The 43,648-nt window shown below is 64.3% G+C and carries 49 protein-coding genes and 1 pseudogene; 17 read left to right on the forward strand and 33 right to left on the reverse strand.

Annotated features, from left to right (window positions below):
* Window positions 1–13: 13 nt before the first annotated feature.
* Window positions 14–1,243: a citrate synthase gene (locus tag B3T59_RS03170; RefSeq protein WP_287001474.1), complete on the reverse strand. Its 1,230-nt coding sequence runs from the start codon at window positions 1,241–1,243 to the stop codon at window positions 14–16.
* Window positions 1,244–1,297: 54 nt separating this feature from the next.
* Between B3T59_RS03170 and B3T59_RS03175 the strand changes: the two genes are divergently transcribed.
* Window positions 1,298–2,443: a citrate/2-methylcitrate synthase gene (locus tag B3T59_RS03175; RefSeq protein ID WP_064861270.1), complete on the forward strand. Its 1,146-nt coding sequence runs from the start codon at window positions 1,298–1,300 to the stop codon at window positions 2,441–2,443.
* Window positions 2,444–2,504: 61 nt separating this feature from the next.
* Window positions 2,505–3,029 carry a DUF1697 domain-containing protein gene (locus B3T59_RS03180; protein WP_064906596.1) on the forward strand — a complete coding sequence of 175 codons (525 nt, stop codon included), beginning with the start codon at window positions 2,505–2,507 and terminating at the stop codon, window positions 3,027–3,029.
* A gap of 2 nt (window positions 3,030–3,031) precedes the next feature.
* On the opposite strand, the gene B3T59_RS03185 is transcribed toward B3T59_RS03180, so the two are convergent.
* The 5 genes from B3T59_RS03185 to B3T59_RS03205 all read right to left on the reverse strand — a co-directional run bounded on the left by B3T59_RS03185 (window position 3,032) and on the right by B3T59_RS03205 (window position 6,255).
* Complete coding sequence (locus B3T59_RS03185; RefSeq protein WP_005203292.1) at window positions 3,032–3,514, reverse strand: hypothetical protein; 483 nt, start codon at window positions 3,512–3,514, stop codon at window positions 3,032–3,034.
* Window positions 3,515–3,565: 51 nt separating this feature from the next.
* A complete protein-coding gene (locus tag B3T59_RS03190) occupies window positions 3,566–4,531 on the reverse strand; it encodes an isopenicillin N synthase family dioxygenase (RefSeq protein ID WP_005203293.1) in 966 nt (321 codons plus the stop codon).
* Window positions 4,532–4,564: 33 nt separating this feature from the next.
* A complete protein-coding gene (locus B3T59_RS03195) occupies window positions 4,565–5,017 on the reverse strand; it encodes a MarR family winged helix-turn-helix transcriptional regulator (protein ID WP_051993741.1) in 453 nt (150 codons plus the stop codon).
* Window positions 5,018–5,098: 81 nt separating this feature from the next.
* On the reverse strand, window positions 5,099–5,842 hold the full coding sequence (locus B3T59_RS03200; protein ID WP_005203295.1) for a hypothetical protein: 744 nt from the start codon (window positions 5,840–5,842) through the stop codon (window positions 5,099–5,101).
* On the reverse strand, window positions 5,842–6,255 hold the full coding sequence (locus B3T59_RS03205; RefSeq protein WP_267626564.1) for a CoA-binding protein: 414 nt from the start codon (window positions 6,253–6,255) through the stop codon (window positions 5,842–5,844). Before B3T59_RS03205 ends, B3T59_RS03200 begins: the two co-directional genes overlap by 1 nt.
* 155 nt (window positions 6,256–6,410) lie before the next feature.
* Between B3T59_RS03205 and B3T59_RS03210 the strand changes: the two genes are divergently transcribed.
* Window positions 6,411–6,878 carry a hypothetical protein gene (locus tag B3T59_RS03210; RefSeq protein ID WP_005177875.1) on the forward strand — a complete coding sequence of 156 codons (468 nt, stop codon included), beginning with the start codon at window positions 6,411–6,413 and terminating at the stop codon, window positions 6,876–6,878.
* A 1,688-nt stretch (window positions 6,879–8,566) separates the two neighbouring features.
* Here the strand turns inward: B3T59_RS03210 and B3T59_RS03215 are convergent.
* The 17 genes from B3T59_RS03215 to B3T59_RS03295 all read right to left on the reverse strand — a co-directional run bounded on the left by B3T59_RS03215 (window position 8,567) and on the right by B3T59_RS03295 (window position 19,166).
* Window positions 8,567–9,052 carry a phage protease gene (locus B3T59_RS03215; RefSeq protein WP_064906262.1) on the reverse strand — a complete coding sequence of 162 codons (486 nt, stop codon included), beginning with the start codon at window positions 9,050–9,052 and terminating at the stop codon, window positions 8,567–8,569.
* An 11-nt stretch (window positions 9,053–9,063) separates the two neighbouring features.
* Window positions 9,064–9,939 carry a major capsid protein gene (locus B3T59_RS03220; RefSeq protein ID WP_064906260.1) on the reverse strand — a complete coding sequence of 292 codons (876 nt, stop codon included), beginning with the start codon at window positions 9,937–9,939 and terminating at the stop codon, window positions 9,064–9,066.
* Between the two features lie 13 nt (window positions 9,940–9,952).
* Complete coding sequence (locus tag B3T59_RS03225) at window positions 9,953–10,330, reverse strand: capsid cement protein (protein WP_064906257.1); 378 nt, start codon at window positions 10,328–10,330, stop codon at window positions 9,953–9,955.
* Window position 10,331: 1 nt separating this feature from the next.
* Window positions 10,332–10,883 carry a hypothetical protein gene (locus B3T59_RS03230; RefSeq protein WP_064906284.1) on the reverse strand — a complete coding sequence of 184 codons (552 nt, stop codon included), beginning with the start codon at window positions 10,881–10,883 and terminating at the stop codon, window positions 10,332–10,334.
* Window positions 10,884–10,885: 2 nt separating this feature from the next.
* Window positions 10,886–11,284, reverse strand: coding sequence for a helix-turn-helix domain-containing protein (locus B3T59_RS03235; protein ID WP_064906255.1), 399 nt, complete (start codon window positions 11,282–11,284; stop codon window positions 10,886–10,888).
* Window positions 11,274–11,552, reverse strand: a complete 279-nt coding sequence (locus tag B3T59_RS03240) for a hypothetical protein (RefSeq protein ID WP_064906253.1) — start codon at window positions 11,550–11,552, stop codon at window positions 11,274–11,276. Before B3T59_RS03240 ends, B3T59_RS03235 begins: the two co-directional genes overlap by 11 nt.
* Window positions 11,545–11,721, reverse strand: coding sequence for a hypothetical protein (locus B3T59_RS03245; RefSeq protein WP_197501571.1), 177 nt, complete (start codon window positions 11,719–11,721; stop codon window positions 11,545–11,547). The genes B3T59_RS03240 and B3T59_RS03245 overlap by 8 nt, the downstream gene beginning before the upstream one ends.
* A complete protein-coding gene (locus B3T59_RS03250) occupies window positions 11,718–12,017 on the reverse strand; it encodes a WhiB family transcriptional regulator (protein ID WP_064906250.1) in 300 nt (99 codons plus the stop codon). Before B3T59_RS03250 ends, B3T59_RS03245 begins: the two co-directional genes overlap by 4 nt.
* Window positions 12,014–12,424: a hypothetical protein gene (locus B3T59_RS03255; RefSeq protein WP_064906282.1), complete on the reverse strand. Its 411-nt coding sequence runs from the start codon at window positions 12,422–12,424 to the stop codon at window positions 12,014–12,016. The genes B3T59_RS03250 and B3T59_RS03255 overlap by 4 nt, the downstream gene beginning before the upstream one ends.
* Window positions 12,425–12,623: 199 nt before the next feature.
* Window positions 12,624–13,868, reverse strand: coding sequence for a winged helix-turn-helix domain-containing protein (locus tag B3T59_RS03260; RefSeq protein WP_267626568.1), 1,245 nt, complete (start codon window positions 13,866–13,868; stop codon window positions 12,624–12,626).
* Window positions 13,865–14,149, reverse strand: a complete 285-nt coding sequence (locus B3T59_RS03265) for a DUF2742 domain-containing protein (RefSeq protein WP_064906240.1) — start codon at window positions 14,147–14,149, stop codon at window positions 13,865–13,867. The genes B3T59_RS03260 and B3T59_RS03265 overlap by 4 nt, the downstream gene beginning before the upstream one ends.
* A complete protein-coding gene (locus tag B3T59_RS03270) occupies window positions 14,146–14,397 on the reverse strand; it encodes a DUF6011 domain-containing protein (RefSeq protein WP_064906238.1) in 252 nt (83 codons plus the stop codon). Before B3T59_RS03270 ends, B3T59_RS03265 begins: the two co-directional genes overlap by 4 nt.
* Window positions 14,394–14,675 (reverse strand): hypothetical protein, encoded by a 282-nt coding sequence (locus B3T59_RS03275; protein WP_267626569.1) that lies wholly within the window; start codon window positions 14,673–14,675, stop codon window positions 14,394–14,396. The genes B3T59_RS03270 and B3T59_RS03275 overlap by 4 nt, the downstream gene beginning before the upstream one ends.
* A gap of 496 nt (window positions 14,676–15,171) precedes the next feature.
* Complete coding sequence (locus B3T59_RS03280) at window positions 15,172–16,557, reverse strand: recombinase family protein (RefSeq protein WP_267626570.1); 1,386 nt, start codon at window positions 16,555–16,557, stop codon at window positions 15,172–15,174.
* 100 nt (window positions 16,558–16,657) lie between these two features.
* A complete protein-coding gene (locus B3T59_RS03285) occupies window positions 16,658–17,530 on the reverse strand; it encodes a DMT family transporter (RefSeq protein WP_005203298.1) in 873 nt (290 codons plus the stop codon).
* A gap of 1 nt (window position 17,531) precedes the next feature.
* Complete coding sequence (locus tag B3T59_RS03290) at window positions 17,532–18,842, reverse strand: NAD(P)/FAD-dependent oxidoreductase (RefSeq protein WP_005203301.1); 1,311 nt, start codon at window positions 18,840–18,842, stop codon at window positions 17,532–17,534.
* A gap of 3 nt (window positions 18,843–18,845) precedes the next feature.
* Entirely contained in the window at window positions 18,846–19,166 is a 321-nt protein-coding gene (locus B3T59_RS03295) for a hypothetical protein (RefSeq protein ID WP_005203304.1), read from the reverse strand.
* A 90-nt stretch (window positions 19,167–19,256) separates the two neighbouring features.
* On the opposite strand from B3T59_RS03295, the gene B3T59_RS03300 reads away from it, so the two are divergent.
* A complete protein-coding gene (locus B3T59_RS03300; RefSeq protein ID WP_039854707.1) occupies window positions 19,257–20,957 on the forward strand; it encodes an FAD-dependent oxidoreductase in 1,701 nt (566 codons plus the stop codon).
* 2 nt (window positions 20,958–20,959) lie between these two features.
* On the opposite strand, the pseudogene B3T59_RS03305 reads toward B3T59_RS03300, so the two are convergent.
* Window positions 20,960–22,040, reverse strand: a pseudogene (locus tag B3T59_RS03305) (alpha/beta hydrolase).
* Between the two features lie 66 nt (window positions 22,041–22,106).
* Here B3T59_RS03305 and B3T59_RS03310 point away from each other — a divergent pair.
* Window positions 22,107–22,967, forward strand: a complete 861-nt coding sequence (locus B3T59_RS03310) for a ribokinase (protein WP_064861267.1) — start codon at window positions 22,107–22,109, stop codon at window positions 22,965–22,967.
* Here B3T59_RS03310 and zapE read toward each other — a convergent pair.
* The gene (zapE, locus tag B3T59_RS03315) at window positions 22,946–23,584 is read right to left on the reverse strand and encodes an AFG1/ZapE family ATPase (protein ID WP_231894792.1); all 639 of its coding nucleotides are present in this window, start codon (window positions 23,582–23,584) and stop codon (window positions 22,946–22,948) included. The genes B3T59_RS03310 and zapE overlap by 22 nt on opposite strands.
* Between zapE and B3T59_RS03320 the strand changes: the two genes are divergently transcribed.
* The 3 genes from B3T59_RS03320 (at window position 23,480) to B3T59_RS03330 (ending at window position 26,451) form a co-directional block, all read left to right on the forward strand.
* Entirely contained in the window at window positions 23,480–24,121 is a 642-nt protein-coding gene (locus B3T59_RS03320; RefSeq protein ID WP_231894791.1) for a TetR/AcrR family transcriptional regulator, read from the forward strand. The genes zapE and B3T59_RS03320 overlap by 105 nt on opposite strands.
* A 48-nt stretch (window positions 24,122–24,169) precedes the next feature.
* The gene (locus B3T59_RS03325) at window positions 24,170–24,730 is read left to right on the forward strand and encodes an AAA family ATPase (protein WP_064861265.1); all 561 of its coding nucleotides are present in this window, start codon (window positions 24,170–24,172) and stop codon (window positions 24,728–24,730) included.
* A gap of 113 nt (window positions 24,731–24,843) precedes the next feature.
* On the forward strand, window positions 24,844–26,451 hold the full coding sequence (locus B3T59_RS03330) for an HNH endonuclease signature motif containing protein (protein WP_287001475.1): 1,608 nt from the start codon (window positions 24,844–24,846) through the stop codon (window positions 26,449–26,451).
* A gap of 156 nt (window positions 26,452–26,607) precedes the next feature.
* Here B3T59_RS03330 and B3T59_RS03335 read toward each other — a convergent pair whose 3' ends face one another.
* Window positions 26,608–27,726 carry an NAD(P)/FAD-dependent oxidoreductase gene (locus B3T59_RS03335; RefSeq protein ID WP_251721714.1) on the reverse strand — a complete coding sequence of 373 codons (1,119 nt, stop codon included), beginning with the start codon at window positions 27,724–27,726 and terminating at the stop codon, window positions 26,608–26,610.
* 104 nt (window positions 27,727–27,830) lie between these two features.
* Here B3T59_RS03335 and B3T59_RS03340 point away from each other — a divergent pair, with 104 nt between their 5' ends.
* The gene (locus tag B3T59_RS03340) at window positions 27,831–28,403 is read left to right on the forward strand and encodes a type 1 glutamine amidotransferase domain-containing protein (RefSeq protein ID WP_064861262.1); all 573 of its coding nucleotides are present in this window, start codon (window positions 27,831–27,833) and stop codon (window positions 28,401–28,403) included.
* A gap of 63 nt (window positions 28,404–28,466) precedes the next feature.
* Here B3T59_RS03340 and B3T59_RS03345 read toward each other — a convergent pair whose 3' ends face one another.
* Together B3T59_RS03345 and B3T59_RS03350 are read right to left on the reverse strand one after the other, a co-directional pair.
* Window positions 28,467–28,955: a PPOX class F420-dependent oxidoreductase gene (locus tag B3T59_RS03345; protein WP_064903299.1), complete on the reverse strand. Its 489-nt coding sequence runs from the start codon at window positions 28,953–28,955 to the stop codon at window positions 28,467–28,469.
* Between the two features lie 57 nt (window positions 28,956–29,012).
* Window positions 29,013–30,917: an oleate hydratase gene (locus B3T59_RS03350; RefSeq protein WP_064861875.1), complete on the reverse strand. Its 1,905-nt coding sequence runs from the start codon at window positions 30,915–30,917 to the stop codon at window positions 29,013–29,015.
* Window positions 30,918–31,162: 245 nt separating this feature from the next.
* On the opposite strand from B3T59_RS03350, the gene B3T59_RS03355 reads away from it, so the two are divergent.
* Window positions 31,163–33,166 carry an OPT family oligopeptide transporter gene (locus B3T59_RS03355; protein WP_287001476.1) on the forward strand — a complete coding sequence of 668 codons (2,004 nt, stop codon included), beginning with the start codon at window positions 31,163–31,165 and terminating at the stop codon, window positions 33,164–33,166.
* Window positions 33,167–33,183: 17 nt separating this feature from the next.
* On the opposite strand, the gene B3T59_RS03360 is transcribed toward B3T59_RS03355, so the two are convergent.
* Window positions 33,184–33,786 (reverse strand): TetR/AcrR family transcriptional regulator, encoded by a 603-nt coding sequence (locus B3T59_RS03360; protein ID WP_064861874.1) that lies wholly within the window; start codon window positions 33,784–33,786, stop codon window positions 33,184–33,186.
* Window positions 33,787–33,827: 41 nt separating this feature from the next.
* Between B3T59_RS03360 and B3T59_RS03365 the strand changes: the two genes are divergently transcribed.
* The 3 genes from B3T59_RS03365 to trxA are packed head-to-tail and all read left to right on the forward strand — an operon-like array spanning window position 33,828 to window position 36,506.
* On the forward strand, window positions 33,828–34,970 hold the full coding sequence (locus B3T59_RS03365; RefSeq protein ID WP_005203326.1) for a phosphotransferase family protein: 1,143 nt from the start codon (window positions 33,828–33,830) through the stop codon (window positions 34,968–34,970).
* Window positions 34,970–36,085: a hypothetical protein gene (locus tag B3T59_RS03370; protein WP_005203333.1), complete on the forward strand. Its 1,116-nt coding sequence runs from the start codon at window positions 34,970–34,972 to the stop codon at window positions 36,083–36,085. Before B3T59_RS03365 ends, B3T59_RS03370 begins: the two co-directional genes overlap by 1 nt.
* A gap of 31 nt (window positions 36,086–36,116) precedes the next feature.
* A complete protein-coding gene (trxA, locus tag B3T59_RS03375) occupies window positions 36,117–36,506 on the forward strand; it encodes a thioredoxin (protein WP_049699348.1) in 390 nt (129 codons plus the stop codon).
* A gap of 4 nt (window positions 36,507–36,510) precedes the next feature.
* Here trxA and B3T59_RS03380 read toward each other — a convergent pair whose 3' ends face one another.
* From B3T59_RS03380 to B3T59_RS03390, 3 genes are read right to left on the reverse strand one after another with little or no spacing between them, the layout of a single operon-like run.
* Window positions 36,511–36,945 carry a hypothetical protein gene (locus B3T59_RS03380; protein ID WP_064861873.1) on the reverse strand — a complete coding sequence of 145 codons (435 nt, stop codon included), beginning with the start codon at window positions 36,943–36,945 and terminating at the stop codon, window positions 36,511–36,513.
* 3 nt (window positions 36,946–36,948) lie between these two features.
* Window positions 36,949–37,878 (reverse strand): cytochrome c oxidase assembly protein, encoded by a 930-nt coding sequence (locus B3T59_RS03385; RefSeq protein WP_064861872.1) that lies wholly within the window; start codon window positions 37,876–37,878, stop codon window positions 36,949–36,951.
* A gap of 3 nt (window positions 37,879–37,881) precedes the next feature.
* A complete protein-coding gene (locus tag B3T59_RS03390) occupies window positions 37,882–39,099 on the reverse strand; it encodes an NAD(P)/FAD-dependent oxidoreductase (protein ID WP_064861871.1) in 1,218 nt (405 codons plus the stop codon).
* 305 nt (window positions 39,100–39,404) lie between these two features.
* Between B3T59_RS03390 and B3T59_RS03395 the strand changes: the two genes are divergently transcribed.
* The gene (locus B3T59_RS03395) at window positions 39,405–40,385 is read left to right on the forward strand and encodes an alpha/beta hydrolase (protein WP_231894954.1); all 981 of its coding nucleotides are present in this window, start codon (window positions 39,405–39,407) and stop codon (window positions 40,383–40,385) included.
* 27 nt (window positions 40,386–40,412) lie between these two features.
* Here the strand turns inward: B3T59_RS03395 and B3T59_RS03400 are convergent, their stop codons facing one another.
* On the reverse strand, window positions 40,413–41,174 hold the full coding sequence (locus tag B3T59_RS03400) for a siderophore-interacting protein (protein WP_064861869.1): 762 nt from the start codon (window positions 41,172–41,174) through the stop codon (window positions 40,413–40,415).
* Between the two features lie 203 nt (window positions 41,175–41,377).
* On the opposite strand from B3T59_RS03400, the gene B3T59_RS03405 reads away from it, so the two are divergent.
* From B3T59_RS03405 to B3T59_RS03415, 3 genes are all read left to right on the forward strand, one after another.
* On the forward strand, window positions 41,378–42,013 hold the full coding sequence (locus B3T59_RS03405) for a monooxygenase (RefSeq protein WP_287001477.1): 636 nt from the start codon (window positions 41,378–41,380) through the stop codon (window positions 42,011–42,013).
* Window positions 42,010–42,810 carry a carotenoid biosynthesis protein gene (locus tag B3T59_RS03410; protein WP_287001478.1) on the forward strand — a complete coding sequence of 267 codons (801 nt, stop codon included), beginning with the start codon at window positions 42,010–42,012 and terminating at the stop codon, window positions 42,808–42,810. The genes B3T59_RS03405 and B3T59_RS03410 overlap by 4 nt, the downstream gene beginning before the upstream one ends.
* Window positions 42,794–43,648: glycosyltransferase (locus B3T59_RS03415; protein ID WP_287001479.1), on the forward strand; the 855-nt coding region annotated here is incomplete at its 3' end. The genes B3T59_RS03410 and B3T59_RS03415, both read left to right, overlap by 17 nt.

Raw genomic sequence — 43,648 nt, forward strand, 5'->3', positions numbered from 1 at the left:
GAGCTTGTCGAGATCACACCCCCACCGGCCGCACGCCCGTGTACACGCCCTCGGGCCGAAACCGCAGCCGCTTCTCGCCATACTCCTCGAGCGCGTGCGCGGTCCACCCGACCATCCGCGCGACGGCGAAGATCGTCTCCGCGGCATCGGGGCGCATCCGATAGCTCAGGGCGAGCGCGGCCAACGCGAAGTCCGAGTTGACGAATGTCGACGACCCCAGCGCACCCATCACACTCGACACCGCTCTCATCACACGCGGGTCCCCGTCACCCGCGTCCCGCAGCATTTCCATCAACGTCACCGCGCGCGGGTCGCTCTGCCGGTAGACGACATGCCCGGTACCCGGAATCCGATCGCCCATGCGCAAGCGTTCACCGACAACCGACTCCGGATCGTCGAGAGCTTGGGCAAGAAACCGGTACGCGAAAGTCGTTGCGCCGCCGTGCATCGGACCGTCGAACGCGCCGAGGCCCGCACTGATCACCGCGTACACGCTTCCCCTCGCGCTCGCCGCAACGCGGGCTGCGACCGTTCCCGCGGACAGATCGTGGTCGGCGAGCAGCACGAGCGCCGCATTGAGCATCCCCACCCGCTCCGGCGTCAAGGGCTCGTCTGACAGAAGGGGCCAGAGCCGCGCCGCGAATCCATCAACGCCGACATGAGAATCGTCGACGACTTCGGTTCCGACGATCGCCTCCAGAATCGTCACCGCCTTGTCGGCCACCGCTGCGGGATCGAGTTGATGCCTGCGCGCGTCGTCGGCTCCGAGGAGGTCGACGATCAGCCGGATTCGATCAAGACCTCGCGCGGTCGGGCCAAGCGCGGCGTCGACTCGCCCCGGCACATCGCCGACCACTCCTGGCGGAGTATCTAGCCACGATTGCTCCCACAACAGTGCCGCCACCTGCTCGAATGACATGTCCCGCGCCAGGTCGCCGACGTCGTGTCCCCGGTAGTACAGCCGGTCGTCGTGCAGATAGGACAGTTGCGTCCGGATGCGTTCGACGACGCCCGCCGGCGGCCGTGGACGGCCTTCGGTCAACAACTTCTCGACCTCGTCGACCGGAAACACGCTCCCCGAGACACCGTCGATCCGCTGACTCTGCAACCGTCCACGACTGACGTAGGCGTAGACCGTTGATGTCTTGACCCCCAACACCTTTGCGACCTGTGCTGTCGTCAAGTAGTCGCGTCCGTCATGGTGCACAGGGGTCGGCCAGCGGCGTCGATGAATGCGTTGCACATATTGATTGAATCAACATTGACGATGATGCACCAAGGGGTGATCGTTGCAGTCATGACTGATGTGCTGATCGCGCCCGCAGGCCTCGCGAACGTCGTCGTTGCCGACACCGAAATCGGCGATGTCCGTGGCGATGAGGGCTTCTACCACTACCGTGAATTCTCGGCGCTCGACCTCGCGCGCACCAAGACCTTCGACGACGTGTGGTTCCTGTTCGTGCACGGGCGTCTACCCGACGAGGCAGAGTTGCGCTCCTTCGTCGCGGCGACCAGAGCGCTGCGGACACTCCCCGACGAGATATCCGGCATCCTGGCGACGTCGGCAATGCTCGGTGGAGAACGTGAACTCCTGACCGGTCTGCGCACGGTGATGTCGGCGCTCGGCCCCACCTTCGGGGTGCGGCCCCTCTGGGATTCCGACGCGCAGGCGCGGCAATTCGACGCTCTGCGGGCAACCGCACTCACGCCGACGATCCTCGCAGCGCTGCACCGCATTCGCACAGGCCAGGAGCCGCTTACGCCGCGAGACGACCTGAGCGTCGCAACCAACTGGCTCTACCTCATCACCGGCACCGAGCCATCACGGGAGTACGCCCGCGCCGTCGAGCAGTACCTCATTCTGACCATGGATCACGGATTCAACGCCTCGACCTTCACCGCGCGTGTCATCGCGTCGACAGGAGCCGACGTCCACGCGGCCTTGTGCGGCGCGCTCGGCGCATTCTCGGGTCCGTTACACGGCGGCGCCCCCGATCGCGCGCTCGACTCCCTCGACGAGATCGTCGCCCATGGCGACGCCCTGACGTGGGCGCGCGAGCAGGTGGCGCAGCGTCGTCGGATCATGGGTTTCGGTCACGCCGTCTACCGCACCGAAGATCCGCGATCGGTGCTGTTGCGAGAGGTCGCGCAAGGTCTCGGCGGACCGACGGTCGACGCCGCGATCGCGGCGGAACAGGCGATCGTGCAGGCGTTGGCCGAAGCGCACCCCGACCACCCGCGCTACGCCAACGTCGAGTTCTACGCCGGCGTGGTGATGGACGCCTGCGGCATTCCACGCTCGATGTTCACGCCGACCTTCGCGGTGAGCCGCACGGTCGGGTGGTGTGCCAACATCCTCGAACAGGCGAACAGCCGCAAGATCATTCGGCCCGCCGCTCGCTATGTCGGTCCGCCACCACCCGAGCGGCCACTCGTGATCTGAACGCTCAGGTCAGGACCAACGACGCTTACTCGCGCACCAGAGTCGGTGCGACACTGTACACATGACACGTCGAGCAGTGCTGATCAGAGCCATCAACGTCGGAGGCGCGAAAGTTCCGATGAAGGAATTACGCAGCATCGCAGCCGATCTCGGGGCAACCGACATCTCGACGTACATAGCTTCTGGCAACCTGATCTGCACGCCACCCGCGGCATCGAACCATTTCGACAGAGCACTCGAGGCTGCAATCGAGCAGCGCTACGGATTCTTCCGTGAAGTGATCAGTCGTTCCCGCGACGAGCTCGTGACCGCTCTCGACATCCACCCTTTCGATGTCGTCGACGAGAAGTTCTCCTACGTCTACTTTCTGGTCGACGCGCCACCGGAGGATCGATTGAAAGCGTTCTCGGACAAGGACTTCGGCAATGATCTTTGTGAGGTCGTCGGCTCCGACCTGCACATCCGCTACGCAGAGGGCGCAGGCACCTCGAAGCTGACGGCACCCGTGATCGCCCGAGGACTCGGCGTACAGGGCACGGGTCGCAACCTACGCACCGTCCGCAAGCTGATCGAGTTGACCGCCTGAGATCACACGCGCCCGATGGTGCTGATCGCGGCGTCGATATCGCTGCGCTGCTGCTCGGCGGGCGTCTCCCACAGCTTCTTCGGTAGTTCCTCGAGTTCGACGATGGCGGCATCGATCGCTTCGAGCTCCGACTCCCGCCCCTCCTCGGGGAGCGTCGAGGCGTGAATGAGCTTGTCGTCCAAGTCGAACACGGCTGCGTCGAGGCGGTCGCGCTCGGCCACCAGGCCGGCGTCGTTGGCGATCCACGGGTTCTGGTGCACGTCGGCAATCGCGTAGCGGATTCGACGGTGCATCCGAGCCTCCCGCGAGGTCGACGTCGTCCAGTCATCCGGGGCGCGGCTCGGCTGGCCGGGGATGAGGTCGTTGGAGCGGGCGAAGCGTCGAACCCGCTTGTCGGAGTCGACGGCGAACCACGCCGCTCCCGCCAGAATGATCAACGCGACCACGATGGTCACGATGATGACGATCCACGCGACCGCGTTCATGACTGGACTCCCTGCACCGACACCTCACCCGACACGGACATAAGTCCGACCTTAGCCGTGGTGACGCGCCGCGACGTCGGGATGCGCGCGTGTCCTCGACTTCCACGCGTTCTCGCCGTACGTCGAGTAGAGCGGATTGGCCGGATCCTCTTCGACACCGCGTGAGAGTTGCGCGAGGTCGGGCGGGAGGGCGAGCGTCGGGACCCGGGCGTCGAGCGCCGGATTGAGGAAGTAGGGGATCGAGATCCGATCGGTGCCCGGCGCCGGGGCGAGCACCCGATGTCGCGTCGCCCGCAGGAAGCCCCCCGTCGCGACCTCGAGCAGTTCTCCGATGTTGACGATGAAGGCGCCCTCGAGCGGCGGCGCGTCGATCCACTCGTCTGCGCCCGCCTCGACCTGCAGGCCTGTCGAATCCGGTTCGACGAGCAGCAGTGTCAGAACGCCTGAATCCTTGTGTGCGCCAACGCCTTGCGATGTCTGGGTGGTGCCCGGATAGCGCACCACCTTGATCAGGGTGGCCGGTGCCGTCGCGAAGGCGTCGTCGAAGACGGTCGCGTCGCCGGTGAGTGCGTGCGCCCAGTGACGCAACAGCTCGAGCCCGACCCCCGACAGCGCTGCGTCCCACTTTTCGAACGCGGGACGCAGCTCCGGAAGGGCAGACGGCCACAGGTTCGGCCCCTGCAGATTCCAATATCCCTGAGCGTTCTCGATCACGTCGCGCTCGGGGCCGATGTCGATCTGTTCGCGCCAGTCGACCTGCGAGTTGGTGAGTTCTCCGCCGAGGCGCGAGTAACCGCGGAAGTGAGGGCTCTCGAGTTGGCTGATCTCCTCCTTGGCTTGCGCGGGAAGCGCGAAGAAACGCCTGGCCAGAGCCAAGATCTCGTCGATCTGCTGTTGCGGGACGCCGTGTCCGACGAGGTAGAAGAAGCCGACTCGGTGCGTCGCGTCGAGGAGCGCGGATTCGAATCCCACGGGATCGGAAGCTGCCGTGGAGAGGTCGATGATCGGTAGACCCATCGGTCCATTATCTACCCGAGCGCAATTCGGCTCCTACGCGCTCGGCACCCTCGCCGCCGCGACCGCGGCAGTGTTGACGCGGGTCAACACTGCGTGCAGCTCTTCGAGATCAGCCAGCTCGACGCCCAGCGCATCGACGACGGCTCCGGGAATCGACAACGCCTGCTCACGCAGAGCACGCCCCGACGACGTGAGTTCGACGTCGACGTTGCGCTCGTCGTCGCCGCGACGTCGTCTCACGATGAGCTGCTGTTGTTCGAGTCGCTTGAGCAGCGGTGAGAGCGTGGCGGAGTCGAGCTGAAGCACCGCGCCAATCTCTTTGACCGCCCTCGGTTCCGATTCCCAGAGCGCGAGCATGACCAGATACTGCGGATGCGTCAGGCCGAGCGGCTCGAGCAGTCGGCGATAGATGCGCAGCACCGAACGATTCGCCACGGCCAACGCGAAACAGACCTGCCGCTCCAGGAGCAGCGGATTGATGCCCATGTCGTGCGGATTGGCCGTGTCCTGCGAACTCACGTATTCAGTGTGTCATATTCAATCGTTCGCTATCGATTGGCGAGGCGCTCAGGTGGCGGTGCTCGGCGCGTCGGGGTCGGGCTGCGACGGCCTGCCCGCTACAAGGTCGGCAAGCTTGAGTCCGTAGGAGCCGAACCGCGCGTCGAAATGCTCGGCGCGATACGTGGCTCGGTTCTGTTTTGCCTTCGAATAGTGTTTGCGTGCCCATCGAGAACCGGGGCGCGCCAACCGAATTGCGCCGATCCACGCGACCGGCGGGAGGTAGGCGCCGATCACCGCCGTCGAATACTTGCCCTTGGCCACGCAGACAAGCAGCACGCCGATGTGCACGACGAGTACCACGAGAATGACGAGATGGCCTGCGCCGAACCGCGCCGATTCGTCGTCGTCGGTGGTGACGGGATTGAGACCGAGCAGCAGGAGCCCGAGTGCCGCCACCGTGAGGGCAACCACCTGCACCGAGAGTTGTCCCTCACGCGACCAGTACACGTCCTGCATGTGCAGGATCATCGCGAACTCGTCGAGCACCAACGACGCCCCGATACCGATGAGCACTGCCGCGATCTCCCCGGCGGGCGCGGTGCCGTCGGCGGCCACGGAGGTGATGGCGCCGATGATCAACAGGATGATCCCGGGTACCGCGTGATGGATGTGCACGCCGCCGGAGACATTGTTGCGGAACGGTCCTCTACCCGCGCGGATCAGGCGGGTGATGACGCGGGTGATGACGAACGTCAGCAGAAACGCCACGAAGAGCAGCGCCAGTGGTAGTCCCGCCGGACCGTGGTTCATTACTTCGGAGTGATCCCGGTGCGCTGCTGCTCGATCTTGAGACAGCGATCCTCGACGTAGAGCAGGCCGGCTTCCTCGGCGATCGCGCGCGCCTCCGGAGACGTGATCCCCAACTGCAACCAGAGCGCCTTCGCGCCCGCGGCGACGGCTTCACGGGCGATCTGCGGGCAGTCGGCCGACGGGCGGAAGACGTCGACGAAATCGACCTGCTCCGGAACGTCGGCGAGGGTCGGGTAGACGGTCTCCCCGACAATCGTCTCGGCAGTGGGATTGACCGGAATGATGCGCCAGCCCAGCGACTTCATCAGCGCGGGAACCCCGTTCGACGGCTTGGCGGGGTTGGCGCTGGCCCCGACAAGCGTACGACTTGAACCGTTCTTATATGAGAACGGTCCCGCTCGGTGTTCCAGCACCGGACGAGACCTCGGCCCACAACGGATCGGAATTCCGTCATGAACCATGCCCGGATCATACATCTCGCCGATGTCATCACGATCATCGTGACAGCTTCGCTTTATCTCTTTCCTCTCGCTGTCCTCCGCGTCTGCATCGACCTGGGGTGGCACGCATGAGCCTCACAGTTGTCGCAGTTCGACGCTCGGAACCATCGGATCTGTCCCAGTTCGGCATCACCGTCAAGCAACGCAACGAGTCGCCGACCTACACGGCTGAGGACGGCGTCGTGTGGAAGTCTGCGTGCCTCATCTATGTCTGGGACGACGGGCGGATGACGGTAGTTGTGTTGACGGCGCTCACTGAGCGAGAACTCGGAGTCGTCTACGGACTCGCAGAAGACGTGTTCAGTGCCGGCGTCGCGAAATGCAAATACGAGAAGTGGACGCGGCTGCGGAAGACCAATCGGCGTCGCATCGGCGGGTACCGGGTTCACTACTACGTGCGTGCCGACGACGCTGATCCCCATAAGAAGTGGATGTCGGCGGCGATGGGCGACGAGCCAGAGAAGCTGTTGAGCACGTTGAAGGAGTCGGTTGACACCGAGGTCTCCGAGCAAGACCGGGGCACTGTGCAGCACTGAGGTGCTCAGCACGGGGCTGCTCTTCACCAACAAGTGGATAAGAGCAGACCGACCTGACGACTATGCCGCAACCGTGGGTGTCATGTACACGGTTGGCCCCGCGCGGTGCTCATCACCGCGACTGCATGGCGAATTTCACCACGCAGCCTCCTAACGCCCTGACGGCTCAACCGTTGTGCTCATCTCAACGGTTGCCGGGTTCAACTCCCAGCAAGGGCACTCAGCGCACGCAACCACTCCAACCGCGTGCCCGTCGTTTCCCGGTGAGCTCGACGAAAACCAGCCACCAGCACGTAGCCCAGTCCCTCACCGTGCTTGAGGGCCACCACTCGCGTCGTCGCGAAACGCGAGAGAAGGTGCCATGACGATCACACCTGTCCAACGGACACGGTGCTAGCAGTCGTGGCCGGACGCGATAGGGGCATGGTTGTCGTGGGTCGAACGGGATGGGGTTCAACGCGCGGCCACCCGTAGGGTGTCGATACAAGCGGTAGCTGCATTGAGAGTTTCCCAACGCAGGCCCACGACCTACTCCGAAGCCCTGAACGTGACATAGGCATCGCAGGACGTGATGAAACAACTCGGGCCACTCGTCTGCTCCAAATACGGCAGACCATCCGAGCCATTCACCCGAATGTGCTTGAGCTTCTCCGGCTCGCCACACGCCGCGCAATCGTTTCCAGTCAGTTCAAACCACGAGGCCATAAACGGACAATAGCCCCAAAATATCGAGACCGGGGGAACCACCTGACTGGCCGAGGTAGTCAGGTTTTTCTCTCCCCCGGCGAAAATGCCCTAGGAAGAGGTCTGCCGGGTAATGCCGGGGCCATAGAATCCGTGACCGTGAACCTATGGCAGGTTGTCCCAGTAGCAGCGCTCGTCTCGACGGTTGTAACGCTCGTACTCCGATGGTTCGACCGGCCTAGACCAGTAATCCGCCTCGAGGGTCGGCTCGTAAGCGACGCGCGCCTCGGCTCTGGCTTCAACGGCAGATATTGGCCTGCCCCCTGCACCCTAATGAACATTGGCGACGGCGATGCCTACGACGTCAGACTTTTCGGATCGAACTGCGATCCAGGCGTTGAAACGGAAGGTGGACACTGGGCGTACTCCATGCCTGTCATTCACTCAGGTAGCACGGTCAGAATCCACTTAGGGCTTCCAGAAACATGGAGCGAGGCCGACGCTTCCGTCATTGTGACCTGGGCGCCACGGCCTGGCAGGTGGTTTCGTCGGCGTTCTACTTTTCCTATCCAGAACCTTCCAGTCGAGGAACTGCTTCCACCAGGCGCGTTGCCCATCGTGCAGATCCCGCACCGCGCGCGCTCAACGCGAGCACTCGAGGCACGCTCCATCCGTGCGCAACGCCAGAATGCGAGCCGAGAAGCCGATCAGTAGCCAGCCCCGGGCCATCGGAGCCGAAACCGCTGTGACCTGCGAAAATAAAAAAACCTGACTACCTCGGCAGTCAGGGTGTGGGGGGTGTCTGGATATTTGGTGGGGGTGCCGGGATGGGTAGACCCCCGCTCGCCCGTGGTGGGTTTGCGGGGGTCTGATGTCGGCGCGCTGGTCGGTCTGTGAGCTGGAAAGTCCACTGGTGGGGACGGGGGCTCTCGCGGCCATGCATTCCCGTTGCTGGAACTGGAGTTACGGCGAGGGTGTGTTTGACGCGCCGAACGTTGTGGGGGTTACCGGAACCAGGTTGCGGCGTCGGTCAGGTCGTCGGTGTCGGCGGCGTGCCCGATCTCGGTTCGGGGGACGGCGGTCTCGTCGGGGACGGAGGCGAGGACGTCGGCCATACCGGGGTCTGCGGTGATGAGTGTGACCCAGTGGTCACGTCGGGCCGGGGTGATCTTGCCCGCTCGGATCGCATCGTTGACCTGGCCGTCGATCTTGGCTTTCGCGGCAGCGGCTTTGACCTGTCGGCCTTCGGCGGCTTCGGTGCGGAGCGCGGCGAGGCTGTCGCTGTCGATGACCTCCATGCCGATGCGCTTCGCGGCAGCGGCGACCGCAGACGGCTTGGCGTCCTTGCTGTCGCCGGTGTTGGCGGCTTGCTTGGCGAGGTCGTCGATGACGGCGAGTATCGCGTCGGCGTCGGCGGGGTCGGTGTCGGCGGGCAGGCCCAGCAGTTCGAACAGTTGGCTGGTCTGGTCGTCGGTGAATGTCAGTGCCATGATCGTCTCCTTTATCCGGCGAGGCCGGTGATCTTCTTGGCGGCGTAGGGGCGGTCGACGGCGAACGCGGGCACACAGTAGGCCTGCACCCACGTGGAGCGCGTCGAGCGGTCGTCCCACTTGTCGACGGTCAGTGGGGCTTCGAATCCGACCGTGCCCACAGCACCGGCCTGCACTGCCCACCCGGTTCCGGCAGCGACGCGCGGGTTGGCGAACAGCGTCACGCCTGCACTCTTGAGCATGGCGTCGAGTCCGTCACCGTAGGCGACGCGCAGGCTGTGCGCTTCGTTCGGGTGTACGACCAGCAGGTCGTGGGTGACGCCGAGTTCCTCGAGGTCTGCGGCCAACTGTGCGGCCGAGAGGTCGGCGGTCGGCCGGGAGCCGGACGGGGTGAGTTGTGTTTCGGGACCGACGAGAACCAGATCCGACCAGTCGTGCCCGGTGACGGCTTCGATGGTGGCGTCGGCAATGGCGCCCATCGCGGCGACGTCGAGCTTGCGGGCAATCGTGTTCGACAACTGCGTAGTCTGCTGGTCTAGGTAACTGACGTCGTTGCGGCCGATCTGTTCGTCGCTGATCTGAAACTTGCCGCCCCAGTCCTCGACGACGGCGAGTTTGGGTTCGGGATCGACACCCTCGACAACCCGGTATTCGTTACCGGGAGAACGCTTCTCGACGTCGGTGGAGTAGAAGTCGGACGCCTGCACCACCGAATAGAGCATGCCGCCCCCGGTGACAGGTGCGCCGAGGTTGGAGAAAAACTTCGGCAGCAACAGTTGTTCGTCGGCGAGCTTGGCGATCTGGTTGCGGATGAGGGCGGGTTGCTTGAGTGCGACATCGACGGTCAGTCGACGCCCGGTCAGTTCGGGGATCAAAGCGTTGGGCATGGGTCAGTTCCTCTCAGAGAAGCGCGATTTCGGCGTCGGAGTTGTTGGTGGCGGCGGTGACGGCGTAGCCGACGACTTTGCCGCTGGTGGCGGTGATGACGCGGCCCGCGGTGCCGACCTCGACGTCGGCGCCTGCGGCGATCGCTGCTCCTGCGGTGACTTTGACAACGCCGTCACGTGCGACACCGACGAGCTCTCCGTTGTTGGCGTCGTGCTTGGCGACACCGAATGTGCGGGCACCTGCGGCGGCGGGTGCCACTGCAAGGTTGCCGTCCGCGGTGCGGTTGCCTGAGATTGCGACGAATCGGCGTGCGGTGATGGCGGCGGTCGCCTGGGCGGTGACATCACCACCGGGCGCGTACACGCGCGGGTTGGAGATAGAGGTCGACATGTTAGAGCACCTTCCGTTGGTTGCGGCGACGTCGAGCCGCGGCGATGAGAATGGTTGTGCGGTAACCGGTGTCGGGCCATCCGGCACCAGTGGTTGTGAGGGCGACACGTTTGCGGGCTGACGCGGCAACCAGATCCTGTAGCGAATCAAGGGACGTGATGGCGGGTGCGGCTTCGCCGAGCAGCGCGAGGCCGGTCAAAGCCAGCGGCCACACCGTGCCAGCACCGTCCTGAAAGTCGTAGGCAGCTTCCACGGAACGGTCCGGGTAGTGCAGTGGTGCGGCGTCGGCCAACCATGCCGGCATCACGAGATCACCGACCAGAGTGTCGCCGTTGTTGGTTGTGCGTAGTTTGTCGACGAATCCGAAACTGGGTGTGCCGTCGAATCGTTCGTCGGTGTGGCCGAGTTTGATCGGGGGTTTGCGTACGGCTCCCGCTGTGAAGGCGTCGATCATGGCGGCGATGTCGGCGCGGGTCACTGTCCACGGTCCGGTGGAAGCTTCCCAGGTGCCTACCTTCACCAGTTCGACGCCGGTGACGCGTTTTTCAGCCACGGTCACCCCTGTCGTTCGGCGCGGGCGACCACCGCTGCCGCTGGATATAGCCACCGCCCACCGGAACGTACAGCAGGGAGCCGACCACGGCGCGCGAGGTCTCGGACATTGCCAGGGGTGCATCCGAGGATGTTTGCGGCGCGTTCGGTATCGACGAACTCATAGGCAGACAATGCGTCACGATCCGCCGAATCCTTTGCGCCACTGACGTACCCGCTAGTGGTAGAGCGTGTCGCGTCAGAACTCGCGCGAGAAAGGCGGCGTTCGAGGTCGACCAGCCGAGGCGACGGACGTGAACCTTGCTTGGCCTCGAGTAGTGCGGCGAGTAGTTTCATCGCGCGTGCGAGGTAGTCGGCGTCGGAGGCATCGAGCAGCACACCGGAGACCTTCTCAATCGTCATCAGACACCCCATAGAGGACCGTGAGCCGATCCTGTAGCTGTGTGGGTTCCTCACCGTTGCGAGGCAGGCGAGACAACGCCCAGAACAGGGCGACGTTAATGTCAACGGCGCTCGCCTGCTCGGTGACCCACAGATCGGTGAGCGCGGCGTTGAAGCCGTGATTGTCGGCGCGGTATCCGTGCAGGACCGCGCCGATCACCGCGCGCTCGATGCGCAGGCTACGGCGTACAGCTTTCACGTCCTGGTCGTCGGGGAACTTGTCAGTCATGCTGTTGTCTCCTGAGTTCGTCGATAGCTGCGACTAGATCAGTCGCCAGTTGTGTGGCTTCGTCGATGTCGAGGCCGTAGCGGTCACCGACCAACGTCACGACGACTGGCCGCGCATAGTCGCGGGTGACGTAGACCGACGCCGAACCGCCCCTGCCGTAGCGCCTCACGCGACGCTCCGTGGGCGACCAGGCAGGCGGGGCGAGCGAGCAGCGACCACCGAGCCGTCAGTGCGCCGCTGTGCCGCCCAGTCCCGGCACCGCTCGAGCACCGGGCAGCGATGACACAACGCTTCGGCGTTCTCGTGCCGGTACCGGGTGTCAGCGGCGTCCTCGTACGGGGCAGGCGGATCGAACAGTTCCGCCGAGCCGACACACAAGGCGCCCGACAGGTCTGCGGTGTCGGTGAGGATCGCCTCGAGTAAGTCGACCACGCCGCCTTCGCGACGAGACACGTTGCGGCTCATATCGCCTCCAGCGGTCCGTATAGCTCGACACGAATAGTTGCCGCTGCGTCGTCGACATACACGCGGTAGTGGCCGCGGTCGGGTGTGCCGGGGTCACGCAACCTCCGATCGGTGAAGAGGAGTCGTTCGCCGCGTTGCTCGACGACGGCCGCGAACACATGCGAGATGTGAATGCCGCCGTCGACGACCTCGGTGGCTCGGATTGGTCTGCCATCGGAGTAGTGGGTGAACTCGAAGGTGGCTCGGTGCAGATTGGCGACCGTCTCGGCGAGCGCATCGGTCTCGAACTGGTGGTCGTCGCAGACGCCGTGATCGCTGAGGGTGTCAATCACCCACGAGAAACAATCTGTCGTCTCGAGCGCGGCGTAAATCAACACGTCGGTCTCACGGTTTGGGGATTGGCTCATCGGTGTGTCTCCTTCGGGAAGCGGAATGGTCGTCGAATGCGGGCGCGTTGCACGGAGCCTCGAGGCCAGGCGATCGGCACGCATGTCAGGTGCTGGCCGCGCTCGATGTCCTCGTCAAAACTCATCGGGAACCGGCAGGCGCCACAGAGAGGGAGCCTCCGAGAGTTGTGCCAGATATGTAAGTAGGGGCGGGTAGGAGTCACCTGGAATCACCGCTCTTTCCAGTAGTCCTACGCGCAGGTACTAACTTTTCTGGCACAAGTAGGGACGACGGATCGATGTCGTCGGCGAGGAAGTATCGCCAAACGGTGCGCATGTCCCCTTGCTGTTCCTCGTCACAGGTGAGGACTCCCAACATGTGTAGCGCCTGGAGTTGGCGGTCGACGGTGTTGCGCGGTTTATCCAGCCGCTTGCGTACCTCGGTCGTCGATGAGCCTGGGTTCGCAGCGAGGTCGTCGACAATTGCCAGGCGCAGCGGAGGCATCGAGTCGCGCGCGCACCGGATCGCCAGCCGCAAGGCATGCTGGCGGTCCATTCCGAGCGCGACCGCGCCGCGCATCACCTGTGCGAGTTGCTTGGCGAATCGGGTGGGCATCTCGGGCGCGTGTGCGTCGATGACGTCGCCGCGGTAGTCGAACTCGACACCAGTGCGTGCGAGCGTCACCAGATCGGCAGCGGCGAGCACCTTGTCGGTCTCGTCCTCGGTGAGTGCGACGCCGACGAGATCTCTGTGCAGCAGCGAACCCACAACGTCCGTGAGGTCTGCACGCATCGCAGCCTCGTGGCCGGTGTTGCCGATAGCCTGCCTGCCGGCCTTCTGGCGACCAGAACGGGAATCCATGCGCACCAGCACGAACCGGTCACCCATTGACGCGATGGCCGCGTGCGCTTTATCCCAGGCGGTCGTGACGGCTCCGACGACAACGATGCGGCCATGCCAGTCGAGCGTGCGGCCACCATCGGAGCCGACGTTGCGCGACCAGTGCCCGTCGTAGACCTCGCGCAGCGCGGCGAGCACCTCGGCGCGAGCATCCTTGTTCATCGACAGAATCGACGTGACGTCCTTGACGACCAGCACGCCGCGGTCACCGATCTTTCGCAGGAGTCCGCCCGTCGCGTCCTTGGCGCGGTCCTTCTGTGCGGTCGCCGATAACAGGGCACCTGGTGATGAGACTGTCGATGTGACGATTGCACCAGCACCGGCGAGCGCCTGGGCTGTCTCGGTCTTAGCGTTGCCTGAACCGGAGATCAGTAGCAACCAGAGCGGGTCTCCGTCGAGTTGCTCGACAGCCGCAGCAGCGAGCACCGCGTCGAGCGCGTCGGTGTCGTAATCGTCACCGAGCCAGTCGGTGAAGGCCGCGTGGACGTCAGCGAGAGTCGCTGTCTGACAGGGTAATCCGTTCTCGTCAAATTCGGGCGCGTCGTAGAAGTTGGGCACGCTCATGTGATCACCCGCTCAACGAAAGCGCCGGAACGAATTGCGGCGTCACGGTCACGGAGCCGCTTGGCGACGGCATTCCAGTCCGCAGCCTGCGAGATCGCCAGGGCCGCATCCTTCATCGCATTCCGACTGTCCTCGAGTGCGTCGAGCTCCTGCTCCAAACAGCCGCGGACGCCCGCAGTGAGCAACGCACAGAACATCGCCCGGTCGACACCCTCGGGCAATTCGACGTCGATGAGTTTGTACCGAAGATTGTTTGCGCGCTCATAGGTCAGTGACGTCATGCGTCACCGTCCTTGCTCCGGCAAACCGGGCCACGATGCAACGCAACGGATTTCGGAGCTACGAGCCACGACCCGCACGACGTGCACTGCACGGCAGGCCGGTAGCCGAGTTCGACGACGACAGACACGGCAGCGACCTCAGAGCGCTCCTCAACGGTGAGCGGTTCGCTATACTCGAGGTAGTCGCGCACCCACTCGACTGCTTGAGATTCCCCGGCTCGCCCGCCGGGGTTTTTCTTTGCAATCATTCGACATCGCCGCCGATGGCGTCGTGATCGACGTCGACGAGACCGAGGTCCGCGTGTTCGGCCTGGGGTCGTGGACCGACGCGGAGCAGAGCCGCGATTCGTTCGCGTTGCTCATCTGTGAGTGGTGGAGCAGACGCAACTACCTCGGTGACGTGAGACGCCAGCCGTTCGGCACGCAGGTCACGGTGTGCAGCTTGAAGATCTGGATCGTCCGACTCCCTGGATCGGGAGAGCGCAGCAATTCGACCGCGCGCCGACTTCGCAGCAGGAGAGAGCATTGTGGGCAGCTTTCAATCGGCCCGCTTTCACGGGCCCGAGATTCGCTGCCGACTCAGGTGAGACGGTGCACTGCGTTCGTAACCGCAGCTCCTTCATTGATGCTACCGCAGGATTGCTACAGTCGGCCGATTGCAGTTTCGAGTGTGTCGAGTTTGACAGAGGTTTCACCTGCGTTCACCAAGCGATCGAGAATGGGAGACAGCTTCGACTTAGACACGACGAACGACCCCGGAAAACTCCATTTGTCACCGCTTCCACCGACGATAGGCACGTCGGATGAATGCCCTGGTGGGGTCGAACCGTACGCCCCTACCCAAGCGCCAGGGTTTCGCACGCTCAGCCCAAGGCCTTGAGCATGTCTGTGGTGCATCCGGCCTTGGCGTTCCGAGAGCTTCTGCTCGACTCGCCATTCCCCGGTCCCGTCATCTCGCACCATATGACAAAGTGTGCGCCATCGCCCAATCACTTGAAATTGCACACTGATTTCAGTTTCGCTCATTGCTTCCATTCCACTTTCACTCGTTCGCTCACATGAAAGTCTTTACGCCGAGCTCGCCCAGGGCCGAGTGGTAGCACCGTCACAACCATTAGCGCGTCGATGATCTTTCCTCGAATATCGGCCGTCAGCGAATCCCATTGAGATGCAATATCTTCCGCCAATATCATGCCGGCAACTGGGGAGGACTCACGCGCGACCGCCAATTGTTTATCCAATCGGTCTATGTCGGACTGGATTCTCGCACTGCCAAGGCGTAGCTGCGAACCGTCGATACTTCCCGTCGCGAAAAGCGCCGCCAACTCATCTTTCCGTGCTTGAAGTTCGGCGCGACGCCGACGCACATCCGACAAGTCCACATCATCGTCAGACGTAAAAACAGAAATCGCATCCTGTCTTGAGAGCCTTTCCAAGACAAGGGCGCTCACAAACTCGTCTAACGGAGCTTGCATCTGCGAGAGGTGATAACTCCGCGAGCACTGATAGTACCGCTCGCGCTTCACCCCGTGTTGCACGCGCATCGGCGCATCACATCGGCCGCAGCGGTAGACACCGGCGCCCTGGTTCCTTCGAGCGAAAGACACGTAGGACCGTCGACTCGGGTCGGACACGATGGTTCGGATTGCATTGAGGGTGTCGGCGTCGTAGATGGCGGGCCACTGGGCGGGTCCGACGATCTTTCCATCGGACTCGACGAGGCCCGCGTTTCGGGCGCGCGTCAACACGCGCCGGACGCTGGTCGCGGTCCAGCGATTCCCCTGACTTGTCGTGAACCCTTCCGCATTCCAAGCCCGCGCCGTCGACATCAACGACGCACCTGCGAGTAGGTCGTCAGCCGCCTTGCGGATGCGTGCTGCCTCCGTCTCGTTAAGCACCATCCCGCCGACCTCGTAGCCGATTGGCCGAACGCCGCCCCGGTACTTGCCCTCACGCGCCTGTGCCTCCTTGGCGCTCCGGATGCGCTCCGCGGATCGCTCGACCTCGTAACGTGAGATCGAGGCGAACATTGTTGCGCTCAGCCGTCCGCTTGGTGTCGACAGGTCGACTTCACCTGCGCGGCAAGTTCGAATCTCGATTCCGCGGTCGTCGCAAATCTCGATCAGTTCCGACAGGTCGGGGATTGAGCGATACAGCCGGTCTGTATGCCAGGCCAGGACCGCGCCGACGTTCCCGGTCTTGAGCTTGTCGAGCATCCGCCGATACTCCGGTCGCGGCTTGCCGCTGTAGGCACTCACGTCGTTGTCTGTGTAAGTCTCGACGACAGACCAGCCGAGGGAGTCTGCGAGCTTGAAACAATCGGAGCGCTGGCGCTCTACGCCGACGCCTTCACCGGTCCGATCCTGTGAGATTCGGCAGTACACCACTGCCGGTGAGTCGATAGGCACGAAGACAGTCTATCTTGACTTTGTGTCCCGACGACCGTGATCGTGTCGAAGGTGCGCAGGATCTGTTCGGCGACATCATCGGTGCTCATGGTGTCCAAGTCTAGGTGTGCGCTCCCTGCGCGGCGGGCTGCTCGCCTTCCTCGCTTGTCAACCACGCAACCAGCGACGCCCCGATGATGGCGCACACGAAGCCGACGGCCGCGAGCCACCCCAATCCGTCGACGGCTTTGTCGCCGAGGAACACCACGCCGACGATGGCGGGAAGACCCGTCTCTCCGACGACGAGCACCGCGGTGACGGCGTTGACCGGTCCGATCTGCAGCGCAAGGGTCTGGATGTAGAACGCCATGGCACCCGCGATCGCGATGGTCCACGCCGCCGGATCTTTCAGCACCGTGAGGGGGTCGAACGGGGAGACGCCGTCGAGCACGCGCACCGCAACTGCCAGCGCGCCGTACATGAGACCCGCGATTGCGCCGCCGAAGATGGCTCCGCGGCTTCCGAGTATCCGCATGACCGCGACGCCGAAGACGGCAACCGCGGTGGTGACCGCGAAGAGCGCCCAGTGGAACATCATGTCGGCGTGTGTCGACGCCTCCTTCGACGCCGATGCGCCCAGTACGCACAGTGCGAATACGACGAGGAGTATCGCCGCCCAGTCCTTGGCGTGCAGCGCGGTGTGGAGCATCACCGTGCCCAACAGCGCCGTCACGATGAGGTTGCCCGCCACGATCGACTGCGCGAGGAACAGCGGCAGGAAACGCGCCGCGACCGCTCCGCCGACGAATCCGAGCATCACGGTCAGTGTGCCGAGGAGAAACGTCGGATTGCGCAACGCCGCTAGTGCACCGCTCGCCGATCCGCTGTTGCCGGAGTCCTGTGCCGCCTCTTGTGCCCCTTTGGCACGCAGGACTGTCGAAAGTCCGTATGCCAGTGCTGCAAGGCAAGCCGCGACGATGCCGATGATGTACATGTCATTCGTCGGGGTAGGGCTGATGCGCTCTGCGAGGGTCGCCGTAGGTGATGGCTCGTTCGCTTCGAGTGCCCGTGATCAGCGTTGCAGACCAGGTCACCATTGCGCCCATCCGATTCCGAACGCCTGCGAGGAAAGCCACGTGGATCACTCCCCACGCGAGCCAGCCCAAGGTTCCCGACATCTCCAGCGGACCGCTCTGCACAATGGCATTGCGTCGCGCGATGTAGGCGGCATTCCCGAGGTCGTGATACGTGAACGGCTTACGTTCCGATTGTCCCGCAACGAGATCCGCGATCACGCCACCCACGTGACGTCCACCCTGCATGGCCACCTCGGCCACACCGGGCAGGTTGTTCAACGACGACGTGTCGCCCGCGACGAACACGTCGGGATGCCCCTCGACGGAGAGGTCGTCGCGCACCGGAATCCGCCCAGAACGATCCTGCTCGACGCCGAGCGCCTTGGCGAGAGTCCGTGCGAACGGGACGGCCTCGACTCCTGCGGTCCACAACGTCGTTCTGGCTTCGAATGTCGTGAGTTCGCCGGTCTTCTTGTCCTTGGTCTGAACTGTGTCCTCGCCGACGTCGACGACGTGGACACCGAGATGGGTTTCGACGCCGATCTTGTCGAGGGTGCGCTGCGCCCGCTTCGACAATGACTCACTGAACGAGGGCAAGACACGATCAGACCCGTGGAACAGGAGCACCCGGGCTTCGGTGGGATCGATGGAGTCGAACTCTCGTCCGAGTGAGAGCGTCGCCAATTCGCGTATCTGCCCGGCAATTTCGACGCCGGTTGGGCCGGCGCCCGCGACAGCGAACGTGAGCCATGCCCGACGCTCGTCGGGATCGGTGAGAGTCTCGGCAATCTCGAAGGCGCCCAACACTTGTCGTCGAATCGCAAGTGCGTCGTCGAGTGTCTTCATGCCGATCGAGTTCTCGATCGCGTCGTCGCAGCCGTGATACGCGGTACGCATGCCGGTCCCGACGACGAGGTAGTCGTAGCTGATCGTCGTGGGACTGCCGTCGGCCCCGAGAATGGTGAGAACCTTTGCCGCGACGTCGATATCGTCGGCCTCGCCGAGCACCACGTTGACATTGCGCTGGCGTCGAAGCAGATGCCTGATGGGGCTGGTGATCGCGCCTTCCGAGAGGATGCCGGTTGCGCACTGGTAGAGCAGCGGCTGGAAGAGGTGGCTGGTGCCACGGTCGATGACGGTGACCGAGACCGGCTCCTTCTTGAGTCGCCGAGCGGCGTGTACGCCGGCGAATCCGGCTCCGATGATCACCACGTGCGGCTTGGACGCCATACTTCAGGCTCCCGCACTAGAGGTGGCGGCGGTACGGGAGGTGACGGCGCACGTCGCGGCGCCGAATGCCCCGGTCACCGCGAAGACCGACGGCCATGCGCCGATCTTCTTGGCGAGTGGGTGCGAGAGCCCGAACGCCGCGAGGTAGCCCGTGAGAAGTCCGGCGGCGGGTCCGGGCCCCCGGCTCAGCCACTGCCGCGTGCACCAGGCGCCCGCCAGGCCGAGGACCACGCCCCCGAGAGGACGTTTGCCGGTGTACCGCGCGGTCGCATATCCGCCGATCAAGCCAGCGCTGGCGACACCGACAGTGGGATCCACATGCATGCCGGTCAGCCTAGCAATCTATTCCGCGCGGTTGCGTGGTTGCGCCTTCAGTCTCCACTCCACCGCGCCTTTTCCTGCCACACTGGAGTTATGGGTGATCAACCCGCAATCGTGCTCGTGTCGTCCGGCCACTCAGAGCAACTTCGCGGTGAGTTCGGTCGGTATCTCCGCGACTATCGCATCGAGTGTGCGGAGTCGGGGGTCGGAGCGATAGTGCTCCTCGGCAGCCTTGTGGGCGACGGGGTTCCGGTGGCGCAGATCGTCGTGGAGTCCGAGTTGCCGGACATGTCGGTGTTCGAGGCGCTGAGCACTTTTCGTTCCATCGTGCCGACGGCCAAACGCGTCGTCATCATCTCGTGGGAGAACTTCGGCACCCACATCGAGATGCTGCGACCCGCCCTCGCGAAAGGCAAGTTCGACACCTTTCTGCTGATGCCGCGTGGCGCTCGCGACGAGGAATTCCACTACGCGATCACCGAGATGCTGTCCGACTGGGGTGCGACCGTCGCGACCCCGGTCGTCGACTCCGTTCGCGTCATCAGCGACTCGTCGTCGGCGCTCACGCTGGGCATCCGAGACCTCCTCGACCGCATGGGGATGCCCAATCGGATGTACTCCAGCGACAGTGTCGAGGGGCAGGCGGCGCTCGCGCTGTACGACTCGGGTGGCGCACCGGTTCGGTTTCCGCTCGTCCAGTCCATGGCCCCGAAGTTGCGCAACCGTGTGATCTCACCGGGCACGCCACGCGACGTATCGGCGCTCATCTTCGGACGGCCATCGGATGTGGACGAGGACGAGGTCGTCGATCTGGCGATCGTCGGCGCAGGACCCGCGGGACTCGCGGCCGCCGTGTACGGCGCGTCGGAGGGCTTGTCGACGGTGGTTCTGGAATCCGATGTCGTTGGGGGACAAGCTGGTACGAGTTCGATGATCCGCAACTACCTAGGCTTCCCGCGTGGCATCTCGGGGATGCGTCTCGCGCAGCGTGCACGTACGCAGGCAACACGTTTCGGTGCGCGCTTCTACTCCGGGTGGCCTGTCGACGAACTGCGACTCGGCGTCGACGATGCACCGCATCGCCTCTGCACCGAGGGTGGCGACGTGCTTGCGAGGAGTGTGCTCATCGCGAGCGGTGTCGCGTATCGACGGCTGGGCGTCGAATCGCTGGAATCGCTTGTCGGGTCGGGTGTGAACTACGGTGCGGGAATGTCCGCGGCACGCGAGATGGACGGGCGCGACGTGTTCGTCGTCGGTGGTGGAAATTCTGCCGGGCAGGCCGCGATTCATCTCGCCCGCTTCGCGCGCTCGGTGACGATTCTGATTCGACGGTCAGACCTCACCGAGACGATGTCGCAGTATCTGATCGGGGAGATCGCGTATCACCCGCGGATCGATGTGCGTGGTACCACCGAGGTCATCGACGGCGGTGGCGATGGCCAACTCGAATGGCTGGAGTTGTGCGACACCGTCACTCGCGCCAGCGAGCGGGTGAGCGCAGGCGGACTGTTCTTGCTGATCGGTGCCGAACCGCATTGCGACTGGCTGCCCGACACGATTGCGCTCGACGATCGCGGCTTCGTACTGACCGGACGCGACGTTCCGAAGGATCAGTGGCCCGGCGAACTCCCGCCACCGAATCTCGCCACAAGTGTCGCAGGGGTTTTCGCCGCGGGCGACATCAGGGCACAGTCGATGAAGCGTGTCGCCGCATCGAGTGGCGAGGGAGCAAGCGCCGTCCCGATGGTGCACGCGTGGTTGGCCGCTCGGCGGACAGCATCAGCCGAGAGCTGACGTCACTTGTGCTGCAGCACTTCTCGTGTGTCGAGCTCGTCGAGGAACTCTTCGACGCGCGGCCACGTCTGTTCCGCAGCGGCGTCGCCTGCGATCAGGCCGAGATGACTGGTCTCGACGGTCTGGAAGTGCACGTCGGTTGAGCCGCTGAGAAGTTCGACGCCGTGGTGAGCGGCTTCCCAGCTCGCGATGGCGTCGCGGGTGGCTGCCGAAGAGTTGGATGGGCTTGCGGATCGTCGTCAGATCGACAATGCGAACATCGAAATCGACTACACCCGAAGCTAATTCGTCGCGGTAGACGAAGTTCTCCCACATCTGTAGCGACACCTTGCCCGCATAGCCCGGCATGGCGTTCTGGAATCGGTCGATGACCTGCATGCGAGCGAGCGCCTCGTGGTCGTCTGCGTTGCGCAGGATGTAGAGCGGCTTCTTGAGTTCGCGGTCGGCGGCCAGCGCGCGGTAGGCGATACGCACCAGTGGCGCGGGAATGCCGCCCATCACCTTGAGCGCGCCCGTGATCGGCACACCGCCGACCGGTTGCATGACCCGTTTGACGAGCGGGTACGGCGTCACGGGGTAGTCGAGCGGTGTACCGATCGCGGTGATCGAGCGCACCGGCAGGTCTGGGTGCGCCGCGATCATCAGGAGCGACACGGTCCCGCCCAGGCTCCACGCGGCGACGTCGACCTCATCGGCGGAGTAGTCGGTGAGCACTCGGTCGATCGCCTGCGGAACGATGTCGTCGAAGTAGGTCTCGAAGCCGACCTGCCGGTGTGCCTGCCCGACGTCGCCGAAGTCGACGACGTACGGGATGCGTCCCGCGGCGAGGAGATGCTCGACTGCCGATTGCCCCGGCCCGAGGTCGTAGCAGCGAGCAGGCACCGCGAGCGGCGGGACCAGCAGGATCGGCGGCCTGCCTGATGCGCGGGCGGCGGAAACCTGCTCGGCGGTGCCGTAGCGACGCAGCGTGCGCTGCGGATCGTCGAAGAAGGTGACGTGAGGGGTCTCGGTGTCTGGTGCAACCTGATGTCCGCCGAGGATGCGTGCCAGTGTCTGCACTCGTTTCCAGCGTGACGCGGCCATCTGCTCTCCTCCATCTCGGTGATCGAACAGCAATCTACGCGACCGGCGTAACGGCATACTCGGGGTATGGAGGCAACAGGTTCAGGAGTGGTGGCGGTCGTCGGAACGTTGAATCTCGACCTGGTGGTCACACTCGCCCACAGACCCGCCGTCGGTGAGACGGTCCTCGGTCGGTCGTTGACCGAGCGTCCCGGCGGCAAAGGAGCCAATCAGGCACGAGCCGCCGCCGCGGCCGCGTCAACCGCGCTGGTGGGTGCGACGGGCACCGATGCGGCTGGAGACCGGTTGGTGTCTGATCTCGTCGACGTGGGCGTCGACGTCACGTACGTGCGACGGGTATCGGGCACCAGCGGCCATGCGGTCATCGAGGTCGACGAGGATGGCGACAACAGCATCATCGTGATCTCCGGCGCCAACAGCCAACTGACCCCCGACGACGTCGGCGCGGCACTCGACGCGCTGCGCCCCGCCGTCGTGATGACGCAGTTGGAATCGCCCACCGAGGTCACCGCTGCAACCGCGACGTGGTGCCAAGACAGCGAGATTCGATTCGTCCTGAATCCCAGCCCGACTGCACCGGTCGACCCGTCGATCCTCGCCGAAGCCGACCCGCTGATCGTCAATCAGATCGAGGCGGCGTACTACGCAGATTTGTCAGAGGATGCCGAGCCGTCTGACCTCGCGCGAAAGTTGTTGACTATCAGCAGATCCGTGATCATCACGCGAGGTGGCGACGACGTGGTGGTCGCCGGGAGCGGATCGCTGGACATCCTCGACGTTCCGCAGGTCGACGTGGTGGACACCACGGGTGCAGGCGATGTCTTCGCGGGCACGCTTGTTGCGCATCTCGCCAACGGCACAACGCTTCTCGACGCCGCACGCGCCGCGAACAGGGCGTCGGCCGATCACGTTTCCGCGTCGAGATGAGTCGTGTTGGCTGTGGGCCGCAGCATCGACAATCGGCTTATTGTGCGGGCCGCATCGGGCGGTGACCGCTTCGCGCGGAGGATGTCGCGTGGAGTTCCCTGAGACACAATGTTGAGAACGATGTCCCGGTCACAACAGATGTCGACCAGATTTCCCAAGCGCTGCAGTGGTTCTCGGTCCACGAGGGCGAGGTCGGGTACGTCGCGGAGAGTGATCTCGCGGAACCGCTCGGTCAGCGCGAGGTACTCCCGCATCCCCAGCGGCCGCTCGCAGAGCTCGACGAACGCAACTGCCGCCGCCGTGGCGTTGTGTAGAACCGCGACCGACTGGCCGTTCATATCGATTTGTGTGGGCAACATCCGCGTGATCTGCTCAGACTCCGTCGATGACCAGGTTCCGGATGCGAAGCCGTGACGTATCGGGCCATTGCACCTTCGGTAGTCGTCGCCCTCCCCGATCCAGATCACCGAATACTCTCGCTCAATGAGATCGATCGCCTGTTGAAAGCGGTCGTGCATCAACGGGTTTGGCAGCAGTTGTTGCGGGGGGTAGTTCGACGTCGCTATGAACAGTGTCCCGTCGCGGGCGATGCGTCGAAGAGTTGCGGTGAGGTAGATGGCGTCGGCGACGCCGACGGTGGCGCACGCGCGCTGACACACGGCGCCGTCGACCGTGCGGCCGCACTGCCGAAGGGCTCGACGTCGTACTACTTCCGGACGCGCGAGGCGCTGATCTCGGCGACCATTGGACGGGTCCGCGAGCGCTCGCGTGAAGCCATGGACAGAGCTGGGCCGCCCGCAGAATTGACTGCCGACTCCGCAGCGGCGTTCATCGCGGAGCAGTTGGAGGCCTTCGACGGCCCGCGCCGCGCCGATGCACTCGCGATGTTCGCTCTGCTGCCGGAAGTTCGTGAGAACGATTCGCTGCGAACAGAACTCGGCTCATGCTTGTTCTCGCTGGAGCGCGCCACCTCTCTGCTCGCAGCGTTGGGGTCGCGCCACCCCGCGGCCGACGCCACCGACCTCATCACCTTTCTATCCGGGATGGTGTTCGACACGCTCTTCGGACTACGGAGTCAAGCAGCCAGCGGCGTCCGGCCCGTACCAGAGTCAATCGGGAGGATGCTTGTGCAGATGACCCGCGCCTCGGGCTGATCGTCGCGGGACCCGTCTAGCCAGCCACTGATAGAGAAGGAGAAGCGCATGCAGCCGCCGTCGCGTGCAGTCGTGTTGTCGGGATGCTCAGGCGGCGGCAAATCAACTGTGCTGGAGGCTTTGGCATCTCGCGGATTCACCACAGTCGAGGAACCGGGCAGACGGATAGTTCGTGACGAACTCGCCAATGGCGGTCGCGCGTTGCCGTGGGTGGACGCCGCTCGCTTCGCTCACAGCTGCGTCGAGACGGCACGAGCCGACCTTGCCCACCACAATCGTGACGACTGGGTGTTCTTCGACCGTGGCCTCGTCGACGCCGACACCGCACTGTGTCACTACGAGGGCGGTCATGACGAGAGCCCAACTGCCTGCTCGATCGATGAGTTGCAGAGTTATCACCAGCGGATCTTCCTCACGCCGCCGTGGCCGGAGCTGTACGCCAATGACGAAGAACGCCAACTGAATTTCGCAGACGCCGTTGACGAATACTCGCGTTTGCTCGACGCGTACGCAAGGCTCGGCTACAGCATCACCGTTCTCCCGAAAGTGGGCGTCACCGAACGCTGCGACCTGATACTGGCCGAGCTGAACCTTCTGCGATCGCTCTGATTCGGAATGCCGACCGACTTCGGAATTAGTTGCGCGACTTTTACATCAGATGATCTCCACAGCCCGCTGAGCAAGAAGCGAAAATTGTCAGGCCTCGCCTGTATGTTCGATGTATGTCCTTGGAAACCTTCTCCGACCCGGCCGGCGCGGCCGACGCCACGGGCGCACCCGCGTCGCAGCCGCCGGTGCTCGCTCGCGTCGCCGAGGACGAATCCCTGTCGAAAACCGATCTGGTCGAGGTGATTGCGCACTGCGCCTCCACTATTGCTTCTGCACAGTTTCGACTACTGACGGCCATCAGTCTCATCCACGAGGAACATGAAGAAGACTACGGCGTCGAGATCGGTGAACTCACCGACGGCCAAGCAGACTCACCAGAAGCTGTGCGCAAGTTTGCTGCTCGAGGACTGACCGGCGACAACCCCCGCGCACAGTACGGGCCCAACGGGTTGGAACGCACCATCGCCGACGTCGGCGCCGTGTTGTCGATACCGCCTGGCCGGGCACGCGAGTTGATCATCGACGCCCACGCCCTGCGCTACCGACTCCCCTACACCTCCTCACTCCTCGCCTGCGGACGTATCGACCTGCAGCGGTTCCACATCGCTGTCGCGCGCACCAGCCTGTGCGGACCCGACACCATCGACGAGGTCGACGCCCGCCTCACGGCCGCCCTCTCAGCCCGTGACCATCTGTCAACGACACGATTTGCTGCGCTCGTCGATTCTGTTGTCGCCCAAGTCGATGCCGAAGCCGTCAAACGACGTCGTGCCCGCATCGACGCCGACCGCAACGTCCAGGTCCGCCCCGACCGGTGGACTCCCGGCCAATCCCGACTGCCCGGCACCGTGCCCGCCGCCTCCGGCGCGTTGATCGACCAACGCCTCACCCAACTCGCCGCCAGCGTCCACGACGCCGACCCCCGCACGCATGCACAGCGTCGCGCCGATGCGCTGACCGCATTCGCCAACGGCGACACCACCCTCGCCTGCCGATGCGACACCTGCACCAGCCCCGACGCCGCTGACGTCGACACCACCGAACCCACCCCGACGCCTATGCCAGCACCGGTGGGTCCGCGCGCAATGATTCATGTCGTCGCAAATCAATCGACCCTTGACGGCCAGGACGATCAGCCCGGCTACCTCGATGGTGTCGGAGTCATCGACGCCGACGCCGTCCGTGAGTTGGCCGTCGACGCAGCATTCGACTACCTGGACACCGGCGTCGGCAGCGTCGATCCACTGCACCCCGACCACGCCGCGGCCGCCCGCTCGGCGCTGCGCTACGTGCCCAGCAAGAAGCTTCTCGCCCTGGTCCGCTCGGGTGAACTGTGCTGCACGTTCCCCGGTTGCACCAACCCGGTGTGGCAGGCCGACGTCGACCACAGCACCCCGTTCTCCCACCGCAACCCGGCAAGCGGCGGGTTGACAGTGCGCACAAACCTCAAACCACTGTGCCGATTTCATCACCGCACCAAAACGTTCGGCCGCTGGCGTGACTACCAACTCGACCTGCAAACGGCGATCTTCGTATCCCCCACCGGGCACACCTTTGTCGGCAACGCCTTCGGCGGACTCGATCTGTTCCCCAAACTCATCCCCGCCAAACCACCAGATCATCCCGCGCGTCGAACCATCGACACCATCCACGCCCGACGACGCGCGAAAGTCGCACGCGCCGAAGAGAAGTGGAACGAAGAAAACCCGCCTCCCTACTGATCACAATGCAGTGATCTGAGCGGTCGCGGCGTGCTGACGTCACGCCCGGAATGGAGGTGCACTTCCAGCGGATGGATGTCGCGCGAGGCATCGATTCCGAAGCGTTCGTAACCTCACCCGAGGGACCCGGGGAAGTGAGCCGCGAATATCGTCACGTCACCCCGACGTTTCGCGGTCAGCCCTGCGCCGCACCCAGCTTGTCGGCAGGGGTGAACGGAGTGGGGACCGAGCCCACGTCGACGGCAAGCGCGAGTGTCTCGCCGATCGTCGGTGCGTGCTTGAACAGGTTGTGTCCGGCGACTGCCAGGACCGGTCCGTTCTGCCAAATCCCGACGCCGTCGTCGCCCACGGCAGCGTGGTGACCCAACAGTGCACGATGCCTGTCGGCGTCGAATCGAATCCTGGGAGTGCGCGCGACACATAGGCGCGAGCGTCGTGGGCAAAGCGGGCGAGCGTATCACCGTCGACGATCGTCCCGTCAGAATCAGCATCGACCGAATCCGACAGTCCCAGACCATAAGCCGAACGGTCCGGGTATGCGGCCGCGTAAATTCCACTGAAACCGAACTGCCCGCTACCGTCCTGCAACGTCGGCAGACGACCGATACTGGAGTCGCGCACCGCGAACGACACTCGCACATGTGCGCCGAGTTGCACCGGGATCTCGATGCCAACCGAGCGGGCTAACGCCGCCGTGCCCCTACCGGCACACACGACGGCCGCCCCGTGATCGCCGACCAGTGTAGGACACCGCACCTGCACGCTGTCGTCGACACTCCTGAGCGAGATAACCTGTTCGCGCACAACACGATCGCCCAAACTCTGACTGAGCAGTTCGATGGCCGTGCGTGTGTGGATGGAGCCCGCGGCGGGATCGAACACCGCGGGGCCGTCGTAGTCGGCCAACTGCGGCAGTAGCGAATGCAACTCGTCCGAATCGATCTCGCGCGCCCCGATCTCCGAATACTGTTGCATCGCAGGCAATCTCCGCACTGCTGTGTCCCCGAGAGCGAGACCACCGTCGCCGGACACCAACGGCGCGCCGAGTTCGTCTTCCCATCGGCGCCAGTGCGCTCGAGCGCGCACAGCGAGTTCGACGAGGCGCGGGTCGTCGTGCGCGTGCCGGAAGATCCGTGACTGCCCGGCCGACTGGCCGAATCCCGGTGTTCCGGTCTCGTACACAGTGACGGTCGATCCCTGTTGGGCGAGCTGATATGCAGTCGAGAGTCCGATGATCCCGGCGCCTATCACTGCAACGTCTGACGTCAGTGCCATGCCTTCACCGTACGTCTGTCCTGCGCATCCGCGTGCGGATCGGCGTAGCGATATCGACGCGTACGGTCGAAGTAGGGGATGACAAACGAGAGGAATCGTGTCACATGGCAGACGAACTCAACGGAATCACCGTCGCCTTTCTGGTCGCACCGGAGGGTATCGAGCAGGTGGAGCTCACCGAACCGTGGCGCGCCGTCGAAGAAACCGGCGGCACACCGAAACTCGTATCCACCAGCGACGGCGAAGTGCAGGCATTCAACCACCTCGACGCCGCCGACAAGTTCAGCGTCGACGCGACAACCGATTCGGTCAGCGCAGCCGACTTCGACGCACTAGTGCTACCCGGCGGCGTTGCCAATCCCGATTTTTTGCGTACCGACGCTTCGGCCGTCGCCTTCGCGAAGGGTTTCTTCGACGCGGGCAAGCCCGTCGCGGCGATCTGCCACGCACCGTGGACGCTCGTCGAAGCCGACGTCGTACGCGGTCGCACGCTCACGTCGTGGCCGAGCCTGCAGACCGACATCCGCAACGCGGGCGCCACCTGGGTCGACGAGGAGTTGGTCGTCGACCGCGACGGCCCCAACACCCTCATCACGAGCCGCAAGCCCGACGACCTCGCGGTCTTCGACGCTGCACTGGTCGCCGAGTTCGGCCGGAGCAAGGTGTCGAACCGATGATCTGTTCGGGCTTTGTGCCGGTAACCGGTCGAAAGCCCGAACAGAAGGCCTGCGACTTCCGACCTACTTCCCCTCCCGGTCGTCGAGTTCAGCTGCGATGTCGGCGGGAAAGCCGCCGGTGGCGACCGGGCCCCACGACGTCGGCGTGATGCGGATGAGCGACTTCTTCTGCACCCGCATCGCGGCGCGGTACTCCTCCCAGTCGGGGTGCTCACCCGAGATCGAGCGGAAGTAGTCGACGAGGACATCCTCCGCCTCAGGCATGTCGAACACCTCGGCGGTGCCGTTGACCTGTACCCACGGCCCGTTCCATTCATCGGACACGACACACACGCTGACGTCGGGGTTCCGCCTGGCATTCGACGTCTTGGCCCGCCCGGGGTACGTCGCGATGACAATCCGTCCCTCGTCGTCGACCCCGCCGGTCACCGGTGAAAGCTGAGGTGAGCCGTCACGTCGCTGGGTGGCCAGCAACATGCGGTGTCGCGGGCGGAGGAACTCGAGGAGTGCGCTGTGATCGACGGCGTCGGCGGTCGCAATGTTTCGGGCCATGACCCGACACTACGACCGCCGACGCGTCCGCCGCTCGAACAGAGGCGGACGACCTGCTCAGTCGAGTTCCTTGCTCCCCGGATGCTCACCCGTGGGCGCCTGCGCCGGCGCGTGATCACCGATCGACCCGTTCAGGTCGATCGCATCGTTGCGGATGGTCCGCTTCGAGCCGGCCGCGGGAATCAACTCATACTCGGCGAGGAGCTGGCCGATCTCGTTGCCCTCGAGCTTGCCGAGAATGGCCTCGCGGATCTTGCTGGGGCCGGGGAGGTCTGCGATCTTGCCGTCACGGAGACGACTCGTCGCCGCCACCATGCTGCGAACGTCGTAGGTCGAGTTGAACACCTCTGGCACCGCGCGCTCGATGCCGAGCAAGGTGTAGACGGCCTCCATCGGCGTACGCACCGAGTACTCGGTGGTGAAGATGCAGTCACGACTCGTCTCGGCGAACTGACCGATGAATGCGAAGTTGACCGATCCCTCCGGTACCACGTCGGGACGATCACCCGCCTGCCGCGGCATGAAGAACGACGTCACATAGGGCATCATCACCGGAACCGCCTTCGCGCCGGTCGCAGCCATCTCGGGGATCTGTTCTTCCGGCACGCCGAGGTGATAGAGCCACTCCTGGGTGATCTCCTCACCCGTGCACTCCGACATGCTCTTCTTCACATAGTTGCCGGGGGTGTCGACGAGCAGTGCATACACCCACACGACGATCTGGTCGGACGGCTGCTGCTTGAAGTGCGGTTGCCTGTTGACCGTCCAGCTCATCAGCCAGTTGGAGTCCTTGGCCGTGACGATGCCTCCGGTCACCACACGCCCCGAAAACGGATCACGCTTGGTGATCTTCTGGATGTACGACGGGATGCGCGAGTCGAGCGTGGTCACCGTGCACGACTCCCACTTGGTCCTGTCGATGTTGCCGCCGAAGACGTCGGGGTGGCCGAAAGACGGGTCTTTCACCGCGATGCGCCGCCACAGATCCCAGGCAGGCGCTGGTCCGGTGTTGAGCTTCGCAGGCGTTTCGTGATCGCCGTTGTCGGAGTTCTCGGTCAGCGATCCGATGGTCATGAGCAGCAGGTCGTTCTCACCCAGCTCGGTGACACCGTCCTTGCCCGCGCTGTCCGGCACCGTGCTGTCCTTCCCAGCGGTCCAGTGGATCTTCGTGGCCTGCTTACGATCTCCGCTGATCTCGAAATCGACGTCGGTGACCTCGGTGTCGAAGTGGAATGTCACGCCCTGGTCGAGCAGCCAGGTGTAGAGCGGCAGCACGAGCGACTCGTACTGGTTGTACTTGGTGAATTTCAACGCACTGAAATCGGGCAGACCACCGATGTGGTGGATGAACCGATGGATGTAGAGCTTCATCTCGAGGGCCGAATGCCACCGTTCGAATGCGAACATCGTCGTCCAGTACAGCCAGAAATTGCTCTCGAAGAACTCGTCGCTGAAGACTTCGTCGATGCGCTTGTTCTCCATCTCCTCACGCGTCGCGAGGAAGACACGAGCGATGTCCTTCTGCGCCTTGTCACTCAGGGTGAACTTGTTCTCCGTGTGCGCATCCTGCCCGCGGTTGATGGTGGCGCGGCACAACGAATAGTTCGGGTCGTCCTTGTTGAGCCAATAGAACTCGTCGAGGACGCTGGCTCCCTCGATCTCGATCGACGGGATGGAATGGAAGAGGTCCCACAAACACTCGAAGTGGTTCTCCATCTCGCGGCCACCGCGAATCACGAAGCCCTTCTTGGGTTCCTTGATGCCGTCGAGCGCGCCACCGGGCAGCTTCAGACGCTCGAACACCGTGATCTTGTCACCCTTCATCTGGCCGTCGCGGATGAGGAATGCCGCCCCGGACAGCGAGGCAAGTCCCGCACCCACAAACCACGCCGTCTTGTCGTCGACTCCCTTGGGTTTCCGTGGTCGCGCGAACGCCTCGTAGTTGCCGCTGCTGTAGTACATGTGCACTGCCTCTCGGATCGATTGGTCCCCGACGGTTCGCTCCTCCCCTCATAAGCCCTACCATCGCGGGATGATCACTGGGTGAAATCGCGATGTGATGTCACACGACCTGCCTGATCGAGCCCCAGACACAAAAGGCAGCAACAATGCAACAACCCACATCATCCTGCCTGCGGACTTAGAGTTGACGGGCCAGTCTCGGCAGGCGACGGGCACCTAGTGTCCGAGATGCGAGAGGAACTCAGATGTCCGTCACGGCTCCAGAACGTCCGACAGGTCTTCGCGAACTCACACTCCGAAGTGTGATCCTCGGCGGCGTCATCACCCTGGTCTTCACGGCGGCCAACGTCTACCTCGGCCTCAAGGTCGGTCTCACGTTCGCCACGGCGATTCCCGCGGCTGTCATCTCGATGGCTGTGCTGCGCAACTTCGCACATCACTCGATCGTCGAGAACAACATCGTCCAGACCATCGCATCGGCCGCGGGAACACTCTCGGCGATCATCTTCGTGATCCCCGGCCTCGTCATGGTCGGCTACTGGACAGGCTTCCCTTACTGGATCACCGTCGCGGTCTGCTTCGTCGGCGGCGTACTCGGCGTGATGTACTCGATCCCGCTGCGCCGCGCGCTCGTCACCGGATCGGACCTGCCCTATCCCGAAGGCGTTGCCGCCGCCGAGGTGCTCAAGGTCGGCGACACCGCAGAGGGAGGTCGCCGCAACCGAATCGGACTGCGCGCCATCACGATCAGTGGCATCACGTCGGCGATCTTCGCCCTGCTCGGCAACCTCAAGTTGATCAGCACCGACGTCTCGACGGCATTCCGCGTGGGCTCGGGCGGCACCATGATCGGTGCGGGACTGCAACTCTCGCTGATCGGTATCGGACATCTCGTGGGCTTGAGCGTGGGCATCGCCATGTTCGTCGGGGTGATCATCTCGTACGGGGTCATCCTCCCGATCAAGTCCGCGGGGCAGTTCGCCGCGAACTCCGACGTCGCCGACGTCGTCAGCACCGTGTTCAAAGACGACGTCCGTTTCGTGGGCGCAGGCGCCATCGCCATCGCCGCCATCTGGACCCTGCTCAAGCTGATCGCACCCATCGTGAAGGGCATCGTCGACGCAATGGCGTCGGCACGCGCACGCCGCGAAGGCGTCACCGTCGACATCACCGAGCGTGACATCCCGTTCCCCATCGTGGGCGGCACCATCGTCGTGATGCTGCTGCCGATCGGGCTGCTGCTCTGGGACTTCGTCCACGGAACCGCACTGTCCGGAAGTGCGGGCGGAATCATCGCCGCCACAGTTCTTTTCATCTTCATCATCGGCATGGTGATCGCCGCGGTGTGCGGCTACATGGCCGGTCTCATCGGGTCGTCGAACTCTCCGATCTCCGGTGTCGGCATTCTCGCCGTGATCATCGCCGCACTGCTCATCAAGTTCGTCTACGGCGCGGCCGACCCGCAACAGTCGACTGTCCTCGTCGCTTTCACGCTGTTCGCCACCGCCATCGTGTTCGGCGTCGCGACGATCTCCAACGACAACCTCCAAGACCTCAAGACCGGTCAGCTCGTCGGGGCGACACCGTGGAAACAGCAGGTGGCATTGATCATCGGCGTGTGCTTCGGTTCGCTGGTCATCCCGCCGATCCTCGGCGTCATGAACACCGTCTTCGGGTTCGCCGGCGCGCCGGGGGCCGGAGCCGACGCATTGCCCGCCCCGCAGGCAAGTCTGATCTCCGAACTGGCCAAGGGCGTGTTCGGTGACGACCTGAACTGGAGCATGCTGGGGATCGGCGCGGCAATCGGCGCCGTCGTCATCATCATCGACGAATTCAGTGGCCGGGTGAACAAGAAGGTCGCGCTGCCGCCTCTCGCTGTCGGCATGGGCATGTACCTACCGATGTCTGTGACGTTGATGATCACAGTGGGCGCCATTCTCGGCCACATCTACAACAAGTGGTGCGAGCGCGTGGGCGGTGACGTCGCACAGAAGAAGCGGATCGGAGTGCTCGTCGCGACGGGACTCATCGTCGGTGAAGCACTCTGGAACGTGGTCTATGCAGCCATCGTCGCGTCGACGGGCGACGACGGTGTGCTTGCGGTTGTCGGCGACGGCTGGGCCAACGGCTCGCAGATCGTCGGCGTGATCGCCTTCGTCATCGTCGTCCTCGGTATGTACAAGGTGACCGAGATTCTCGCAAAGCGCAGCGAAGACGACGACCCCGCACCGGATCTCACGAAGCAGTGAGATCCGGGTACCGGCAGTCAGTCTGCGAGAGCGCCGTGTTCGATAACCGCGAGAATGCCTGCGCCCCAGTCTTTGTCCAGCTCCAGGGTCGGTAACAGCAACGCACGCAACATCGCTGCGCCTCCCATTATCTCGACGACGCGGTCGGGATCTGTGCCTGCACGTACCTCGCCCGTGTCGACCGCGGCCACCAGCCGATCCCGAAACGCTGCGAACACACTCGCGAACCCCTCGATCACACGACGATGGAGTTCGGGATCGGCCGCCATGTCGGTCACCAATCCGGGCAGCGCAGCACGTGTCACCGGCGAGTTGAACACCTCGCGCGCACGGTTGACCATCACCTCGAGATCATCGGCGACATGGCCTGTCGACGCCGACAAGACCGTCATGCCGGAGAAGGTCGCGTCGTGCACCAGATCCTGTTTGCCCGACCACCGTCGGTAGATCGCCGTCTTTGTGGTACCGGCCCGCGCAGCGACCGCCGACACGGTCAGCCGCGCATATCCCTGCTCCACCAACAGTTCTCGTGCCGCAGCAAGTACTGCCACGTCGATCGCGCCGTCGCGGGGACGACCTTTTCCGAAAACCTTGCCATCCGTCGTCGTATCTGGTGTCATAACGCTACTCAGCGTAGCGTAATCCGGCGAAAGGACTCGCCATGAGCACCAGGCCCACTCTCGAGGAACTCGACCATCTGCAGCGATCGGAACGGAATACCGCAACGATCCCGACATTGCTGGCGCAATGGCTCAGCGAGCTGCTACCGCCGGGCGCCAACCCGAGCGTGACCGTCGACGCGGGTATCGAAGCCAACGGCATGTCGTCGGAAACCGTGATGCTCACCGGCCATTGGACCGAGAATGGCGTTGCGCGAGAACAACAGTGGGTGATGCGGATGCAGCCACGGCCCGCCGACATCCCTGTGTTCGCGGAGTACCACCTCGACCACCAATTCGAGGCGATGCGCCTCGCAGCACAACTGACCGACCTGCCCATCCCCACAACGCGTTGGCTCGAACCAAGCGGCGACCTACTCGGCTCACCCTTCTTCCTTATGGACCGCGTCGACGGCCTCGTACCTCCCGACGTGATGCCCTACACCTTCGGCGACAACTGGTTCTTCGATGCCCCCGCCGACAAGCGCAGATCCCTGCAGGACGCGACGATCGGTGTCATCGCGGCACTGCATTCAATTCCCAACGCGCAGAGCACCTTTGGGTTCCTGGACCAGGGCGGCGAGGCGTCGTCGACCCCATTACGTCGACGCCTCGACGAGTTGCAGCGCTTCTACGACTTCGCAGCAGACGATCTCGGACGCTCCCCGCTCCTCGACCGCGCAATGGTCTGGCTCGACACCCATTTCCCCACAGACGTCGCCTCCGGTGAGACTGTCTTCAACTGGGGCGACGCGCGCATCGGCAACGTGATCTATCAGGACTTCACACCCGCTGCCGTCCTCGATTGGGAAATGGCAACCCTTGGCCCACGTGAACTCGACGTCGCGTGGTTGATATTCGCCCACAACGTCTTTCAAGAACTCGTCGGCCTCGCCAGCATGCCCGGACTGCCCGATGTACTTCGCGAAGACGACGTCCGCGCCACCTACCGCGACCTCACCGGCATCGAGCTCGGCGACCTGCACTGGTTCTACCTGTACTCGGCGGTGATGTGGGGAGTGATCTTCATGCGCACCGCGTCACGGCGCATCCACTTCGGCGAGATGGCGCCACCATCCGACGTCGACGCCGAGCTGTTCTACCACCGCCCACTACTGCAGCGACTACTCGACGAGGAGATCTGATGCTGGGACCACTCGACGAGTATCCGGTTCATCAACTGCCCCAACCGATTGCATGGCCGGGCAGCTCTGACCGCAACTTCTACGACCGGTGCTACTTCAACGCCCACGACCGCACCGGCGACATCTTCCTCGTGACCGGCCTGGGCTACTACCCCAACCTCGGGGTCAAGGATGCGTTCGTCGTGATCCGACGCGGCGACGAACAGACCGCGGTCCACCTGTCCGACGCGATCGATCAGAATCGCCTCGACCAGCACGTCGGCGGCTACCGCATCGAGGTGATCGACCCCCTCCACACGATCCGCCTCACCCTCGAACCCACCGAAGGGATCTCCTTCGACCTGACGTGGAACGGACTGTTCGACGTCGTGCAAGAACTGCCGCATGTGATGCGCAGCGGCAACCGCATCACGTTGGACGCGCAGCGTTTCGCCCAACTCGGGTCGTGGTCGGGGTGGATCCGCGTCGACGACACCGAGATCGCCGTCGAACCGTCGAGGTGGATCGGTAGCCGCGACCGCTCCTGGGGCATCCGACCCGTCGGAGAAGCCGAACCCGCCGGACGTCCCGCCGATCCGCCGTTCGACGGCATGTGGTGGACCTACGTCCCCATCGCGTTCGACGACTTCGAGCTCGTGCTGATCGTCCAGGAGTCACCCGACGGCATCCGCACGCTCAACGACTGCTCACGGGTCTGGAAGGACGGCCGCGTCGAACAACTCGGCTGGCCGCGATTCGACATCCACTACCGTTCCGGGACCCGCGAGGTCACGGGCGCAACCATCGCGGCAACCGCCGCAGACGGTTCGCCGGTCACCTTGGAGGTCGACTCGCTGCTTGCCGCACCGCTGCACGTCGGCGGCGGCTACGGCGGCGACCCGGACTGGCAGCACGGCATGTGGCGCGGCGAGGGATTCACCGAACGCGTCACCTACGACATGACCGACCCCGCGGTCGCCGGGCGAATCGCATTCGGCGCCACCGATCACGTCGCGCGTGCGCGGTGCCGCGAAGCCGACGGTACGACGCGGGAGGGCTGGGGCATGTTCGAGCACTTCTGCCTCGGCAGGCACGACCCGAGCGGGTTCACCGACTGGCTCGACGTCGCGCCCTGACGCGTATTCCCTTTCTGCGTACCGTGGACTCATGAGCACACAAGAGATCACGCTTGGCAACTTCGAGGACACCATTTCGGCTGGCGGCACCGTGCTGGTCGATTTCTGGGCGGAATGGTGCGGTCCGTGCCGACAGTTCGCCCCGACCTTCGAGAAGGCGTCGGAGACTCACCCCGACATCGTGTTCGGCAAGGTCGACACCGAAGCCGAGCAGCAGCTCGCGGCGGGCTTCGGCATTCAGTCGATCCCGACGCTGATGGCTTTCCGCGACGGTGTGCTGGTCTTCAATCAGCCGGGTGCACTCCCGCCTGCACAACTCGAGCAGCTCATCACCGCGGTGAACGACCTCGACATGGATCAGGTGCGCGCAGAAATTGCCGCAGCCGACGCCGCGCAGGGCGGCAACCAGCAGGAGTCCTGAACTCCTAGAACCGCCCCGCGACGAAACCGGCGAACAGCACGAGAAAGCCGCCGATCTCGCCGGCCATCAGCGCGATCATCGACACCCGCAGCACCGGGTCTTCGCGGGCGAACTGATTGGTGGTGTCGCGCAGCATCCCGTGCAGGATGTAGCTGCCGATAGCGCCGACGAAGAACACCACCATCACCATCGCCGCGGCGAGGTTCAGCCACGTCGGCCACGCGCTGAGATGGACGAAGACGGCGACCAGAGCGGTCGCGAACGCATAGAGCAGCGACGATCGGTGAGCGATGTCGACGTACGGATGCGCCAGGTGGTCGGGCGATTTGCGCATCTGCTCGTATTTCCAGACTCCGAGAATCAGGGCAAGAAGAAACACCAGGCCCGACGCCCCGAGAGTGATCGCGGTCGCGTAATCGAGGTCGACGGTTGTGCGCATCGCCTAACGATATCTATCCCGCAAATTGGGATCCGACTCCCACCACAATCCGTTCGCGGCGTCATCGGCGTCGGGGACGGCCGCCTCGTCACTCGACTCCAGCGCGGCGTCGACCTGCTTTTCTGTCTCGCGTTCGTCGTTACGGAACCGTCGGAACAGCACCATGAGGAACGGCAATCCGACGACGTCGCCGAGTATCCAGAGAATGCCCGCACCGATCGTCTGATCCATGCGCAGACTCGGACCCCAGGTTCTGTGCAGTGCCGTGTAGTAGTCGACCGCCACCAGCGACCCCTGCCACAGCACGATCCCGAGCAGACCGTCGGCGATGCTCTCGACCGTCGTGATGCCCAGCGACAACGCCTGCGGGTATCTGCGCGGAACGGGATCGACCTGCAGGCGTGCATAGAAGTATCCGACGCCGATCGCCACGAGTAGTAGTCGTGTCGCGACGTCGACCGACTCGTCGCGCAGCACCAGCTCGTACCACCCCGTGAAGTAGATCAGCCAGGGCACGCTGAGCATCAGCGCCGACGTCGGGATCGGCCCGAGCAGCACGCGTGCGGCCCGACTGTTCATCGCGGCGTCGAGTCGTGCACGGCCGCGCGAGCCGAGCGCTTCGCGCAGCACCGTCATGGGTCGGCCCAACGCCAGTCCGAACGGCGCAACCAGCAGCAGCAGCACGAACTGCAGTGCACGGATCCAGAACAGGGTGTCGGAGTAGACGCCGACCACGCTGATGCCCGCGAGCAGCCAGACTCCGATGCCGAGGCCGGTGAACACGCACGCGGACCCGCGCGACACCGTCGAACTCCGCCGCCAACCCGCCCAGTAGACAGCCAGGACGGCTGCCACGATCACCGTCGTGACGGTGTCGAGACGCCATGACGTGAGCGCGACGTCGAAGGTCAGCGGAGTCGTCGGCGCGTGCACGACTTACAAGTCTGCAAGTGCCACAGACGAATCGGCAAGAGCCTCCGGATCGACGGGGTCTCCGCGGAGGATCAGTTGCTTGATGGCGTCGAGCTGATCCCAGATGTTGACCTGCATGCCTGCGAGGACCGTGTTGTCGCCGTCGAGCCAGAATACGACGAACTCACGTCCCGGCACGTCACCGCGAAAGACGACCTTCTCGTAGCCGTCGGCCAGTCCGCTGTACTCCATGCCGAGGTCGTACTGGTCGGTGAAGAAGTACGGCAGGTTCTCGTACTCGGCGCTGCCACCGAGCATGTTGGTGACTGCGACTGCCGGTTGGTTCAGGGCATTCGCCCAGTGTTCGACGCGCACCCGACGTTCGAGGATCGGATGCTCGGCATTCGCGATGTCGCCGACGACGTAGATGTCGGGGTCGCTACTCCGCAAGCCCGCATTGACGAGCACGCCGCCACCGTCGATGTCGAGTCCCGCCGACTCCGCGACGTCGAGGTTGGGAACAGCTCCCGCGGCGATCAACACCGTGTCGGCAGCGATGGTGTCGCCGTCGGCCAGGCGCAGGCCCGTCGCCACACCGTTCTCGGTGGTGATCTCGGCGACCTTCACCTCGGTCCGGAGATCGACGCCATGCTCGCGGTGCAGATCGGCGAAGATCTGAGCCACTTCCGGCCCCAGCGCACGCAGCAGCGGGAGCTTCGAGGCCTCTGCGATCGCCACCTCGACGCCGCGCTCACGCGCGGAAGCCGCGACCTCCATGCCGATCCAGCCCGCTCCGACGATCGCCAGGCGCGATCCCTCGGTGAGCGTCTCGCGGATAGCGCGGGCATCGTTGACGGTCCGCAGGTAGTGGACACCCGAGGCGTCGGCACCCGGCAGGTCGATGACCCGCGACGACGACCCCGTGGCCAGCAGCAACTTGTCGTAGGTCAGCGTCGTGCCGTCGGGCAGCGACACGGTCTTGGCCGCGGCGTCGACCTTCTCGATGCGGGTTCCCGGTCGAAACTCGACGCGCTGGTCGAGGTACCAATCGGTGTCGTGGACCGTGAACTCCGGCAGGTCCTTGCTGCCCTGCATGAATTCCTTCGACAACGGCGGTCGTTCGTACGGCAGCTCGTTTTCGACGCCGAAGATCACGACGTCACCGTCGAAGTCTTGTTCACGTAGCGCCTCGGCGGCCTTTGCCCCCGCAAGTCCGCCTCCGACTATCGCTATCGTTGTCACAGCGCATACCTCCAGCTTTCGTAAGAAAAATTGCTTGTGGTGCAGCTACCCGGACTCGACTCCAACGCTACGCGTCGACCCGACGCACGCTGGGGAAACGACGAGTGATGATCACGGAACAATCACGACGGATTTGTCGGATTGGCGGGGTATTCCTGGTGGTCGGGCCTGGATATCAGCCAAACTCGTATTACCAATTGATAACGACACGCTGTAGGCTCAATCGCGATTCCTGAATCGACTGTCACCGATCGGACGATCGGACGACTCTCGAATTCACGTTCTTCTAGTGGAAGTGATTGCTCGTGTCCCACACACGTCGTCGGGTTTTGCCCGGTGCAGTCTTGATGGTGGCGCTGGCCCTCGTGGTCGGCTTGATCTCTGGCGCAGGCAGCGCACAGGCGTGGGGTCCGCCCGCCAAGCAGATCAAGGGCTTCATCAACGAGCAGATCTACAACTACGGCATGGACCACCCGGTCTCGGTCCGCGCATGGCCGTCGCAAACCACCAACCCGCGGAATGCGCCGACGATCATCTTCCTCGACGGCCTGCGCGCCACCAACGATTTCAACGGCTGGGAGCGGGAGACCAACGTCGCCTACCTGGCTCAGCGTGGTTACAACGTGGTCATGCCGATCGGTGGCCAGTCGTCGTTCTACGCCGATTGGCAGCGGGCATCAGCCAGCGCGGGCCAGCGCAATCCGTACCGCTGGGAGAGCGTGCTCAAGGGCAGCCTTCCGCGGTTCCTCGACAGCCACGGTTTCCGTAACCGCACGCTCGTCGGCCTCTCGATGTCGGCGAGCCAGGCTGTGATCATCGGCAACGAACGGCGCGATCTGTACCAGCGCGTGGTCTCGATGTCGGGTTTCATGAACCTCGTCGCCACCGGCATGCAGACCATGCTGCGCGCAGCTGCCTGGGATGCGGGCCACTACAACCTCAACGACATGTGGGGCTGGTTCCCCAACGCAGAGGCCTTCCGGCATTCGCCGACGGAGAATCTGCCGTCGATGAACGGCCTGCACCTGTGGATGTACGCGGGAACCGGCGTGTGGGGCGACCACCAGCCTCCCGGCGCCAACAACACCGACTTCTACATCACCGGATTCAACTCGACGGCCATCGAGGCGGTCTCCGGTGAGCAGAGCCGCACCTTCGCGCTCGCAGCGCCGGCATTCGGCGTGAACCTGCGCACCGACTTCCCGATCACCGGAACCCACGCGTGGGGCTACTGGCAGCAGGCGATCTGGAACATCTACAACAACGGCTGGTTCCGCAACGGATAAGCGGTGCGCTACCGGCGCCCGGATCGGTCAGGACGGATCGATACCGGTGCGCCAGTAAGCCTGGGCTTTGACCGACTTCTTGTCGAGCTTGTAGTCGCTCTTGAACACGCCTGCGATTGCGCGGGTCGCGGTCATGTCCAGCGCCACCCATGCGAAATGGTCCGACGCGTCGAATGCCGCGGCACGCACCTGCTCGACGATCGCGCTCCCGTCAGACCCACGCTCGACGTAGTTCAGGGCGTCGTGCTCGCGTACGGCGATCGGCAGTTCCCTGTCGTCGTCGTGGGAGACCTCGAACCAGATGGTCGCGGGAACAGTCGGTGTGGACGCCGTCAGGGCTTCCAGCAATGAGTTGATCGCGGGCAGCGCCGCGGGATCGCCCGCGACGAGCCACCCCTTCGGTGCAGGTTCGGGGAGCGCGAATTTCGATCCCATGAACGTCGCACTGATCACGTCTCCCGGCTGTGCCGAGAGTGCCCAGCGCGGCGCGGCGCCGTCGTGGATCGCGAACTCGATCGAGAAGGTATCGGTTGCCGGGTCGGGATCAACGAGGGTGTAACCGCGCTGGTGGATCTTGCCGTGCTTGTTCACGAACCACATACGGATCCACATGGTCGGGTGCACCGGCCGGTCCTTGAGCAGTCCACCGCCCGTGAAATCGACGCGGACATAGTGATCGGTGATCTGCCGCGAACCGGTCACCGTCAGTTCGTAGTCGTCGGCTCCCATGAGCTTGAGAACCGCGCCCTGCCAGCCACGCGACTTATTCTTCGTGGGTGATTCGACCATTCCTCGACCTTCCATCCGCGCATCGCCGCCTGTTTGTGAGGGTAGCCTACCTTTTCTTCGTGCGCGACCGGTGCCCGTCTCACCCATCCCGACCGCGAGCCACTCCGAAGAACGTGTGTGAGTTTCCAGCCAGGCGAGGGTGCGCGGTGAGCGGACAGGCCGTCGAGCTGCGAATTTGGGAGACCCCGCGGGTAGGCCGAGCAGTGAGCCGGGTAGCGATCAGCCGGCTGCAACTGCGACGCGTACCCGGTCTGCGATTCGCCAAGCTTCTCGGGACCGGTTCCGGGGAGACTTTCACCATGCGTGACGCCGATCCACGTCACTGGGCACTGCTCACTGTCTGGGATGACCGTCATGCGGCAGATGCGGGGGCGGCGTCGAGCGCGATCCGTGGCTGGTCGGATGTGAGCACGACTGAGTTGAGGGTCCGCATGACACCCCTCGCGACCAAGGGACGCTGGTCGCGTCGAGAACCGTTCCAGGTCGACGATCCGTCGCGTAAGCGCGAGTGGGACGGTGCGGTCGCCGCCATCACCCGCGCACGACTTCGACCGACCCGCGCCCTCTCGTTCTGGCGCGCGGTTCCGCCGGTCGTCGCCGACCTCACCGGTTGCGATGGACTGCGCCTCGCCGTCGGAATCGGAGAGTCACCCATCGGACTGCAGGGCACCTTCTCGCTGTGGGAGAACGCCGCTGCCCTCACCGACTTCGCCTATCGATCTCCCGCCCACGCGAATGCGATCCGCGAGACCCGACCGCAGCGCTGGTACGCGGAAGACCTGTTCACGCGCCTGGCCGTGCTCGACATCGAGGGCAGCTACGCAGGAGTGCAACCGTGACAGCGCGACTGGCGTGGCTGCTCCTGGGCGCGACCATCCTTGTGCAGATCTGCTTTCCGCTGACCTCCGGCGGCACCCCCGCCCTGACCACCGCTGCGGTGCTCCTGTTCGCCTCGGCCATGCTCGTCGACGCCGCGACCAGTCGGGGCGTGGGCGCCGCGGCGGTACTGCTCGTTGTCGCGGGCGGTGGCGGATTGCTCGCGGAGGCGATCGGCGTTCACACGGGCTTTCCATTCGGCGAGTACGACTACACCGGGACGCTCGGCCTGGAGATAGCGGGCGTGCGGATTCTGGTTCCGCTGGCCTGGATCATGATGGCCTGGCCCGCGTGGAACGTCGCGCGACGACTTGTCGGCAGACACGGACCCGTCGCGACCGTTGCCGTGGGCGCGTGGGCACTCACCGCATGGGACGTCTTTCTCGACCCACAAATGGTCGACGCCGGACACTGGTATTGGTTGCACACCACGCCGAATCTGCCTGGTGTGGAAGGCATCCCGCTAACCAACTTCGGCGGGTGGCTTCTCGTGTCGGCGTTGATGATGACGGTGCTCGAGGCCGCCATCGGGCGCTCCGACAGCGTGCCCACGCTGCACACCGACGCGGTGCCGGTGGCCGCATACCTGTGGACCTATTTCTCGTCGGTGCTCGCCCACGCGGTGTTCTTCGGTCGGGCGCCGGTGGCGTTGACCGGGGCTCTGGTGATGGGCGTAGTCGCGGTGCCGCTTGCGGTCTCCGTGGTACGGGAGATCCGCACTGCCCGACGGTCGGGAGGTCACCGTGTCCACGCTGCGTGACCACCGACTCGCGCATCGGCTGTGGTGCAACCTGATTCGCATAGGTGCGGTCAATGCACTTGGTGGCCTGGCCCTGACGGTCGACAACGCGCGCCGTATCCGCGTTCCCGACGCCACTCTGCCGTGCGAGCCCGAGCCGCTGTGGGTGTTGCTGCCCGTCCGCGACGAAGCCGCCGACATAACGGACTGCGTTCGTTCCCTGCAGAGTGCCGCCGCGCGCTGGCCCGGTCCGTCGCGCGTCGTAGTACTCGACGACGAATCGACCGACGCGACACCGGATCTGCTCGCCCAGTTGAGCGCAGACGACGACGGCCTCGTCGTGCTACGGGGCCAACCACGCCCCGAGGGATGGCTCGGAAAGCCTTGGGCCTGCGCCCAATTGGCTGCGTTCGCGGCTGACGATACGGCTCCTGACCGGGCAGTCCTCGTCTTCGTCGACGCGGACGTGCGCCTGGCCACCGACGCACTCGTCGCGACCGTGGCAACCATGCGCGCCGCCCACCTCGATCTGTTCTGCCCCTATCCCCTACAGGAAACCAGCGGTGCCGCAGAGCGATTGGTGCAACCGCTGCTGCAATGGTCGTGGATGAGCACTCTGCCGCTGAGGCTCGCAGAACGATCGCCGCGACCGAGCTTGTCGGCAGCAAACGGCCAGTTCCTCGCCGTCGACAAGGACGCGTACGAACGTGCGGGCGGTCATCGGGCCGTCCGCGCTGACGTTCTCGAAGACATCGGGCTGCTTCGCGCAGTTACGGCTTCGGGCGGGTGCGGCGTGGTCGGTGAGGGCAGCACCGGGGTGAGTTGCCGGATGTACGACGGGTGGGCGCAGGTCCGTGCC

The sequence above is a fragment of the Gordonia sp. UBA7860 genome, assembly GCF_002500165.1.
Taxonomy (GTDB): Bacteria; Actinomycetota; Actinomycetes; order Mycobacteriales; family Mycobacteriaceae; genus Gordonia; species Gordonia sputi.

Coding starts and splice junctions, on each gene's coding strand:
- B3T59_RS03400 (WP_064861869.1), bottom strand. CDS start 41,174: ATGGTCGAATCACCCACGAAGAATAAGTCGCGTGGCTGGCAGGGCGCG.
- B3T59_RS03335 (WP_251721714.1), bottom strand. CDS start 27,726: ATGGCACTGACGTCAGACGTTGCAGTGATAGGCGCCGGGATCATCGGA.
- B3T59_RS03355 (WP_287001476.1), top strand. CDS start 31,163: ATGTCCGTCACGGCTCCAGAACGTCCGACAGGTCTTCGCGAACTCACA.
- B3T59_RS03225 (WP_064906257.1), bottom strand. CDS start 10,330: ATGTCGACCTCTATCTCCAACCCGCGCGTGTACGCGCCCGGTGGTGAT.
- B3T59_RS03275 (WP_267626569.1), bottom strand. CDS start 14,675: ATGCTCTCTCCTGCTGCGAAGTCGGCGCGCGGTCGAATTGCTGCGCTC.
- B3T59_RS03370 (WP_005203333.1), top strand. CDS start 34,970: ATGCTGGGACCACTCGACGAGTATCCGGTTCATCAACTGCCCCAACCG.
- B3T59_RS03235 (WP_064906255.1), bottom strand. CDS start 11,284: ATGACGATTGAGAAGGTCTCCGGTGTGCTGCTCGATGCCTCCGACGCC.
- B3T59_RS03255 (WP_064906282.1), bottom strand. CDS start 12,424: ATGAGCCAATCCCCAAACCGTGAGACCGACGTGTTGATTTACGCCGCG.
- B3T59_RS03310 (WP_064861267.1), top strand. CDS start 22,107: ATGGAGGCAACAGGTTCAGGAGTGGTGGCGGTCGTCGGAACGTTGAAT.
- B3T59_RS03215 (WP_064906262.1), bottom strand. CDS start 9,052: ATGGCACTGACATTCACCGACGACCAGACCAGCCAACTGTTCGAACTG.
- B3T59_RS03345 (WP_064903299.1), bottom strand. CDS start 28,955: ATGGCCCGAAACATTGCGACCGCCGACGCCGTCGATCACAGCGCACTC.
- B3T59_RS03260 (WP_267626568.1), bottom strand. CDS start 13,868: ATGAGCGTGCCCAACTTCTACGACGCGCCCGAATTTGACGAGAACGGA.
- B3T59_RS03380 (WP_064861873.1), bottom strand. CDS start 36,945: ATGCGCACAACCGTCGACCTCGATTACGCGACCGCGATCACTCTCGGG.
- B3T59_RS03220 (WP_064906260.1), bottom strand. CDS start 9,939: ATGCCCAACGCTTTGATCCCCGAACTGACCGGGCGTCGACTGACCGTC.
- B3T59_RS03240 (WP_064906253.1), bottom strand. CDS start 11,552: ATGACTGACAAGTTCCCCGACGACCAGGACGTGAAAGCTGTACGCCGT.
- B3T59_RS03340 (WP_064861262.1), top strand. CDS start 27,831: ATGGCAGACGAACTCAACGGAATCACCGTCGCCTTTCTGGTCGCACCG.
- B3T59_RS03290 (WP_005203301.1), bottom strand. CDS start 18,842: ATGGCGTCCAAGCCGCACGTGGTGATCATCGGAGCCGGATTCGCCGGC.
- B3T59_RS03300 (WP_039854707.1), top strand. CDS start 19,257: ATGGGTGATCAACCCGCAATCGTGCTCGTGTCGTCCGGCCACTCAGAG.
- B3T59_RS03265 (WP_064906240.1), bottom strand. CDS start 14,149: ATGACGTCACTGACCTATGAGCGCGCAAACAATCTTCGGTACAAACTC.
- B3T59_RS03250 (WP_064906250.1), bottom strand. CDS start 12,017: ATGAGCCGCAACGTGTCTCGTCGCGAAGGCGGCGTGGTCGACTTACTC.
- B3T59_RS03210 (WP_005177875.1), top strand. CDS start 6,411: ATGAGCCTCACAGTTGTCGCAGTTCGACGCTCGGAACCATCGGATCTG.
- B3T59_RS03175 (WP_064861270.1), top strand. CDS start 1,298: ATGACTGATGTGCTGATCGCGCCCGCAGGCCTCGCGAACGTCGTCGTT.
- B3T59_RS03185 (WP_005203292.1), bottom strand. CDS start 3,514: ATGAACGCGGTCGCGTGGATCGTCATCATCGTGACCATCGTGGTCGCG.
- B3T59_RS03180 (WP_064906596.1), top strand. CDS start 2,505: ATGACACGTCGAGCAGTGCTGATCAGAGCCATCAACGTCGGAGGCGCG.
- B3T59_RS03200 (WP_005203295.1), bottom strand. CDS start 5,842: ATGAACCACGGTCCGGCGGGACTACCACTGGCGCTGCTCTTCGTGGCG.
- B3T59_RS03295 (WP_005203304.1), bottom strand. CDS start 19,166: ATGCATGTGGATCCCACTGTCGGTGTCGCCAGCGCTGGCTTGATCGGC.
- B3T59_RS03365 (WP_005203326.1), top strand. CDS start 33,828: ATGAGCACCAGGCCCACTCTCGAGGAACTCGACCATCTGCAGCGATCG.
- B3T59_RS03190 (WP_005203293.1), bottom strand. CDS start 4,531: ATGGGTCTACCGATCATCGACCTCTCCACGGCAGCTTCCGATCCCGTG.
- trxA (WP_049699348.1), top strand. CDS start 36,117: ATGAGCACACAAGAGATCACGCTTGGCAACTTCGAGGACACCATTTCG.
- B3T59_RS03330 (WP_287001475.1), top strand. CDS start 24,844: ATGTCCTTGGAAACCTTCTCCGACCCGGCCGGCGCGGCCGACGCCACG.
- B3T59_RS03285 (WP_005203298.1), bottom strand. CDS start 17,530: ATGTACATCATCGGCATCGTCGCGGCTTGCCTTGCAGCACTGGCATAC.
- B3T59_RS03360 (WP_064861874.1), bottom strand. CDS start 33,786: ATGACACCAGATACGACGACGGATGGCAAGGTTTTCGGAAAAGGTCGT.
- B3T59_RS03325 (WP_064861265.1), top strand. CDS start 24,170: ATGCAGCCGCCGTCGCGTGCAGTCGTGTTGTCGGGATGCTCAGGCGGC.
- B3T59_RS03195 (WP_051993741.1), bottom strand. CDS start 5,017: ATGGGCATCAATCCGCTGCTCCTGGAGCGGCAGGTCTGTTTCGCGTTG.
- B3T59_RS03350 (WP_064861875.1), bottom strand. CDS start 30,917: ATGTACTACAGCAGCGGCAACTACGAGGCGTTCGCGCGACCACGGAAA.
- B3T59_RS03270 (WP_064906238.1), bottom strand. CDS start 14,397: ATGATTGCAAAGAAAAACCCCGGCGGGCGAGCCGGGGAATCTCAAGCA.